The 57,671-nt window shown below is 62.0% G+C and carries 51 protein-coding genes (2 of these 51 cut by a window edge); 19 read left to right on the top strand and 32 right to left on the bottom strand.

Translation table 11 applies throughout. The annotated features are described in order from the left end of the window. Positions 1-2,531, top strand: partial view of a double-strand break repair helicase AddA gene (gene addA, locus QA637_RS16875; protein WP_283062404.1) — the 3' portion only. The gene continues 1,036 nt to the left of window position 1, outside the view; 2,531 of the gene's 3,567 nt are visible here — the last part of the coding sequence; its start codon lies off the left edge, out of view; it ends in the stop codon at positions 2,529-2,531. Positions 2,532-2,691: 160 nt separating this feature from the next. Further along, positions 2,692-3,015 (top strand): thioredoxin, encoded by a 324-nt coding sequence (trxA, locus tag QA637_RS16870; RefSeq protein WP_153440576.1) that lies wholly within the window; start codon positions 2,692-2,694, stop codon positions 3,013-3,015. Positions 3,016-3,099: 84 nt separating this feature from the next. Here trxA and QA637_RS16865 read toward each other — a convergent pair whose 3' ends face one another. From QA637_RS16865 to QA637_RS16845, 5 genes are all read right to left on the bottom strand, one after another. Further along, complete coding sequence (locus QA637_RS16865) at positions 3,100-4,443, bottom strand: bifunctional folylpolyglutamate synthase/dihydrofolate synthase (protein WP_283062401.1); 1,344 nt, start codon at positions 4,441-4,443, stop codon at positions 3,100-3,102. 63 nt (positions 4,444-4,506) lie between these two features. Next, positions 4,507-5,421, bottom strand: a complete 915-nt coding sequence (accD, locus tag QA637_RS16860) for an acetyl-CoA carboxylase, carboxyltransferase subunit beta (protein ID WP_184108621.1) — start codon at positions 5,419-5,421, stop codon at positions 4,507-4,509. Positions 5,422-5,471: 50 nt separating this feature from the next. Then, the gene (gene trpA, locus QA637_RS16855; RefSeq protein ID WP_153440578.1) at positions 5,472-6,311 is read right to left on the bottom strand and encodes a tryptophan synthase subunit alpha; all 840 of its coding nucleotides are present in this window, start codon (positions 6,309-6,311) and stop codon (positions 5,472-5,474) included. A gap of 5 nt (positions 6,312-6,316) precedes the next feature. Further along, positions 6,317-7,537 carry a tryptophan synthase subunit beta gene (trpB, locus tag QA637_RS16850; RefSeq protein ID WP_184108622.1) on the bottom strand — a complete coding sequence of 407 codons (1,221 nt, stop codon included), beginning with the start codon at positions 7,535-7,537 and terminating at the stop codon, positions 6,317-6,319. Then, complete coding sequence (locus QA637_RS16845; RefSeq protein WP_153440579.1) at positions 7,534-8,208, bottom strand: phosphoribosylanthranilate isomerase; 675 nt, start codon at positions 8,206-8,208, stop codon at positions 7,534-7,536. Before QA637_RS16845 ends, trpB begins: the two co-directional genes overlap by 4 nt. A 131-nt stretch (positions 8,209-8,339) precedes the next feature. Between QA637_RS16845 and QA637_RS16840 the strand changes: the two genes are divergently transcribed. Then, the gene (locus QA637_RS16840) at positions 8,340-8,540 is read left to right on the top strand and encodes a YqaE/Pmp3 family membrane protein (protein ID WP_283062398.1); all 201 of its coding nucleotides are present in this window, start codon (positions 8,340-8,342) and stop codon (positions 8,538-8,540) included. 50 nt (positions 8,541-8,590) lie between these two features. On the opposite strand, the gene QA637_RS16835 is transcribed toward QA637_RS16840, so the two are convergent. The 10 genes from QA637_RS16835 to QA637_RS16790 all read right to left on the bottom strand — a co-directional run bounded on the left by QA637_RS16835 (position 8,591) and on the right by QA637_RS16790 (position 20,153). Continuing rightward, positions 8,591-9,346: a M48 family metallopeptidase gene (locus tag QA637_RS16835; protein WP_153440581.1), complete on the bottom strand. Its 756-nt coding sequence runs from the start codon at positions 9,344-9,346 to the stop codon at positions 8,591-8,593. Between the two features lie 89 nt (positions 9,347-9,435). Then, the gene (locus tag QA637_RS16830) at positions 9,436-9,861 is read right to left on the bottom strand and encodes a DUF2852 domain-containing protein (RefSeq protein ID WP_153440582.1); all 426 of its coding nucleotides are present in this window, start codon (positions 9,859-9,861) and stop codon (positions 9,436-9,438) included. 157 nt (positions 9,862-10,018) lie between these two features. Then, positions 10,019-11,293: a polyhydroxyalkanoate depolymerase gene (gene phaZ, locus QA637_RS16825; RefSeq protein WP_153440583.1), complete on the bottom strand. Its 1,275-nt coding sequence runs from the start codon at positions 11,291-11,293 to the stop codon at positions 10,019-10,021. Between the two features lie 329 nt (positions 11,294-11,622). Next, positions 11,623-12,456: an amidohydrolase family protein gene (locus tag QA637_RS16820; RefSeq protein WP_153440584.1), complete on the bottom strand. Its 834-nt coding sequence runs from the start codon at positions 12,454-12,456 to the stop codon at positions 11,623-11,625. Continuing rightward, positions 12,453-13,475 (bottom strand): zinc-binding alcohol dehydrogenase family protein, encoded by a 1,023-nt coding sequence (locus QA637_RS16815; RefSeq protein ID WP_153440636.1) that lies wholly within the window; start codon positions 13,473-13,475, stop codon positions 12,453-12,455. Before QA637_RS16815 ends, QA637_RS16820 begins: the two co-directional genes overlap by 4 nt. A 14-nt stretch (positions 13,476-13,489) precedes the next feature. After that, complete coding sequence (locus QA637_RS16810; RefSeq protein ID WP_153440585.1) at positions 13,490-14,467, bottom strand: ABC transporter permease; 978 nt, start codon at positions 14,465-14,467, stop codon at positions 13,490-13,492. 41 nt (positions 14,468-14,508) lie between these two features. Continuing rightward, positions 14,509-16,056, bottom strand: a complete 1,548-nt coding sequence (locus tag QA637_RS16805; protein WP_153440586.1) for a sugar ABC transporter ATP-binding protein — start codon at positions 16,054-16,056, stop codon at positions 14,509-14,511. Positions 16,057-16,207: 151 nt separating this feature from the next. Further along, positions 16,208-17,197, bottom strand: a complete 990-nt coding sequence (locus QA637_RS16800; protein WP_153440587.1) for an ABC transporter substrate-binding protein — start codon at positions 17,195-17,197, stop codon at positions 16,208-16,210. A gap of 262 nt (positions 17,198-17,459) precedes the next feature. Then, the gene (locus QA637_RS16795) at positions 17,460-18,479 is read right to left on the bottom strand and encodes an aldo/keto reductase (RefSeq protein WP_153440588.1); all 1,020 of its coding nucleotides are present in this window, start codon (positions 18,477-18,479) and stop codon (positions 17,460-17,462) included. 168 nt (positions 18,480-18,647) lie between these two features. Then, the gene (locus QA637_RS16790) at positions 18,648-20,153 is read right to left on the bottom strand and encodes a UxaA family hydrolase (RefSeq protein WP_153440589.1); all 1,506 of its coding nucleotides are present in this window, start codon (positions 20,151-20,153) and stop codon (positions 18,648-18,650) included. 346 nt (positions 20,154-20,499) lie between these two features. Here QA637_RS16790 and QA637_RS16785 point away from each other — a divergent pair, with 346 nt between their 5' ends. Continuing rightward, complete coding sequence (locus QA637_RS16785) at positions 20,500-21,378, top strand: GntR family transcriptional regulator (protein WP_283062393.1); 879 nt, start codon at positions 20,500-20,502, stop codon at positions 21,376-21,378. Positions 21,379-21,407: 29 nt separating this feature from the next. On the opposite strand, the gene QA637_RS16780 is transcribed toward QA637_RS16785, so the two are convergent. From QA637_RS16780 to QA637_RS16770, 3 genes are all read right to left on the bottom strand, one after another. Continuing rightward, positions 21,408-22,208 (bottom strand): aldolase/citrate lyase family protein, encoded by an 801-nt coding sequence (locus tag QA637_RS16780; protein ID WP_153440591.1) that lies wholly within the window; start codon positions 22,206-22,208, stop codon positions 21,408-21,410. A 268-nt stretch (positions 22,209-22,476) separates the two neighbouring features. Continuing rightward, entirely contained in the window at positions 22,477-23,931 is a 1,455-nt protein-coding gene (gabD, locus tag QA637_RS16775; protein ID WP_153440592.1) for an NADP-dependent succinate-semialdehyde dehydrogenase, read from the bottom strand. A gap of 33 nt (positions 23,932-23,964) precedes the next feature. Continuing rightward, the gene (locus tag QA637_RS16770; protein ID WP_283062391.1) at positions 23,965-25,371 is read right to left on the bottom strand and encodes a pyridoxal phosphate-dependent decarboxylase family protein; all 1,407 of its coding nucleotides are present in this window, start codon (positions 25,369-25,371) and stop codon (positions 23,965-23,967) included. Between the two features lie 232 nt (positions 25,372-25,603). On the opposite strand from QA637_RS16770, the gene QA637_RS16765 reads away from it, so the two are divergent. After that, complete coding sequence (locus tag QA637_RS16765) at positions 25,604-26,200, top strand: nitroreductase family protein (protein ID WP_184108624.1); 597 nt, start codon at positions 25,604-25,606, stop codon at positions 26,198-26,200. 58 nt (positions 26,201-26,258) lie between these two features. On the opposite strand, the gene gyrB is transcribed toward QA637_RS16765, so the two are convergent. The 5 genes from gyrB to QA637_RS16740 form a co-directional block, all read right to left on the bottom strand. Next, positions 26,259-28,694: a DNA topoisomerase (ATP-hydrolyzing) subunit B gene (gyrB, locus tag QA637_RS16760; RefSeq protein ID WP_153440594.1), complete on the bottom strand. Its 2,436-nt coding sequence runs from the start codon at positions 28,692-28,694 to the stop codon at positions 26,259-26,261. 133 nt (positions 28,695-28,827) lie between these two features. Beyond that, entirely contained in the window at positions 28,828-29,205 is a 378-nt protein-coding gene (locus QA637_RS16755; protein ID WP_153440595.1) for a helix-turn-helix domain-containing protein, read from the bottom strand. After that, the gene (locus tag QA637_RS16750; protein WP_153440596.1) at positions 29,202-29,765 is read right to left on the bottom strand and encodes a Smr/MutS family protein; all 564 of its coding nucleotides are present in this window, start codon (positions 29,763-29,765) and stop codon (positions 29,202-29,204) included. Before QA637_RS16750 ends, QA637_RS16755 begins: the two co-directional genes overlap by 4 nt. Then, positions 29,758-30,864, bottom strand: coding sequence for a murein transglycosylase A (mltA, locus tag QA637_RS16745; RefSeq protein WP_283062390.1), 1,107 nt, complete (start codon positions 30,862-30,864; stop codon positions 29,758-29,760). Before mltA ends, QA637_RS16750 begins: the two co-directional genes overlap by 8 nt. Positions 30,865-30,871: 7 nt before the next feature. Continuing rightward, positions 30,872-31,576 carry a Tim44/TimA family putative adaptor protein gene (locus QA637_RS16740; protein WP_153440598.1) on the bottom strand — a complete coding sequence of 235 codons (705 nt, stop codon included), beginning with the start codon at positions 31,574-31,576 and terminating at the stop codon, positions 30,872-30,874. Between the two features lie 134 nt (positions 31,577-31,710). Between QA637_RS16740 and QA637_RS16735 the strand changes: the two genes are divergently transcribed. Together QA637_RS16735 and secB are read left to right on the top strand one after the other, a co-directional pair. Further along, on the top strand, positions 31,711-32,217 hold the full coding sequence (locus tag QA637_RS16735) for an FxsA family protein (RefSeq protein WP_283062389.1): 507 nt from the start codon (positions 31,711-31,713) through the stop codon (positions 32,215-32,217). Positions 32,218-32,422: 205 nt separating this feature from the next. Next, positions 32,423-32,926, top strand: coding sequence for a protein-export chaperone SecB (secB, locus tag QA637_RS16730; protein ID WP_153440600.1), 504 nt, complete (start codon positions 32,423-32,425; stop codon positions 32,924-32,926). 113 nt (positions 32,927-33,039) lie between these two features. On the opposite strand, the gene dnaQ is transcribed toward secB, so the two are convergent. From dnaQ to QA637_RS16705, 5 genes are all read right to left on the bottom strand, one after another. Further along, a complete protein-coding gene (gene dnaQ / locus QA637_RS16725; RefSeq protein ID WP_153440601.1) occupies positions 33,040-33,738 on the bottom strand; it encodes a DNA polymerase III subunit epsilon in 699 nt (232 codons plus the stop codon). Positions 33,739-34,109: 371 nt separating this feature from the next. Then, positions 34,110-34,709: a dephospho-CoA kinase gene (gene coaE, locus QA637_RS16720; RefSeq protein ID WP_153440602.1), complete on the bottom strand. Its 600-nt coding sequence runs from the start codon at positions 34,707-34,709 to the stop codon at positions 34,110-34,112. After that, the gene (locus tag QA637_RS16715; RefSeq protein ID WP_283062387.1) at positions 34,706-35,566 is read right to left on the bottom strand and encodes a shikimate dehydrogenase; all 861 of its coding nucleotides are present in this window, start codon (positions 35,564-35,566) and stop codon (positions 34,706-34,708) included. Before QA637_RS16715 ends, coaE begins: the two co-directional genes overlap by 4 nt. Then, positions 35,559-36,158, bottom strand: coding sequence for a Maf-like protein (locus QA637_RS16710; protein ID WP_153440604.1), 600 nt, complete (start codon positions 36,156-36,158; stop codon positions 35,559-35,561). Before QA637_RS16710 ends, QA637_RS16715 begins: the two co-directional genes overlap by 8 nt. Before the next feature lie 28 nt (positions 36,159-36,186). Then, a complete protein-coding gene (locus QA637_RS16705) occupies positions 36,187-37,008 on the bottom strand; it encodes a pyruvate, water dikinase regulatory protein (RefSeq protein ID WP_184108626.1) in 822 nt (273 codons plus the stop codon). A gap of 407 nt (positions 37,009-37,415) precedes the next feature. Here QA637_RS16705 and hemE point away from each other — a divergent pair, with 407 nt between their 5' ends. The 8 genes from hemE to QA637_RS16665 all read left to right on the top strand — a co-directional run bounded on the left by hemE (position 37,416) and on the right by QA637_RS16665 (position 46,601). Next, a complete protein-coding gene (hemE, locus tag QA637_RS16700; protein ID WP_184108627.1) occupies positions 37,416-38,447 on the top strand; it encodes a uroporphyrinogen decarboxylase in 1,032 nt (343 codons plus the stop codon). Further along, on the top strand, positions 38,444-38,986 hold the full coding sequence (gene hemJ, locus QA637_RS16695; RefSeq protein WP_153440605.1) for a protoporphyrinogen oxidase HemJ: 543 nt from the start codon (positions 38,444-38,446) through the stop codon (positions 38,984-38,986). The genes hemE and hemJ overlap by 4 nt, the downstream gene beginning before the upstream one ends. A gap of 194 nt (positions 38,987-39,180) precedes the next feature. Continuing rightward, the gene (rho, locus tag QA637_RS16690; RefSeq protein ID WP_153440606.1) at positions 39,181-40,446 is read left to right on the top strand and encodes a transcription termination factor Rho; all 1,266 of its coding nucleotides are present in this window, start codon (positions 39,181-39,183) and stop codon (positions 40,444-40,446) included. Positions 40,447-40,915: 469 nt separating this feature from the next. Beyond that, complete coding sequence (mnmE, locus tag QA637_RS16685) at positions 40,916-42,241, top strand: tRNA uridine-5-carboxymethylaminomethyl(34) synthesis GTPase MnmE (protein WP_153440607.1); 1,326 nt, start codon at positions 40,916-40,918, stop codon at positions 42,239-42,241. 104 nt (positions 42,242-42,345) lie between these two features. Next, positions 42,346-44,229: a tRNA uridine-5-carboxymethylaminomethyl(34) synthesis enzyme MnmG gene (gene mnmG, locus QA637_RS16680; protein WP_153440608.1), complete on the top strand. Its 1,884-nt coding sequence runs from the start codon at positions 42,346-42,348 to the stop codon at positions 44,227-44,229. Then, positions 44,226-44,867 (top strand): 16S rRNA (guanine(527)-N(7))-methyltransferase RsmG, encoded by a 642-nt coding sequence (gene rsmG / locus QA637_RS16675; protein ID WP_153440609.1) that lies wholly within the window; start codon positions 44,226-44,228, stop codon positions 44,865-44,867. Before mnmG ends, rsmG begins: the two co-directional genes overlap by 4 nt. A 15-nt stretch (positions 44,868-44,882) precedes the next feature. Continuing rightward, positions 44,883-45,677, top strand: a complete 795-nt coding sequence (locus QA637_RS16670) for a ParA family protein (protein WP_153440610.1) — start codon at positions 44,883-44,885, stop codon at positions 45,675-45,677. Positions 45,678-45,710: 33 nt separating this feature from the next. Further along, on the top strand, positions 45,711-46,601 hold the full coding sequence (locus QA637_RS16665) for a ParB/RepB/Spo0J family partition protein (RefSeq protein ID WP_153440611.1): 891 nt from the start codon (positions 45,711-45,713) through the stop codon (positions 46,599-46,601). A gap of 537 nt (positions 46,602-47,138) precedes the next feature. Here the strand turns inward: QA637_RS16665 and holA are convergent. The 3 genes from holA to leuS are packed head-to-tail and all read right to left on the bottom strand — an operon-like array spanning position 47,139 to position 51,348. Continuing rightward, the gene (gene holA, locus QA637_RS16660) at positions 47,139-48,173 is read right to left on the bottom strand and encodes a DNA polymerase III subunit delta (protein WP_153440612.1); all 1,035 of its coding nucleotides are present in this window, start codon (positions 48,171-48,173) and stop codon (positions 47,139-47,141) included. 12 nt (positions 48,174-48,185) lie between these two features. Next, entirely contained in the window at positions 48,186-48,731 is a 546-nt protein-coding gene (locus tag QA637_RS16655; protein ID WP_153440613.1) for an LPS assembly lipoprotein LptE, read from the bottom strand. After that, positions 48,718-51,348 carry a leucine--tRNA ligase gene (gene leuS, locus QA637_RS16650; protein WP_153440614.1) on the bottom strand — a complete coding sequence of 877 codons (2,631 nt, stop codon included), beginning with the start codon at positions 51,346-51,348 and terminating at the stop codon, positions 48,718-48,720. Before leuS ends, QA637_RS16655 begins: the two co-directional genes overlap by 14 nt. 206 nt (positions 51,349-51,554) lie before the next feature. Here leuS and QA637_RS16645 point away from each other — a divergent pair, with 206 nt between their 5' ends. The 4 genes from QA637_RS16645 (at position 51,555) to QA637_RS16630 (ending at position 57,078) form a co-directional block, all read left to right on the top strand. Further along, on the top strand, positions 51,555-52,214 hold the full coding sequence (locus QA637_RS16645; RefSeq protein WP_283062385.1) for a YggS family pyridoxal phosphate-dependent enzyme: 660 nt from the start codon (positions 51,555-51,557) through the stop codon (positions 52,212-52,214). Positions 52,215-52,618: 404 nt separating this feature from the next. Continuing rightward, complete coding sequence (locus tag QA637_RS16640; RefSeq protein WP_234886955.1) at positions 52,619-53,428, top strand: right-handed parallel beta-helix repeat-containing protein; 810 nt, start codon at positions 52,619-52,621, stop codon at positions 53,426-53,428. A gap of 108 nt (positions 53,429-53,536) precedes the next feature. Then, positions 53,537-54,970, top strand: coding sequence for a hypothetical protein (locus QA637_RS16635; RefSeq protein WP_283062383.1), 1,434 nt, complete (start codon positions 53,537-53,539; stop codon positions 54,968-54,970). A 200-nt stretch (positions 54,971-55,170) separates the two neighbouring features. Beyond that, positions 55,171-57,078: an AMP-binding protein gene (locus QA637_RS16630; protein ID WP_153440616.1), complete on the top strand. Its 1,908-nt coding sequence runs from the start codon at positions 55,171-55,173 to the stop codon at positions 57,076-57,078. 196 nt (positions 57,079-57,274) lie between these two features. Here the strand turns inward: QA637_RS16630 and QA637_RS16625 are convergent, their stop codons facing one another. Next, positions 57,275-57,671 carry the 3' portion of a DUF1013 domain-containing protein gene (locus tag QA637_RS16625; RefSeq protein ID WP_153440617.1) on the bottom strand. It continues 302 nt past the right edge of the window, so 397 of the gene's 699 nt are visible here — the last part of the coding sequence; its start codon lies off the right edge, out of view; its stop codon occupies positions 57,275-57,277.

Here is a 57,671-nt window from a genome sequence, read left to right as displayed (position 1 = left end):
TGGATCGGCTCAGCATCGTCCGGATGTACGAGGCGACACGTGCCGCTCTCACCCTCGCTGAAAGGCTCAACCGCGATTACGAGGAAATCAAGAAGGCGCGCAGCCAACTCGACTTCGAGGATCTGATCAACCGCACGGCAGCGCTTCTCTCGCGCGGCGATGTCGGCGCCTGGGTCCACTACAAGCTCGACCAGGGCATCGACCATATTCTCGTCGACGAGGCACAGGACACGAGCCCTGCGCAATGGACGATCATCCAGGCGCTTGCCGCCGATTTCTTCGCCGGCGAGACGGCGAGAGCCGACGAGCGGACGATCTTCGCAGTCGGCGACGAGAAGCAGTCGATCTATTCGTTCCAGGGTGCGCGGCCGGAGCGCTTCTCCCGCGAGAGCATCGTGACGGAGCGGCGGGTACGCGCTGGCGGAAAATACTTCAGCCCGATCCGCCTGCAGCTTTCCTTCCGGTCGACGATCGACGTCCTGTCGGCCGTCGACACGGTCTTTGCCAACAAGGGAAATGCCAAGGGGCTCAGCGCGAAGGACGAGGCGATCGTCCATGCCTCGAACCGGATCGGGCACCCCGGCGCGGTCGACATATGGGACGTGATTGCGCCCGAACCGGTGCCTGCGGAAGAGGAGTGGACAGCAGCGTTCGATGCGACGCCCGAGCGCGCGCCGGCCAACATTCTGGCTCGACGCATCGCCTCGGTTCTCGAGGACTGGATCGGCAAGGAGACGGTCATCGAGAAGGGCGTTCGCCGACCGATGCGGCCGGGTGACGTCATCGTCCTTGTTCGCAAGCGTGACGCCTTCGTCAACGCTTTGACGCGGGCCCTGAAGCGCAGAAACAACATACCGGTGGCGGGTGCCGACCGCCTGGTATTGACCAGCCACATTGCGATCCAGGATCTGATGGCGCTCGGCCGCTTTGCGCTGCTGCCCGACGACGACCTTTCTCTCGCCGCGCTGTTGAAAAGCCCGCTCATCAATCTCGGTGAGGACGATCTTTTCGAGCTTGCGGCGGGAAGGGCGGAAACCGAGAGCCTCTGGCAGCGCCTGCAAAGCCTCGGCGTCGACGAGACGAGCCGATACCGCCCGGTCGCAGGCAGGCTCTCGCAATATTCCGATCTCGCCCGCCAGATGCTGCCGCACGACTTCTACGCCCGCATCCTCGGCGTTCTCGGCGGCAGGGCGGCTTTCCTCGCCCGGCTGGGCAGCGAAGTCAGCGACATTCTCGATGAATTCCTGACCTTTGCACTCGATCACGAAAGGGCCGGTTTGCCCGGGCTGCAGGCCTTCATCTCGACGCTCGAGATCGAAGCGCCGACGGTCAAGCGCGAACAGGACAAGGAGCGGGACGAAGTGCGCGTCATGACCGTGCACGCGGCAAAGGGCCTGGAGGCGCCGGTCGTCTTCCTCGTCGACGGCGGTGGCAAGGCCTTCAACAGCCAGCATGTTCCCGATCTCCGCCTTTTCGAAAAGCAACGGCCCGACGGTTCCACCGTCACCGTGCCTGTCTGGCGGGCGCCCGGCTCCGGAACGAATTCCCTGCTCAACGCCGACAATGCGCGCCTGAAGGCGCTGGCGGAAGAGGAATACCGACGTCTGCTCTATGTCGGCATGACGCGCGCCGCAGACCGGCTCGTCATTTGCGGCTATCGCGGGCAGAGGGAGAACACCGATACCTGGCACGCCATGGTCCAGGGGACGTTGGCGCAGGACCTTAAGGGACGCGGAACGCCGATGGTGTTCCGCGCGGGTGGTGAAGAATGGACGGGCCACGCGTGGCGCGAGACGCATCCCCATATCGACACCCCTGTTGCAGATGGCAATGAAGCCGAGGGAGAGCGCATGGTGCCGGGCCTGCCCGCCACGCTTTCCGCCCCGTTGCCGCCGCCGCGTCGGCTGCCGCGGCCGCTAACCCCATCGGGCACCGGCATTGTCTTCGACGAGCCGGACAGCGAATCGATCGTCGGATCGGCGCTCTTCGCGGAAAAGGCGGCGCCCAATCGCTCGCTGCTGCGTGGCGCGATCCTTCATCGCCTGCTGCAGGTTCTCCCGTCGGTCGATGCCGCTGAACGCCGCGCGGCGGCGGACCGCTATCTGCTGCGGTCGGTCCCACGCTGGTCCGAGCCGGAGCGCCGGGCTCTTGCCGATGCCGTGATGGATGTGCTGGACCACCCCGACCTCACGACGCTTTTTGCCGCGCACAGCCGGCCGGAAGTCTCCGTCATGGGAACGCTCACCCTCGGCGGGCGCGAGTTCGCGGTGTCGGGCCGCGTCGACCGACTATCCGTTTCCGGAGACATGGTGACGATTGCGGACTTCAAGACGAATCGCGAGGTGCCGAAGTCGCTCGCGGAGGTGCCGCCTGTCTACAGCACACAGCTTGCCATCTACAGGGAACTGCTCAAGCCGCTCTATCCGGGGCGACGCTTCCGTTGCGCGCTGATCTTCACCGAGGGACCGACGATCCAGGTGCTTCCCGACGCGATGCTGGACAGGAGCCTTGAAGAGCTCGCGACAAAGTGAGATACACGATATTGAAAATCCGGTGGCGACGCCTCACATGAGGCACAACATCTGGACATGCCGCGCCGGCCCGGTTCAACCCGCAAAGGCGCGGTAACATTTTTAAGTACCGCACGACCCAGGTCGTACGGTCGCCATTTCCGAAAGCAAGGAGCAGCAGATGGCCACTGTGAAAGTCGATACCTCCAATTTTCAGCAGGAAGTCCTGAACTCGGCCGAGCCGGTCGTCGTCGATTTCTGGGCGGAATGGTGCGGTCCGTGCAAGATGATCGCGCCGAGCCTTGAGGAAATCGCCACCGAGCTCGCCGGCAAGGTCAAGGTTGCCAAGCTCAACATCGACGAAAATCCCGAGCTTGCCGCTCAATACGGCGTGCGCTCGATCCCGACACTCGCAATGTTCAAGGCCGGCGAAGTGGCGGACATCAAGGTTGGCGCCGCTCCGAAGACCGCGCTGACTTCCTGGATTTCGACTGCCGCAGCCTGAAACGGCCAAGTCCCAGAACTCGAAAAGCCCGGCTCGCCGGGCTTTTTTCTTGCCGCCGGGAACGTGTTGTCCGCCAAATGCCGCCTACCGCGGCGGCGTGCCGTTTTCGGCGAGCACGTCGCCGACGAGATAAAGCGATCCGCCGATCAGGATGCGCGGCGGAACGGGATCCTCATCGACAAGCTCGGCAATGATCCCGAGCGCTTCCGCAACGGATGAAGTCGCGGTGGTCTCGAAGCCGACGGCGGCGGCATCCTCGGCCAGGGCTACCGGATCGAGGCCGGCATCGGACCCGTGGATCGGCACCGTGAAGACCTGTTCCGCAAGATCGAGGAAGGCCTTGAAATAGCCGACCGGGTCCTTAGTGTTGATCATGCCGATGATGAGGAACAGGGGCCGCGGCTCGCGCTCCTCGAAACTCGCCATCGCCTCGGCGATCACCTGGCCCGCACCCGGGTTGTGTCCGCCGTCGATCCAGATCTCGGCACCTGGAGGACCGTGATGCGAAAGCTTGCCGCCGGCAAGGCGCTGCAGACGCCCGGGCCATTCGACGCCAGCCAACCCCTTTTCGATGGCGGCCTCCGGAACCTCGAAACCGGCCGCCCTGACGGCGCGGATCGCCGCGGCGGCGTTGGCGTATTGGTGTCGACCGGGCAGCCGCGGCAGCGGCAGGTCCGCCAGTCCGCGTTCATCCTGAAAGACGAGCCGGCCAAACTCCTCATGCGCCATGAAGTCCTGTCCATAGACGGACATCGGGCAACCAAGGCGCTCGGCTGTCGACACGAGCACATCGCGCACGCCCTCCTCCTCCTGATGGCCAATCACCACCGGGCAGCCGCGCTTCATGATCCCGGCCTTTTCGGCGGCGATCAGTTCCACGCGATCGCCGAGATAGGACTGGTGATCGAGCGAAATCGGCATGATGACGGACACCGCCGGGCGCGCGATCACGTTCGTCGCATCGAACCGGCCGCCGAGACCGACCTCGATGATCGCAACGTCGGCAGGATGCTCGGCAAAGAGAAGGAAGGTCACGGCCGTCAGGATTTCGAAGACCGTGATCTCCTGGCCGGCATTGGCTTCCGCGACGCGCCGCACCGCTTCGGCAAGCACGCGATCGCCAGCCAGCGCGCCCTTGCCGCCCTTGACGCCGAGGCGATAGCGCTCGTGCCAGTTCACGAGATGCGGTGACGTGTGGACGTGGACGCTGAGACCCGCAGCCTCGAGGATAGCCCGCGAGAAGGCGGTGACAGAACCCTTTCCGTTGGTGCCGGCGACATGAATGACGGGCGGCAGCCGCTCCTCAGGGTTTCCGAGGGCCGCCAAAAGCCGGGTGATCCTGTCGAGCGACAGGTCGTACCCCTTGGGATGCAGGGCAAGAAGCTTCTCGATCTCCTGCGCCGCCTCGCTGACCTGTGTCGCCGTCATGTCCATCGCCTCGAAAAATCCGGGTGCCACACCAAGTCCACCGAAACCGAGCAGGCGCGACGTCTAGGCCCGCGCCGCGACCGGCAAGGCCGTCGCTTGCGATCCGCCCTCGCGCTTGGCAGCTTCGACCGGTTTCTTCATTAGAATCTTCAGCACACGTGCAAGGGTCGCCGGCAGGTCATGCCGCTTGACCACCATGTCGATCATGCCGTGCTCCAGCAGGTATTCGGACGTCTGGAAGCCTTCCGGCAGCTTCTCGCGCAGGGTCTGCTCGATCACCCGCTTTCCGGCGAAGCCGATTTCTGCGCCCGGCTCAGCCATGTGGATGTCACCGAGCATGGCGTAGGACGCTGTCACGCCACCCGTCGTCGGGTTGGTCAGGACTACGATGTAGGGAAGCCCTGCTTCCTTGAGCATGTTCACCGCCACGGTCGTGCGCGGAAGCTGCATCAGCGACAGGATACCTTCCTGCATGCGGGCGCCACCGGAGGCGGGAAAGATGACGAGTGGGCATTTTTCCGCAATGGCCCGCTCGAACGCCTTCACGATCGCCTCGCCGGCCGCCATGCCGAGCGATCCGCCAATGAAGTTGAACTCGTGGACGACGGCGACGAGCTTGACGCCCTGAACAAGGCCAAGACCTGCGACGATGGTATCCTCAAGCTCGGTCTTCGCGCGGCTGTCGCGCAAGCGATCGGTGTATTTCTTCGAATCGCGGAACTTGAGCGGGTCCTGCGCCACCTTCGGCTGCGGCAACGCTTCATAGATCCCGCCGTCGAAGAGATCCTTCAGTCGAGCCTTCGCCGGCATCTTCATGTGATGGCCGGACTGTGGAATGACCCACTTGTTCTCTTCGAGATCGCGATGAAATACCATCTCGCCCGTTTCAGGGCACTTGATCCAGAGATTTTCCGGAACTTCCCTGCGGCCCAGCATCGAATTGATCTTCGGCCGAACGTAGTTTGTGATCCAGTTCACTTATAAACTCCTGAAGATTTCCTTCGGGTTGTGCGCGTTAATCTGGGCGATTATTCGGCTGCAGCGAGCCTTGCCGCCCGCACACCAGCCGAGAGGCCCTTGACCAGCGCTTCGACACCCGGCACCGTCGCCTCGGTGGCACGTCCCTCCTCCGTAAGGCTGGAGGCGATCTGATTGACGATCGCGGTGCCGACGACGACACCATCGGCCGATGCGCCGATCGCCCGCGCGTGCTCAGCCGTCTTGACGCCGAAGCCGACACAGACGGGCAGCTCAGTGTGCGACTTGATCCGCTGAACGGCGCCCACAATCAGCGACGGATCCGGCAGAGCCGAACCGGTGATGCCGGTCATCGAGACGTAATATACGAAACCCGACGTGTTTTCGAGCACCTTCGGCAGGCGGCGGTCATCGGTCGTCGGCGTCGCCAGGCGAATGAAGTTGATATCCCTCTTCAGCGCGGGGATGCAGAGCTCGTCGTCCATCTCCGGCGGCAGGTCGACCACGATCAGGCCATCGATCCCCGCAGCCAGTGCGTCCGTCAGGAAACGATCGACGCCATAGATGTAGATAGGATTGTAATAGCCCATCAGCACGATGGGCGTGTGCTGGTCCTCTGCGCGGAAGAGGCGCGCAAGCTCAAGCGTCTTGGCAAGCGTCTGGCCGCCCTTCAGCGAGCGTTGCCCCGCGAGTTGGATCGCCGGCCCGTCGGCCATCGGATCGGAAAATGGCATGCCAAGCTCGATCACGTCGGCCCCTGCCTTGGGCAGCGCCTTCATGATCGCCAGCGACGTATCGAAATCCGGGTCGCCGCCCATGAAATAGGTGACGAGGACCGGACGACCCTCCGCCGCCACGTCGGCAAACCTTTTCTCCATGCGTGCGGTCATGATCGTTATTGCCCCATACCCAGAATTTTGCCGACCGTGAAAATGTCCTTGTCGCCGCGACCGGAAAGATTCATCAAGATGATCTCGTCCTTGCCCATCTTCGGCGCCCGCTTGATGACCTCAGCCAGCGCATGCGACGGTTCGAGCGCCGGAATGATGCCCTCAAGCTTTGTCAGGATCTGGAAGGCTTCAAGCGCCTCATGGTCCATGATCGGGACATATTCGACGCGGCCGATGTCGTTCAGCCACGCGTGCTCCGGACCGATGCCCGGATAATCGAGACCGGCCGAGATCGAATGGCCTTCCTTGATCTGGCCGTCGCCGTCCTGAAGCAGATAGGTGCGGTTGCCGTGCAAGACGCCCGGCGAGCCGGCTGTGATCGAGGCGCAATGCTCGTCACCTTCAAGGCCCTTGCCACCCGCCTCGACGCCGACAATCTTGACGCCTTCGTCGTCGAGGAACGGATGGAAGATGCCGATTGCGTTGGAGCCGCCACCGACCGCCGCGATAACGAGATCGGGAAGCCGGCCCTCCGCCGCGAGAATCTGTTCCTTGGCCTCCTGGCCGATAACCGACTGGAAGTCGCGCACCATTTCCGGATAGGGATGCGGGCCGGCGGCGGTGCCAATCAGATAATAGGTGCTGTCGACGTTCGTCACCCAGTCGCGCAGCGCCTCGTTCATCGCATCCTTGAGCGTGCCGTGACCGGCCGTAACCGGCTTCACCTCGGCCCCGAGGAGCTTCATGCGGAAGACGTTCGGCGCCTGACGCTCGACGTCGGTCGCGCCCATATAGACGACGCACGGCAGGCCGAAGCGGGCAGCGACGGTTGCGGAGGCAACGCCGTGCTGGCCCGCGCCGGTCTCGGCGATGATGCGCGTCTTGCCCATGCGCTTGGCGAGCAGGATCTGGCCGATGCAGTTGTTGATCTTGTGGGAGCCCGTGTGGTTCAGCTCCTCGCGCTTGAAATAGATTTTTGCGCCGCCGAGTTCGGCCGTCAGGCGCTCGGCGAAATAAAGCGGGCTCGGGCGACCGATGTAGTGCGCCCCAAGCTTTTCTAGTTCGGCCTTGAAGCTCGGATCCGACTTTGCCTTGTTCCATTCATCCTGAAGGTCGAGGATCAGCGGCATCAGCGTTTCGGCGACGAAACGGCCACCAAAGATACCGAAGCGGCCTTCCTCGTCGGGTCCGGCTCTGAAGGAGTTCAGTTTAGGCGCCTCGTTCACGTCTTGCTCCCTGCTCGTGCCCGCTCGTCGTCCGCCCGGCGAACGGCATCGAAAAATGCTTCCATGAGCTTCAAATCCTTGATGCCCGGCGCGCTCTCGACGCCGGAGGATGTGTCGATGGCCCGCGCGCCGGTCAGCGCAAGGGCCTCGCCGATGTTGCTTGCATTCAATCCACCGGAAAGCATGTAATCGACGCTGCCGTCAAGCGCATCGAGCAGCCGCCAGTCGAACGAAACGCCGTTGCCGCCCGGCAGGTCGGAGCCCGCCGGCGGCTTGGCGTCGAACAGGAAACGATCTGCAATGCCGACATAGGGTTCCATCCGGTCGAGATCGGATGCCTCGCGGATCGACAGGGCCTTCATGACGGGAAGGCCGTAGACCGCCTTGACCGTCAGCACGCGGTCCGGGCTTTCCGAGCCGTGAAGCTGCAGCATATCCGGCTTGAGAGCCGAAACGATCTCGTCGAGGTCGTCATTGTCGGCATCGACCGTAACTGCCACGATCTTCGCCCGCCCGCGAATACGGTCGGCAAGACGGCCGGCGTCGTCCGGTTCGATATTGCGCGGGCTTTTCGGAAAGAAGATGAACCCGGTGTGCGAGGCGCCCAGCGCGGCAGCGCGCTCCACTGCCTCGGCGGTCTTCAACCCGCATATTTTCACGTCAGTTTTCATGGGAAGCGACCTTGCACGAAATGTCGCCCGAGTCGAGCCAAAACGTTGCGTCGCCTTAACCGCGGCCGGCGCAACGTTGCGGGACGGCCAGCTTCTCACCATATGCATTATACCACAACGGAGAAGGAACCATGCGTCTGCTGATTGCTCTTATCTTGCCCTGGCTGCAGTTCTTCACGATCGGCCGGCCCTTTGCCGGCATCATCTGCCGCATTCTGCAGCTTACACTGATCGGCTGGATTCCGGCGGCGATCTGGTCGGTCTACGCGCTCAGCCAGTACAAGACGGACCAAAAGATCAAGGCAGCGCTCGACGCCCGATATCGCGCCTGACCCTTCGAAACAGCAGACGGAAACGGTGACGCCGCTCTCCTGGAATTACTTCAGCCAAAATCTATGGCGTGCAGCATCGTGCCGTTGCGCTTCAGCCAGTGCTTGGCGTCGCGCGTGTCGGGGCACAGTTTTTCGCAGAGCGCCCAGAAATCCGGGCCGTGGTTCATCTCCTGAAGATGGGCGACCTCGTGCGCCGCGAGATAGGCGATGACTTTTGGCGGCGCCATGGCAATCCGCCAGGAAAAGCTCAAGTCGCCATCGACGGAACAGGAGCCCCAGCGGCTGCGCGTGTCCTTGAGGCTCAAGGAACGCGCCCGGCGCCCTATCCTGCCGGTATAGACCGCCACGAGCCGTTCGAGATCGCTGCGCGCTTCCTTCTTCAAAAAGTCGGCAACCCGTCGGCGCAAATGTTCTTCGCCGCCGCTCACCCGCAAGATGCTCTCCTCGCCGAGCACTACGGCCTCGGTCAGGCCGCGGATCCGACCCGTTCGCTCGATGCGGTGGGCAACGCCGCGGATCAGGATCGAGCCGCCCTCCTCGAGTTCGCTTTCACCGGAAAACCGCGCCAGTTTGGTCATCAGCCAACCCTGATGACGGTTCAGAAAGGACTGGACTTCGCGCTCCGGCAGGCCTTCTGGCACGGTCAGCTTCAGCGCCCGGCCGCCCGGCTCGATACGAAGCGTCATGCGTGTTGCACGGGCGTTCTGTCGAATGGTCAGCGGCAGGAGCTTGCCGGCAACCTCGATATCGCGCGTAATATCGGCAGGGGTTCCATTGTGGCGGCGCCGCTTGAGAGAGGGAAACATGGCGCCTTTCTATCCGATTCGCGGATCATTCGCGACATAGGCATGCATATCCGGCGTTTCACATGAAACGCCGGATAGGTACTTTCGGTTCAGTTCGTCTCAGGACCGGCGGACGGCGAAGGGCCGCCGTTCTTGCGCTCGCGCATGAAGCGGTCGAACTCTTCCTGATCCTTGGCGCGGCGAAGTTCACGCACATAGGCGTCGAATTCCTCGCGCATTTCGTCCAGTTTGCGGCGCTCTTCGTCGAGGCGGGCAAGCTCCGCCTCGCGCCAGTCGTCAAACGCGACGTTGCCGGTGCGATGATGCGCCCAGTGCTGGCGATGGTTGCGCCGGAAGCCGGCGCACATGCGATCCACACTGCCGTTGGCGTCCCTCTTGAACGCCCTCAGCTTTTCGCCGAAGAGGATATAAGCGAGCATTGCCAGGCCAAGCGGCCAGAACACAACGAAGCCGAGCACCATCAATGCAATGGTCGCGGGCGTCCAGTCCGGACGGATCAATGCAGATTGGTTCATCTTCACGATTCCTCGCAATCAGCGGGCCGCGACAATCGCGACCCGATGAAAACGATGTGGGAAAGGCCCGCCGCCTCTGCAAGACTTTCCATGTCGGAATCGAACAAAGTCTTGACTCTGCTCAGTCAAAACGACCGCTTCAATCGAGCCTTTCCTGTCAGGCTGACTTTCCGCCCTTGATGAGCTGCTTGACCGGCGAGGCGCGACGCGCATGCTCGCGCTGGAAAGCGACGATGCGCGGCGCGATCTCGCGGCGGAAACGCGATCCGTTGAAGACGCCGTAATGGCCGACATCCGGTTGCATGTAATGCTGACGCATGTGTTCCGGGATGTTGGTGCAGATCGTCTGCGCGGCCTTCGTCTGGCCGACGCCGGAAATGTCGTCGTTTTCGCCCTCGACGGTCAGGAGCGCCACCTTGCGGATCGCCGAAGGGTCGACGCGCCGCCCGCGGTGCATCATCTCGCCCTTCGGCAAGGCATGCTGCATGAACACGACCTGCACCGTCTGCAGGTAGAATTCTGCCGTCAGATCCATGACCGCCAGGTATTCGTCATAGAAATCGCGGTGTTTGTCGGCCGCATCACCGTCGTTCTTGACGAGATGGGCGAAGAATTCCTTGTGGGCGATCAGGTGCCGATCGAGATTCATCGACATGAAGCCGGAGAGCTGCAGGAAACCCGGATAGACCATGCGCATGAAACCCGGCTGCGGCCACGGCACGGGCATGATGACATTGTCACGGAACCATTCGATCGGCCGCTCTTTCGCCAGTTGATTGACGGCCGTGGGATTGATGCGCGTGTCGATCGGCCCGCCCATCAGCGTCATCGACGCCGGTGCGAGCGGATCTTCCGCCGCTTCCATCAGCGAGACCGCAGCCAGGACCGGCACCGCCGGCTGACAGACGCCGATCACATGGGTATCGGGGCCGAGGAAGTGCACCATCTGGACGACGTAGTCGATGTAGTCGTCGAGATCGAACGTACCTTCGGCGAGAGGCACCATCCGCGCGTCGATCCAATCGGTGATGTAGACATCGGCATGCGGCAGCAGCGCCTCGACGGTGCCGCGCAGCAGCGTCGCGTAGTGCCCGGACATCGGCGCCACCATCAGCACCTTGTGATCCGGCGCTCTTCCTTTCGGAAGGGAGCGCTCGAAGTGGATGAGATTGCAGAAAGGCTCACGCCAGACGATCTTCTCCCGCACGGCCACCGTCTCACCGTCGACGATGGTTTCGGCAAGGCCGAATTCCGGCTTGCCGTAACGGCGTGTGGCGCGCTCGAAAACCTCCAATCCCGCAGCGGTGGCACGACCGAAATAGGTGTGCGAGACCGGATTCATCGGATTGTTGAAGGCAAGCCGCAGGGCATCCGCGGCGGTGCGCCACGGCGCCATCATGGCATGGTTCAATTCGTAAAGCTGGTAGAACATGGGACGCGTACCCCTTGTTTCAAATCAACGACAACGCCGCTCCCAGTCGGACGCAAGCTTGCGATTGTTTGTCTTGGTGTCCGCAATCGCTGGCAGACTACCATGTTTCTTGTGCGGTGCAACAATGATGTCCTTTCCGCCCCGGTACAAGGTCTCTCCGTAAAATGTTACTGGATTTCCGAACGCTGCGCCCGTTCGCTTGCGCAATGCCATCCTTGTCTGCTTCCTGATTTCAGGACAAAAGCATGAAGCAATTCAAAGTACTACAGCGACTTTCGGCGCATCCGGCCGGACGCACGGCAGTGAAGTAAGCCGGGCAAGGCAAATCCTTAGCCGGAAATTCCGTAAAAGCGGGCGGCCGTCCGCGAGAAAACATTCTCCCGTTCCAGGGATGTGAGATGCGCCGTCAGTTCCTGTGCTGCAGCAAACCATGCGCCATAGTCGGCGTCGAGCAAGACGACCGGCCAGTCGCTGCCGAACATCACACGATCTGCTCCAAAGACATCGAGGAGATGCGCGGCGTAAGGCTTGAGCCTCTCGACCGACCAGCCGCCGCCCGCCTCGGTCACAAGCCCGGAGAGCTTGACGTGGACGTTCGGGCGGCGGGCGAGTGCGGCCATGTCGGACCGCCACGGCTCCAGCTTTCCGGCCGCGATGAAAGGCTTGGCACCATGGTCGACGACGATCGCCAGCTCCGGCACCTGATCGGCAAGGGCGGCAATGACCGGCAGATGCCGCGGCTGGATCAGGGCGTCGAACCGCATATCGAGTCCAGGCAGGGCCTGCAGCGTGGCGATCGCCGGCGGCTGCAGGATCCAGGCGGTTTCCGCAATGGCCTGCAGCATCGGGCGGATGCCCTTGAGTTTGGGGTTGGTCTTCAGGCGCCTGATTTCTGAAACGGCATCGGTCGCCAATATATTGACCCAGCCGACCACCGCCGCCACACTCTTCTCCCGCTCGGCGACCGAAAGCAGGAACTCGGTTTCCCTCACGTTCGGAGCGGCCTGGACGAGAACGGTCCGCGAAATTCCTGAGGCTGCCAGATTAGGCTTGAGGTCCTCCGGCCCGAAATCGCGGTAGATCGGCGCGAGATCCGGCTCCGGCCAGTCGTTATGGCCAAGGCCGAGCGTCCAATAGTGCTGGTGAGCATCGATGAGGGTCATGCGGCACCCACTGTGATTACGGCCTTGACGAGGCCGCCTTTTTCGTGCGCCCAGCGTGGCAGGTCGTTCACCGCCTCAGCGAGTGTCGTGCGATGGGTGATCAGCGCGTCGACCGGAACCAGACCGTCACGGATCGACGCGATGACATGATCGAAATCAGCCCGTGTCGCATTGCGGCTGGCGACCAGCGTCATCTCGCGCTTGTGGAATTCCGGATCGGAGAAACGGATATCGTCCTTGACCACGCTGACGAAGACCAGCGTTCCGCCATGGGCGACGTAGGCGAACGACCGCTCCATCGACGTTGTGTTGCCCGTCGCGTCGAAGACGACATCAAAGCCATCGCCATTCGTCGCCTCAGCGATTGCACGTTCCGTGTCGCGATCGGCCACGACGCCGTGCGGGAAGCCGAGCCTGTCGCGGGCAAAGGCCAGTCGTTCCGCGCTCGTGTCGAGGAGGGTCACGTCGTGCCCGGCAATGCGGGAAAAAAGCGCCGTCCCGAGGCCGATCGGGCCGGCACCGATGACCAGCGAACGGGCACCGGGCGCCGCCGTCGACCGGCGGACGGCATGGGCGCCGATCGCCAGGAACTCGACCGTAGCGGCGGCTTCGGGCGAGAGATCCTGAGCCGGATAGAGATTTCCTTCCGGCATGGTGATCTCCTCGCAGAAAGCACCGTCGGTGTGCACGCCGAGGACACGGATCGCCGTGCAGCAATTCGGCTTTCCGCTTCGGCAGGCGACACAGCTTCCGCAGGAGAGATAGGGATTGACCACCACCAGCGTCCCGGGCGCGAGCGACGTTTCAGGTCCCGCTTCGATCACCTTTGCCGAGATTTCGTGCCCCATCACGCGGGGATATTCCAGGAAGGGATGCTTGCCTTCGAAGATATGATAGTCGGTGCCGCAGATCCCGACATGGCTGACGGCAAGGCGCACCCAGCCGGCGGCCGGCGCCGCGGGCCGGCTGCGGTCGACGATCTCGAGGCGGCCCGGCTCCGGGCAGAGGACGGCCTTCATACCGTCAACCCCGGTCATCGCTCGCCCCGCCGCCGGAGCTGGTCGAAGTAGACGATGACGATGATGAGCAGCCCGGTGATGATGCGTTGCCAGAAGGAATTGACGTTCAAAAGATTGGCGCCGTTGTTGATGGTCGCCAGAATGAAGGCGCCGAGCAGCGGACCGTGGACCGAACCGACGGCACCGAACAGGCTCGTGCCGCCGATCACCGACGAGGCGATCGCTTGCAGTTCCCAGCCTTCTGCCTGCGTGGCGTTGCCGATGCCGATGCGCGAGGCAAGCAGCAGGCCGACAAAGGCGGCGCAGGTCGATGACAGGATGTAGGCGAGATAGGTCGTCCGGTTGACGTTGACGCCGGAAAGGCGCGCCGCCTCGGCGTTCGAGCCGACGGCAAACAGATAGCGGCCGAAACGGCTCAAGTGCAGGAAGATATAGGCCGGCACGGCGACGACGATCACCATCCAGAACAGGCTCGGCACACCGAGGAAATCGGCCCGCGAGAAATTGGTGAAAGCCTCGTTGCTGATCGATATCGTCGAACCGTTGGTGATGAGCAGACCGATGCCGCGCAGTGAGGTCAGCGTCGCCAGCGTGATGATGAAGGCCGGCAGGCCCATGCGGACGATACCGAAGGCGTGAAAGGCGCCGATCAGGACGCCGATCGCCAAGGTCGCGATGAGGGCGAGCCATAGCGGAACGCCGGCGGCGAGCAGCCATGCCACGATGACGCTGGTGAAGCCGACCACCGCGCCAACCGAGAGATCGATGCCCGCGGTGATGATCACGAAGGTCTGGCCGACGGCGAGGATCGCCGTCATCGCGCCCTGGCGCAAGAGGTTGCTGATGTTGTTCGGCGTCCAGAAGCTGTTGGTCGCGAAGCCGAGGAGCAGCCAGAGGAAGAGCAGGAGCCCGAGCAGCGTCAGGCCGAACAGGATGCTGATCCCTTTCCTCGGCGTCGGCCCCGTGCTGCTTTCAACCGTTTCCACACTCATGTCGTTCCTCCCTGCAGTCCCTTATGCCTTGTTTCTTGCGGTCACGCGCCGATCGCCTGCGCCAGCACCTCTTCATGGCTGGCCGTGCGGTAGCCGTGGCTTCCCACAAGCCGCCCCTGCCGGAAGACGTGCAGCCGGTCCGACAGTTCGTAGACCTCCGGCAAGTAGGACGAAATCAGGATGATGCCCGCCCCCTTCTCCAGGAGCCGCGCGAAAAGCCGGTAGATTTCGGCCTTGGTGCCGACATCGACGCCGACGGTCGGTTCATCGAAGATGAACAGTTTCGCCCCGTGGCTCAGCCACTTTCCGATGACGATCTTCTGCTGGTTGCCGCCGGACATGGCGGACGCAAGCACCCGGCGCGACGGCGTCTTGATCTTCAGATCGCGGATCTGGCGGTCGGCGTTCGCCGCCTCCTCGGCACGGTTGATCGTCAGTCCGCGCGTCAGCTTGCGGAAAACCGGCAAGTTGATGTTAAGGCCGATCGGCAGGTTGAGGCAGAGCCCCTGATCGCGGCGGCTCTCCGGCGCAAGCGCGATCCCGAGCTCCATCGCCTTTCGCTCGCTGTCGATCTCGACCTTGCTCCCCTGCCAGAAGACCTCCCCGGCGCTCAGCCGATGGCGGCCGTAAAGGCCGAGTGCAAATTCGCTGCGGCCGGCGCCGATCAGGCCATAGAGGCCGACGATCTCGCCGGCCCGGACCGTCAGCGACACGTCGGCAAAGCCCGGACCGCTCAGCCCGCGCGTTTCAACGAGCGTCTCGCCGGCGGTAAAGTGCTCCTTGTGATAGATCTGTTCGATCGTGCGATTGATCATCAGCGCGATCAGCTCGGCCTCGTTCGTCTCGTCGATCGCGCGGGTGCCGACGTGGGTGCCGTCGCGCAGGACGGAGACCCGGTCGGCAAGCTCGAACACCTCCTCCAGGCGGTGGCTGATATAGACGATCGTGACGCCTTCGCCCTGCAGCCGGCGAATGAGGCGGAACAGTTGCTCGGATTCCTGGCGCGTGAGATAGGCCGTGGGCTCGTCGAAGATCAGGAACTGGGTGCCGCGCATCGCCGCCCGCGCCGTGGCGACCAGCTGCTGCTGGCCGATCGTCAGGCTTCCGAGCACCGCGCTTGCGGGCAGGTTGAAACCGAGATCGTCGAGCACGCCTTGCGCCGCATCGGTCATTGCGCGCTTGCGCATCAGGCCGCGCTTGTTCATCTCATCACCGAGGAACATGTTGGCCGCGACGGAAAGATGCGGGCAGAGCACGACTTCCTGATGGACGGCGTTGATGCCGCGCGAAATCGCCTCGTTGGGGGTCGCGAGCTGAACCGGCTCGCCGCACCAGAGGATATCGCCCGCGGTTCGGGTGATCACCCCCGTCAGCAATTTGATCAGCGTAGATTTGCCGGCGCCGTTTTCGCCGACGATTGCATGCACCTCGCCCGAGAGGAATGTCATGGTCGCGGGCTTCAGCGCTTCCACGGCGCCGTAGTTCTTCCGCAGACTGTGCAACTCGAGGATCGGCTCACCCTTGGGAACGGGGTGGCCGACGGGCGTTCTGAGCTCGTGTCTATGGCCGACCTCTTGAAGTCCAATCATGAGAATGCCCTCCTCAGGCAGCACCTTCGCGTCAAGGTCCGCGCTCCGCAGCAACGCCCATCCGCGCATAACCCCGAAAATCGCTTCCCGGGGTTATGCGCCAACCCGGACGGCGACGGCGCCCTCGAACCCGCCGTCGCCTGCCCCGGGTCTAGTTTACCTTCGGGTTCAGGAGCGCATCGATTTTCGGCTCGGCCATGTTCGCCTTGGTGACGAGGTTCGCGCCGGTATCGACATTCGCTTCGACCTTCTCGCCCTTCGAGACCGCAAGCGCCGTCTTCACGCCATCATAACCCATGCGGTAGGGGTCCTGCACGACGAGCCCGGCCAAAACGCCTTCCTTGAGGAAGCCGACGGTCTTTTCGTCGCTGTCGAAGCCGATCACCTTGATCTTGTCGCCGAGCTTGTTTTCGGCAATCGCCTGGCCGACGCCCTGCGCCATGATCAGGTTGGAGGCGAAGACGCCGACGAGGTTCGGGTTGGCGGTGATGAGGTCAGTCATCATGTTGAGACCGGTGGTCGCCTGACCATCGGCATATTTGTCGGCAACGACCTTGAAGCCCGGATACTTGGTCTTGATCTGGTCAAGGAAGCCGTCACGGCGCTGGTCGAGCGAGCCGACGCCCGGCAGGCTGGTGATGATGGCGATTTCGCCTTCCTCCTTACCGGTCGCCTCCTTGATTGCGGCAGCAAGGCCATCAGCGGCAATGCGACCGCCCTGGACGTTGTCGGTCGTCAGGAACGAGGTGAAGGCCTTTGAGTCAGCGGCCGAGTCGATGCCGATGATCGGAACAGCTTTTGCGGCCTCGTCGATCGGCTTGCCGAGGGCTTTGAACTCCGTCGGCGAGATCACGACTGCAGCCGGCGAGCCGGCAACGGCATTTTCGAGAATGCTGATCTGGCCGTTGATGTCCGATTCAGACTGGGCGCCAAGCTCCGGCACATTCACGCCGAGGTCCTTACCGGCCGCGCGCGCACCCGCGAGAACGATCTGCCAATAGAAGGACGTGGTATCCTTGACGATGATCGGGATCGTGACGTCCTGCGCGAATGACGCGACGGGCGCCATCGTTGCAAGGAAAGCGGCACCGGCAAGTGCCGTAAAGGCACGGCGGGATAGAATGTGCTTTGTGATGCTCATTGGGTTTCTCCTCTCAAATACACCTGTTCCGTTATTGGATGCGATCCGCAAGGTGCCTACGGATCGATCTTTTATCTATAAAAAACAGATTGTACGCTAGCGCAGTGAATTTGAAATGGCAAGCCGTAACGCCGGGTTCCATTCATTGCGTTCCTCCCAGACGCAACAACATGTTTTCATAGGCATTCTTAGACGGGCCACCGGCGTGCCGCTGTCCCTTCTTGGCCGCCGCGCCGACATCCAGCCAACGCGGCGTCACACATCAGGCCCTCACCGCCTCGAGCCCGAGTTCGGGCGCGACGAGGGTGTAGGGTTCGAAAGCAGCAAAGTCTTCCGTAGCGATCTTCCGTCGGGTGAGTTCCATATTGCGCTCGAGGCTCGAAGGCTTCGCCGTACCGAGCAGGACCGAGGCAACCTGGCGGTTGGCAAGCGGGAACTGGAGCGCGGGAGCGGCAAGCGGCATCCCGCGGTCGCGCGCGATCTTTTCCATCGCCGCAACCCGCGTCCGCACGTCTTCGCTCGCCGGCATGTAGTCGAAATGGGCTCCCTCCACCGGGCCGGTGGCGAGAATGCCGGAATTGAACACGCCGCCAACGACGAGCGATGTCCCCTTCTTCTCGCAAAGGGGAAGTAACTCGGCGACCGCCGAGCGGTCGAGAAGCGTGTAGCGCCCGGCCAAGAGGATGCAGTCGATATCGGCCCGCCGCATGACCTCGAGGCAGACCGGCACTTCATTGATGCCGAGGCCGTAGGCCGAAATGACACCGGCCGTTTTCAGCTCCTCCAGCGCCTTCAGGCCGGAATCCATCAGTTGCCGCAAGAGCACGGCATTCTTCGCGGCACCGTGGGTGTAGACGCCGATGTCGTGGACATAAAGGATGTCGATGCGATTGAGGCCGAGCCGTGCGTAGCTGAATTCGACCGACCGCATGATCGCGTCATAGCTGTAGTCGAAGGTGACGTCGAAATTCAGCGGTTTGACATAGGAATAGTCGGGAACCGCGCCTTCCGGCACCGGGCGGAGCAGGCGGCCAACCTTTGTCGAGAGCACGAAGCTGTCGCGCGGCTTGTCCTGCAGGAAATCGCCGACGCGCCGCTCGGCCAGTCCCAACCCGTAATAGGGCGCCACGTCGAAATAGCGGATGCCTGCGGCCCAGGCAGCATCCAGCGTCCCCATTGCGGCTTCGCGCGTGCATTCGCGATAGAGGCCGCCAAGCGCGGCCGCGCCGAAGCTGTACTCGGTCACCGCAAGGTCGGTCCGACCGATCTTTCTGGTCTGCATTCCTTGTTTCCTCCTCCAAGGATGCGCGTTTCTAAACTCAGAGGGGTTTGCCCCTCACCTTGGCCCTCTCCCCGCTTGCGGGGAGAGGGGACTTTAGCGGCTGCGGCATCGTCCCTTCTCCCTGCATGCGGGAAGAAGGTGCCGGCAGGCGGATGAGGGTCTGTCCCTCTAAAGCGTAGCCCCCAGATGCCAGGGAACGAATTCATTGTCGCCGTACCCGAACAGTTCGCTCTTGGTCTTGCGACCGGAAGCGGTATCGATGATCAGGTCGAAGATTTCACGGCCAAGCCCTGCGATGGTCGCCTCTCCCGAAGCGATCACACCGCAATCGATGTCCATGTCTTCCTCCATGGCGCGATAAAGCGGCGTGTTGCTGGTGAGCTTGATCGATGGCGCGGGGCGACAGCCGAAGCAGCTGCCGCGCCCGGTGGTAAACGCGATGACGTTGGCGCCACCGGCGACCTGGCCGGTTGCCGAAACCGGGTCGTAGCCCGGCGTATCCATGAACACGAGCCCATGCTCGGTTACGCGTTCGGCGTAATTGTAGACAGCCGTCAACGGTGACCGTCCGCCCTTCGCGACTGCACCGAGCGACTTTTCGAGGATCGTCGTAAGGCCGCCGCGCTTGTTGCCCGGCGACGGATTGTTGTCGAGCGAGGCGCCGTGCAGCGCAACGTAGTTTTCCCACCAGGAAATCAGGCCATCGAGCTTTGCCGCGACGTCTTCGTTGACCGCGCGGCTGCGCAACAGATGTTCGGCCCCGTATATCTCCGAGGTTTCCGAGAGGATCGCGGTGCCGCCGGCACCGGCGAGAATGTCGACCGCGGCACCGAGTGCGGGATTCGCCGTGACCCCCGAAAGCCCGTCGGAGCCGCCGCATTGCAGACCGACGATGATCTCGCTGACCGGTATTGGCACGCGCCGCGCCGTTGCGACTTCCTGGGCGATTTCATCGAGCACGCCCAGCGCGCGCTCGACCGAGCGGCGGGACCCGCCCGCCTCTTGGATGTTGAAGTGGCGTTTTTCCGCGCCGGAGCCGCTCTGGCCGTAAAGCGTCAACTGGTTGACTTCGCAACCGAGCCCGACCATCAGCACGCCGCCGAAATTGACGTGGCGGGCATAGCCGGCAAGCGTCCGGTGCAGGTTCTTCATCCCATCGCCGGTGGACGACATGCCGCAGCCCTGGTCGTGCACGATCGGTACGAAGCCATCGATGCCCTCATATCGTGGCAGAATTCGCCGGTTGGCCTCGTCGGCGATGGCGCGACAGACCGTGGTGGAACAGTTCACGCTGGCGACGATGCCGATATAGTTGCGGGTGGCCGCCCGTCCGTCGGCCCGGCGATAGCCAAGGAAGGTCCGCGCCTTGTCGGCGGCGCTCGCGGATTCGGGCGCAACTGCGGCGCCGATCGCAAGACGGTCCTGGTCGAAGGCGAGATTGTGCGAATGCACGTGGTCCCCGGCGCCGATGTCGCTGGTCGCGCGGCCGATCGCCTGGGCGTATTTGATCACCGGCTCTCCGCTTCCAATCGCCTGCACCGCGACCTTGTGGCCGGGCTCGATCCGTACTTTGGCCGTGGCGCCGCCCGGAAGCGGCTGCCCTGCCTCGATCGGAAAGGTTGCTACGGCGACATTGTCCTCCGGCGAGAGAAGGATTGAAGACGGGGCGGACAAAGCGGCACTCCTGATTTCGTTTCATGTGCGAATGGTCGCACAAGCAATTTGTCTTTTATCCACAATAGACAGAAACACGTCAACAGGTATTATGATCGAAAAAGGCGTCGACGGTCGAAGCGGGCGCGCGGAAATTGGAGCGACCAGTGTCGAAATACCCCGCGACGGCCAAGACAAATCAGCGCTGCCGCGCTACAGCGTGATTCCTTCGGACGGTTACCGATGAAGGGATAACAGGGCAAATTCAAAGTGCTACAGCGCCTGCCTGGCAATAGGCACTGCGCGATGGAGCAGCAACGAATTCCGGGCCGACGCCCGCAGCAACAGAGGACCAGCCGGACCTTCCATGGCGAAGCAGAACACCGTTTTCAAGGATGCCTTCAATCGCTGCCTGAAGCTCTTGGCGGAGACCTCCACGCTGCCGTCCGAGCCCGAACTCGGACAGGTGCTCGGGGTGAGCCGCACGACCGTTCGCGCCATTCTCACCCGCTGCGAGGAGCTCAGGCTGATCATCTGGGACAAGCGCCGGAAAATCGTGCTGCGCCGCCCCGAACCATCGGATTATTTTCCGACGGAAGAGACCAGCTCACTTGCAGAAATCATCGAGCGCAGTTTCATGCGCCGGATTCTGGCCGGCGGTGCCGAGCCCGGCATGCAGATCAACGAGCTTGAACTCGCGCGCGAGATCGGTACCGGCACGACGAGCGTACGCGAATTCCTGATCCGCTTCAGCCGCTTCGGCCTGATCGAGAAGCGACCGAACAGCCATTGGGTGCTGAAAGGTTTTACCCGAGAATTCGCGCTTGAGCTGACGGAAGTGCGCGAAATGTTCGAGCTCCGCTCCGCGGCGAGTTTCGTCGGCCTGCCGAAGGACCATCCCGCCTGGGACGAGCTGAAAAAGATCGAGGCCGTGCACCGCGAGATCCTTGCCGACATCGACAACCGCTACAAGGAATTTTCCGAGCTTGACGAGCGCTTCCACCTGCTGGTGCATAAATCGTCAAGCAACCGCTTCATCATCGATTTCTACGACATCATCGCGATCGTCTTCCACTATCACTATCAGTGGAACAAGGCCAACTCCCGGGAACGCAATGCGCGCGCGCTTGAAGAGCATCTCGCCTATATCGCCGCACTCCGGTCGCGCGATCCAAAGCAGGTGGACCAGGCTTGCCGGCGGCATCTGAAATCGGCGCGGGAGACCTTGCTGCAGTCGATTCCGTAGCCGGCTATGAACTCTCCCGATTAGACCGCTCAGTAGCCGGATTCCGGCCTTGAGGTCTGCTTCTCGCCTGTAAATTCCTGCCGCAAGCGTTGCGTCGCGCTGACGAGGAGCGTGACATCGGTGCCGATGGCCATGAAATCGGCGCCGAGATCGCGATAGTCGCGCGCCTGGGCGAGGTCGAGAGTCATGATCCCGCGCGCCTTCCCGGCACGGCCGATGCGCGCAAAGGCATCGACGATCACCGCACGCACCTCCGGATGGCCCGGCTTGCCGAGGTGGCCCATGTCGGCGGCCAGGTCCGACGGGCCTATGAACAGGCCGTCGACGCCATCGAGCGCAGCGATGTCATCGATCGCATCCAATCCCTTCCGGCTCTCGATCTGCAAGAGGAGGCAAATCTCGTCGTTGGCGGTCGTGAGATAGTCGCCGATCCGCCCGAAATTCGAGGCGCGGCCAAGCGTGGCGCCGACGCCGCGGACACCGTGCGGCGGGTAGCGAACGGCGCGCACCAATTGCTGCGCCTCTTCGACGCTATCGACCATCGGGATAAGCAGCGTCTGAACGCCGGTGTCGAGCGTCTGTTTGATAAGCGCCGTATCGCCGACAGGGAGACGAACGATCGGATGGCTGCCGCGCCCGGAGATCGCGCGGAACTGCGCCGAAAGAAGCGGCAGATCGTTCGGCGCGTGCTCACCGTCGATCAAAAGCCAGTCGTAACCGCTGTCGGCCACGACTTCGGCGGCGTAGGGGCTCGCCAGCGCCACCCACAGGCCAAGCTGGAACCGGTTTTCGCGGATCGCCGCTTTAAAGGGGTTTTTCGGGGCGGGCATCAATCGCTCTCCTCTCACTTCCGGATCTGTTCGCCGCAATCTGCCCCTCATACGGCTGCTCCCACCTTCTCCCCGCACGCGGGGAGAAGGGACAAGCGGCAGCGCCTTCGCCTCAAGACCCCTCTCCCCGCGCGCGGGGAGAGGGCCGGGGTGAGGGGCAGTTCGCATTCCTCTCATTAATGTCGAGTCGGTAAGTTATTACCCGCAAAAGAAAAAACCGGCCAGAACTTTCCGGCCGGTTCGATTGACAAGTGAGATCGCCGTCACCTCAGGCGATGCCGCCGAGGCAGACGTATTTGATCTCCATGAACTCCTCGATGCCATATTTCGAGCCCTCGCGGCCGAGGCCGGAAAGCTTGACGCCGCCGAAGGGGGCCTCCGCCGTGGAGATCAGGCCGGTATTGACGCCGACCATGCCGTATTCGAGTGCTTCCGCGACCCGGAAGACCCGGGCGAGGTCCTTGGCGTAGAAATAGGAGGCGAGACCGAACTCGGTATCGTTGGCCTGGGCGATCACATCGGCTTCGTCCTTGAAGCGGAAGAGCGGCGCCACCGGCCCAAAAGTCTCTTCGCGTGCGACCGACATGGACTGCGTGACATCGGCGAGCACCGTCGCCTCGTAGAACGTGCCGCCGAGCGCGTGGCGTCGGCCGCCGTGGACGACGCGGGCGCCCTTGGCAAGTGCATCGGCGACATGCTCCTCGACCTTGGCGAGCGCCGGCTGGTCGATCAGCGGGCCGAGAATGACGCCTTCCTCCATGCCGTTGCCGGTCTTCAGCTTGGCGACTGCGACGGCAAGCTTCTCGGAGAAGGCCTCGTAGACGCCATCCTGGACATAGATGCGGTTGGCGCAGACACAGGTCTGGCCGTTGTTGCGGAACTTGGCAATCAACGCCCCCTCGACGGCGGCATCAAGATCGGCGTCATCGAAAACGATGAAGGGCGCGTTGCCGCCAAGCTCAAGGCCGAGCTTCTTGATCGTGGTCGCGCTCTGGCGATAGAGCTCGGCGCCGACTTCCGTCGATCCGGTGAAGGTCAGCTTGCGCACGGTCGGGTTCGAGGTCATCTCGGCGCCGATCTCGCGGGCCGAGCCGGTGATGACGGAGAAGAGGCCCTTCGGCATGCCGGCGCGTTCCGCAAGCACCGCGATGGCAATCGCCGAGAACGGCGTCTGCCCGGCTGGCTTCAGCACCATGGCGCAACCGGCGGCAAAGGCGGGACCGGCCTTGCGGGTGATCATCGCGTTCGGGAAGTTCCAGGGCGTGATCGCGGCGACGACGCCGACCGGCTGCTTCATTACCAGGATGCGCTTGTCCTTCTGGTGTCCGGGCACGAGGTCGCCATAGACGCGGCGCGCCTCTTCCGCGAACCACTCGATGAAGCTTGCACCATAGACGATTTCGCCGGTTGCTTCCGCGAGCGGCTTGCCTTGCTCGATGGTCAGGATCTGGCCGAGGTCGTCCTTGTTCTCGATCATCAGTTCGAACCAGCGGCGCAGAACGCCCGCGCGCTCCTTGGCGGTCTTCGCCGCCCATTCCTTCTGCACCCGCGCCGCGGTCTCGATCGCGGCCCGTGTCTCGGCGGCACCGAGCTTCGGCACCCGGCCGATGATCTCGCCCGTCGCCGGGTTGTTCACCTCGATCGCGTTTTTCGGGTCGGCTTCGATCCAGTTTTCGCCCACGAGAGCGGCCTGGCGAAACAGCGACGGATCCTTCAAATTCATGGCGCGTCCTTCCTCGGATAAAATCTACAGAACTTATACAACTTTTTTCGCGAGCTCGACAATGGTCCTGAACGCCGTTTCTGCGTCCTCCTCGGCCATGCTGAATTGCCCCGCCTGGAACCGGATGGCGATGCGTCGGTCGACACGTGTCTGCGTCAGGTAGATGCGGCCGTCGTCGTTGATCGCCTTCACCAGAGCGAGGTTATGGGCGTCGGCATCGGAGCCGCCGGCATGTCGAAACGAAAAGAGAGACAGAACCGGTTCAGTAACGATTTCGAAGCCCGGTTCGTTCCGCAGCCGCTCGGCAAGTTCGCGCGACCAGCGGACATGATTGCGGATCATCTCCCTCAAGCCCGAAAGGCCGTGGAAGCGCAGCAGGAACCACAGCTTGAGAGCCCGAAAGCGCCGCCCGAGCGGCACGGACCATTCGGAGTAATTGATGATCCCGTCCTGCCCGTGCGTCTTCAGATATTCCGGCTGGATTGCCAGCGTGCGGACGAGATCGTCGGGGTTGCGAACGAAATGGGCAGAACAGTCGAACTGGGCGCCGAGCCATTTGTGCGGATTGAAGACGACTGAGTCGGCGCCCTCGACGCCCCGCCAGAGCTCACGGAATTCCTCGCAGATCATGGCAGCACCTGCCCAGGCGGCGTCGACATGGACGTATAGCCCATGCTCGCGGGCGACGCGGACGACTTCGGCAATGTCATCACAGGCGCCAGTGCTGGTGCCTCCGGTGCAGGCGACAATGCCTGCCGGGAGATGGCCCGCCTTGCGATCCGCCTTGATTGCACTGGCAAGAGCGGTGCAGTCCATCGCTCGACGCTCGCCGATGGTCGGTATCCGGACAAGATTCTCTTCCCCTATGCCGCTCACCCAGATCGCGCGGTCAATCGAGGTATGGACCTGGTTGGAGGAATAGATGCGGACACGGGGATTGCCGGCCAATCCTGCGCGATTGCCGTTCCAGTCGAGCGCCTTTTCGCGCATCACCAGCACCGCCGCGAGCGTGGCGGAGGACGCGGAATCCTGGATGACGCCGGAAAAGTCCGCCGGCAGGCCGATCGCCTGCCGCAGCCAGTCGAGCATCTTCGTCTCCAGTTCGGTCGCCGCCGGCGAGGTCTGCCAGAGCATGCATTGCGCCGCAACGGCGGTGACCAGATATTCGGCGATGACGGAGACGGGCGCGGCGTTGGCAGGGAAATAGGCAAAGAAACGGGGGTGCTGCCAATGGGTCATGCCCGGCATGATGATTGTCTGGAAATCCTCGAAGATCCGCTCCATCGCTTCACCGGCTTCCGGAGGAGATAGAGCGATTTGGCCCGCTATCTCACCGGCAGCCGTCTGCGCCCGGACGGGCCGGTCCCGAAGTGACTGCCGGTAATCCACACCCCAATCCGCGGCCTTGGCCGACCAATGCCTGAACGTTGCTTCGTCCATCGCTCCCTCCCATACTCATGTTGCGGTTCCATCGATGCTGGAACTTTTGTAGCGTCGCCGAATCCGCTCTCCTGGCCGAGACGCTACAGCGCCGCGCGTCAAATCGGACGCGCAAAGGTCGCTGTAGCACTTTGATTTGCTGCATGATTTTGTCCTTAAATCGATTCCGATTTAAGGAATCATGCAGTAGGACCTCCCAAGAGGATTCACGCGCAAATAAGGATGTTCGTTCGTGACAGAAATCAACCATAGAAGAGCCGACCACCCGATCCACTCGATCTTCCTGGAGCGCTGGTCGCCGCGCGCCTTTACCGGCGACGAAATCAGCGAAAAGGATCTGCTCGCCCTTTTCGAGGCCGCGCGCTGGGCGCCTTCGGCGAGCAACAACCAGCCCTGGCGCTTCGTCTATGCCCGCCGCGGCACCGAACACTTTGCGTCGCTCCTGGAGATTCTCGATGAAGGCAACCAGCGCTGGGCGAAAAAAGCCTCGGCGATCGTGATCATTCTATCGAAAACCCACAGGCTCACGTCGACCGGCGAGATGCGACCGGCCTACACCCATGCCTTCGATACCGGTGCCGCGTGGTTCGCGCTTGCGCTGCAGACGCGCCTTGCCGGTTTTTACGCGCATGCGATGGCGGGGATCGACCGGGACAAGGCCATGCGCGTACTCGGTGTACCGGAGCACTATCGGGTCGAAGCCGCGGTCGCGATCGGCAAACTTGCCGATCCGTCGACGCTGCCGGAGGATCTGCGCGAGCGGGAAAAGCCGAGCCAGCGCAAGCCGCTTGGCGATTTCGTTTTCGAAGGCCGGTTCAAGGCCGACTGATCGGGCAAAAGAAAACCGGCGCCTTTCGGCGCCGGCGATTTTCTGCCAGACGACCACATCAGATGTCGAGATTGGCGACGCTCAGCGCGTTTTCCTGGATGAAATCGCGCCGCGGTTCCACCTCGTCGCCCATCAGTCGCGAGAACAGACCGTCCGCGTCGGTCGCATCGGAAACCTTGACCTGCAGCAGCGAACGGACGTTCGGATCGAGTGTCGTTTCCCAGAGTTGCTCGGCGTTCATCTCGCCGAGACCCTTGTAGCGCTGCATCGAGAGGCCCTTGCGGCCGGCCGCGAAGATCGCGTCGAGCAGAGCGCGCGGTCCGCTGATGTCCTGGGTGCCGTCACGGCGGCGCAGCACCGGCGGCTCGGCATAGACTTCCTTCAGTTTTGCCGTCAGCTGATCGATATGGCGGGCATCGGAGGAGCCGATCAGCGCCATGTCGAGTATCGACACTTCCTTGACGCCGCGAACCATGCGCTCTAGCTTCAGGCCGCCTTCCGCGGTCACCGTTCCGGTCCAGCCGCGCTCGGTCTCCTCGGCGATGACGTCGAGGCGGCGCGCCACTTCCGCCGCCACGTCCTGATATTCATCGCGCCGGCCATTCAGTTCGACGTTGAGCGCGCCGGCGATGGCGGCCTGCTCGACGATCGCCCGGTTGTAGCGGGAATGCAGCCCGTCCATCAGCGAGCGCAGGCGCAGCGCATCATTGATGACTTCACGCAGGTCCTGCCCGGCTCTCACCTCGCCGGACGCGAGCGCCAGCGACGCTTCCTCGAGGCCCATGCTGATCAGGTAATCCTCGAGCGCCTTCTCGTCCTTCAGGTATTGCGTCGACTTGCCGCGCGTCACCTTGTAGAGCGGCGGCTGGGCGATATAGAGGTGGCCGCGCTCGATCAGCTCCGGCATCTGCCGGAAAAAGAATGTCAGCAGCAGCGTGCGGATGTGGGCGCCGTCGACGTCAGCATCCGTCATGATGATAATCTTGTGATAGCGCAGCTTGTCGGCATTGAATTCGTCCTTGCCGATCGAGGTGCCGAGCGCCGTGATCAGCGTGCCGATTTCCTGGCTCGACAGCATCTTGTCGAAGCGCGCACGCTCGACGTTCAAGATCTTGCCGCGCAGCGGCAGGATTGCCTGGCTTTCCCGTGAACGGCCCTGCTTGGCCGAACCGCCTGCCGAGTCGCCCTCGACCAGGAACAGTTCCGACTTGGCCGGATCGCGTTCGGAACAGTCGGCGAGCTTGCCGGGCAGCGACGAAATGTCGAGCGCTCCCTTACGACGGGTAAGCTCGCGTGCCTTGCGCGCCGCCTCGCGGGCCGCCGCCGCCTCGACGACCTTGCCGACGAGGACCTTGGCTTCGCTTGGATGCTCCTCAAACCAGGAATTCAATGCTTCGTTGACCAGGCTCTCGACCACAGGCCGGACTTCGGACGAAACGAGCTTGTCCTTGGTTTGCGAAGAAAACTTCGGATCGGGCACCTTGACGGACAGGACGGCGGTCAGTCCCTCGCGGCAATCCTCGCCCTGGAGCGTAACCTTTTCCTTCTTGGTTATCCCGGACGATTCCGCATAGGAGGTCACCTGGCGCGTCAGCGCGCCGCGGAAGCCGGCCATATGGGTGCCGCCGTCACGCTGCGGAATGTTGTTGGTGAAGCAAAGCACGTTTTCGTGGTAGCTGTCGTTCCACCACATCGCCACTTCAACCGTGATGCCGTCCTTTTCGCCACGGATCGAGACGGGACTGTGCACAAGCGGCTTCTTGGCGCGATCGAGATAGGCGACGAACGCCTCCAGCCCGCCTTCATACATCATCTCGTCGCGGCGGATGTCCGAATGACGCTTATCGGTGAGCACGATGCGGACGCCGGAATTCAGGAAGGCGAGCTCGCGCAGGCGGTGCTCGAGCGTCGTGTATTCGAATTCGACGTTCGAGAAGGTTTGCTCGCTGGGCAGGAAGGTGACCTCCGTGCCGGTATCGGTGCCGGCGTCACCCGTCACTTGGAGCGGGCCGTCGGCAACTCCGTGCGTGAAGCTCATCTCGTGGATCTTGCCGCTGCGGCGGATCTTGAGCTTCAAGGATGTGGAGAGCGCGTTGACGACCGAAACGCCTACGCCATGCAGGCCGCCCGAGACCTTGTAGGAATTCTGGTCGAACTTTCCGCCGGCGTGAAGCTGGGTCATGATGACCTCGGCGGCGGACACGCCTTCCTCCTTGTGAATGTCGGTCGGGATGCCGCGGCCGTTGTCGGTCACCGTCACCGAACCATCGGGATTGAGGGTTACCGTGACGATATCCGCATGGCCGGCCAGCGCCTCGTCGATCGCATTGTCGACGACCTCATAGACCATGTGGTGCAGACCGGAACCATCGTCGGTGTCGCCGATATACATGCCCGGCCGCTTGCGGACGGCATCGAGCCCTTTCAACACCTTGATGGAATCGGCACCATATTCGGCGATGGCGCCGGCTTCGGTCTCAGGAAAATCGGTCATTCGGCTTCAGGTCTTTCCAGGTTGCGGACGTCGTGATTCGGTGCGAATCACAGCGCGGAGGCCTTACGGACTATAGGAAATTTGTCCACGGCTTCCAAATCCCGGACCGCGCTCGGCGGTCGGGAACAGGCTTTCATCCCCTGTCATTATCAGGAATTGTGGCTTTTTCCAAAATATCTTCCAAAGCCCGGATCGTCTCCTCCGACAAACCGCGTATCTGCCCTCTCAGCCGGTTGGCAAATGCGGTGTGACCGGGCGGCAGGCCGGACGTATCGAGCACCACCTTCGGGTCGGAAATATCGGCGATCCGGAAGAGCTCGTCCGCCTCGTCCCAGATCACATTGAAATAGCCGGCGACGCGCTGCAAAAAATCGAAGCTCGGCTGCCCGCGCTTGCCATGCTCCAGCGCCGACAGGTAGGCGGCCGAAACACCGATCGCCGCCGCCATCTGCTTTTGTGACACACCCTTTCTGCGCCGCAGCTCGCGCATCGCTTCGCCGAACGGCGTCATGACGCACTTCCCTTGGCGCGCGCCAGGCGGACATAGAGCGCGCCCTCGCCACCGTGGTTGCGCGCCGCCGGCTCATAGGACGAGATCAGCGGACGAAACTCCGGGAGCGAAAACCAGAGCGGCACCGCCCGTTTCAACGCCCCATCGCTTCCGAGCGACGTGCCCTTGCCGGTGATGACCAGGACGTGACGAAGGCCGCGCTCGTGCGCCTTCAGGAGAAACTGCAGGAGCAGGCCATGGGCTTCGCTCTGGATCATGCCGTGCAGGTCGATCCGCGCTTCGAGCGCCACGCGGCCTTTCGCGAGCTTGCGCTTCACCGGCCTTTCAAGCGGATGGTGACGTCGCTCGGCCTTGCCTTTGCTGAGCGTGAAGCCCGGCTCAGCCTTTTCTTGCGGTGTTGCCGCGACCTTCGGCGAATCCGGCGCTGCGGGCGCAACCTCTTCGCTCTCGCCAAGCAGGTCCGCGAGACTTTCGATACGGCCAGGTATTGGCCGGGTCGAGCGTGCGACCTTCCCCCAAAGAATGCGATCCTCCGGCGAAAGCTTCTTTTCGCTAGCCATGGTGGTATCTGGACGCGGCCGCCCGAGGGACGAAGATGTAGAAGTCCGCGGCATTGCGGACGGATCCCGCCAGATTGCCCGCGTCGTCACCGGAACCGGTGAAGATGTCTCCGCGCGCGGGACCGACGATTGCCGAACCAGTGTCGAGCGCCAGCATCAGGCGCGCAAACGGCCGTCCGCCGTCGAGATGGGTAAGGGTGTCGCTCGCAACATAGAAGGGGACGCCGAAGGTATGGATCAGCCGATCGACGGCGAGCGATCGCCCGGGCTCCAGTGGTACCTTGGCCGCAGCAACCGGCCCCAGGCCGTCATCGTCTACCGAGGCCTCGCGGAAAAAGATGAAAGACCGATTGTGCCACAGGATCTCGTCCACCTTTTCGGGATGCGCTGCAAGCCAGGCGCGGATGCTCGCCATCGACACGGTCGCTGCATCGATCTCGCCGCGATCGATCAGCAGCTTACCGATTGCGGAAAAGCGGTGCCCGGTCTTTGCCGCATAGGTGATGCGCCGCCTCGATCCGTCCGGATAGAGGAGCCGGGCCGCACCCTGGACATGAACGAAAAAGACGTCGACCTTCGACCGGGCATAGGCAATCTCAAGCCCGCGTCCCGCGAGGAAGCCCCGCTCGATCGCCTCCCGGTCCGGATATTCCTCGATCTCATCACCACGAAGGCGCCCGAAGGCGAAATACGGATCCATGCCTTGTGGCCGGCTCGCATCGTCGATGTCGATCAGATCGGCCGGCCGACGGTAGAAGGGGAAGCGAAAAATCTCGTCCGGTTCGGCACGAACCTCGATCTCCGGCTCATAAAAAGCGGTAACGAACCCCCTACCGCCCTCGCCGGTCCGAATCCTGAACGGAAGAAACTGCTCTTCGAAAAAGGAGCGCGCCGCTGCCGCGTCGGAAACGTGCGAGCGGGCGGCCTCGAAAGCGGGCAAGAGATCGGCCACGGAAATGCCGAGCGATCCTGTCTTGTAGGGTTTCGCCGTGGTGACGTGGTGATGGCAGCGGAGAAGGGCGGCAATAACGGCTGTCGGATCATCCGCCTGCCAGCCGGGCAGTTCGGAAAAGGCGACCGGCTCCAAATGAAAGGCCATGCTCGCCTCAGTTTTCCGATTCCGTAGCGATCAGTTTCCAGTTCGGATCGCGCGACCGGATATCACGCGAGAAGGTCCAGAGGTCGTTGACTTCGGCAACAGAGTCGGCGTCGCCGTCGATCAGTTTGCCCTGCTTGTCATAGGTAGCCGAGATGAGCTGGCTGATGATCCGGACGGTGATGTTTTCCTCGTTGTCCTTGATCTCCGCGTGGGTGATGTCGGCCTTCTCGATGCCGACGAAGGTCGACTTGACGACCTCGCCCTTCCCCTCCCGGTCGGAAATGGCGGAATCGAAGCCCTCATAGACTTCGCGCGACAGCAGTCCCTTCAGCGTCTTGCGGTCGCCGTCGGCGAAGGCCATCACGATCATCTCGTAGGCCATCTTGGCGCCGCTGACGAAATCCTCCGGATTGAAGCTGCGGTCGGCGTCGCTCAAGGCCCTGAGTTGGCCGTTCAAAGGCGTGCCGGCCTTGGCAACGGCATCGATGGCTGCGTAACGAGACTCGTCTTCGACGGTGCTTTCGCGGCGCGGGAGTTGCACGACCTTGCCATTGTCGGCGCTCTCCGGGCCCTTGCTCATCTCACGCGGCGAATAGGGATCGAAAGGCGGTCGTTCATTGCCGGTACGGCGCCCCAGAACACTGCGCAACTGCAGAAAGATGACCACGGCGGCGATCAGGAAAAAAAACGTGATGAAGTCGAAAGAGCCCATTTCCACCCGGAACCGCTGTTAGATTTTCTCTTACTATCCCATATAGTCCGCAAGGATAACCCATTCAAATGGCGATGTCGCACCCTTAAACCGGAGGCCAACCAATTGCACGAAACTTCTGGCGAGTGCCGTCGATGCGTTCCCTGATCATTCCGCTCGTCATCCTCGGGCTGCCGCTCGCGGAAATTGCCGGCTTCGTCATCGTTGGTCGCGAAGCCGGACTCCTGATGACGCTGCTCCTCGTGTTCCTGAGCGGTGCGGTCGGTATTGCGCTGCTGCGCGTCCAGGGATTCGAGGTGTTTCGCCGCGTGCAGGAATCCGCTCGGGCGGGACGTGACCCGGGCCGCGAGGTTCTCGAAGGCGCGCTGGTCTTCGTCGCAGCAATCCTCCTGATCGTGCCGGGCTTCTTCAGCGACATCATCTGCCTCGTCTTGTTCCTGCCACCGATAAGGCGTGCCGTCGCCACATTCCTGCAGACAAGAATGACTATAGTGACGGCAGGAACTGGTTTCTACCGCTGGGGTCCCGGCGGACGCGAAGAACGCACGGGTCCCCGCGTCATCGACCTGAACGAGGACGAATTCTCCCGCGAGAAGAAGGATGACGACGGGTCCTCGCCGCCGAACCGGATCTCCCGGTAGAAATCGAAAACGATGGCAAGCGGGAAAGCGCCTCGCGCTTTTTAGCCAGTCGACGCGGCATCAGGTCTATTCTGTCTGCGGTCGGCTACGGGAAAGCGCGAAAATCGCTTGCCCAGCTCCCCAAAGAGGCCCGGTTGGCAAGGGTTGTAAGCCCGAGTCCGAAATGATAGATGGCCTCACTGATTTGAAGTCCGAGGAAACTCTTATGACGACTGATACCGCAACAAATGGCAACGGCGGCGCGCAGCAAAGCCCCGCGCTCAACATCCTGGCCCAGTATGTCAAGGATCTTTCCTTCGAGAATCCCGGTGCGCCGCGTTCTCTGCAGGCTCGCGAGCGTGCGCCGTCGATCAACATCAATGTCAACGTCAACGCCAATCCGCTCGCCGAGAACGATTTCGACGTCGTTCTGTCCTTGAACGCGGAGGCGAAGGACGGCGACAAGGTCCTGTTCAACGTCGAACTGGCCTATGGCGGCGTGTTCCGCGTTTCGGGTTTCCCGCAGGAACACATGCTGCCGCTGCTCTTCATCGAGTGCCCGCGGCTGCTCTTCCCGTTTGCGCGCCAGATCGTCGCCGACGCGACCCGCAACGGCGGCTTCCCGCCGCTGATGATCGACCCGATCGACTTCGCTCAGATGTTCGCGCAGCGCATGGCTGAAGAAAAGGTCCGCGCCCAGGTCGCCAACAGCAACGATACGGCCAACTGATCGGCCATCGAACTTTTGGACGACGCAATTCCGGACGGAAAACCGCAACACACTTTTCCTGGAATTGCTTTGCCTCTTGAGGAAAAGGCCCGGTTTTCGCCGGGCTTTTCATTTCAGCACTGGTATTTCGACCAGATTGCCTTTGTGCCCATCTTGGCAACAAGGGCCGCATGTGCCGCGATCTCGACCTCCGTCAGCCGGGCGGGCAAGGCTCTCGGTCGCTCAAGCACGATGATCGGCCCGTCCTCGGCTTCGATCGCCCGGCCACCGGCCACGCTGGTCACAAGCCCCAGCGCCGCCTGCCGGCCGCCGATCATCTCGATGTAGACTTCCGCGAGCAGCTCCGAGTCGAGCAGCGCGCCGTGTTTTGCGCGATGGGAATTGTCGATGCCATACCGGCGGCAGAGGGCATCGAGCGAATTCGGCCCCATCGGATGTTTGCGCCTGGCGAGCGCCAGCGTGTCCGTGACCAGTTCGCCGGCCACCGCTGGAAGGCCCAACCGGGCAAATTCCGCATTGATGAAACTGATGTCGAAGGTGGCGTTGTGCGCCACCCAGCGGGCGCCGCCGAAGAAATCCAGGATCTGGTCGGCGACATCGGCAAAGCTCGGCTTGTCCCTCAGGAACTCGTCGGTGATGCCGTGAACGGCCAAGGCATCCGGATGAACCTTGCGGTCGCCCGGATTGATGTAGAGATGCAGCGTGCGTCCCGTCGGAAACTGGTTCTCGAGCTCGACGCCGCCGATTTCGATTACGCGGTCGTCGCGGCTGTCGAGGCCGGTTGTTTCCGTATCGAAGATGATTTCACGCATGCGGCGTTCCCTTGGGACGACGTTTCGGAGCGAATCGATCCGAAGCTGATGTCCATTCTTAACGGCATTTCTTCTGCAGTTGAAGCGGTGGCGCAGGGGTTTGCACCGGATCGGAAGGTGCATTGAATTGGCGATTGCCCCCTCATCCGCCTGGAGGCGCCTTCTCCCCGCTCCCCCGAGCGAAGGGACAAGCCATCACCCATCTGTCCCCCTCTCCCCGCCTATGCGTACTGGAGACATGGGTAACATGTGTTCGGGGACATGGGTGACGGTTTGCTATCCACTACAGCGCCGCGCGTCCAATCGGACGCGCAAAGGTCGCTGTAGCACTTTGAATTGCTGCATGATTTTGTCCTTAAATCGATTCCGATTTAAGGAATCATACAGTAGCCCTTCCGTAGCTGCTCTACGATTGCCCTGATCTGCTCTCGGGTGACGTCGAAACTGTCGCTGGTGTCGATGATGTGGTCTGCCCGCGCGCGCTTTTCGCTGTCGGGAACCTGGCGCGCGAGGATCATCGCGAATTTTTCCGCTGTCATTCCCGGCCGCTTCATCACCCGTTCCCGCTGTATCTCGGGCGCACAGGTGACGACGACGACCTGGTCGACGCGTCCTTCCGCCTTCGTCTCGAAAAGCAACGGTATGTCGAGGACCACGAAGGGGGCACCGGCGCCGCGGTGCACGGCAATAAATTCCCTCTCCTTCGCACGAACGAGCGGATGGACGATCTGCTCCAGTTCGCCAAGCCGCTCCGGCGCTGCGAGAAGCTGGCGCGAAAGCTCTGCCCGGTCGATGACGCCGTCCTTTACCACGCCGGGAAAAGCCGCCTCGACCGGCGCCACTGCCTCGCCGCGATAAAGCTCGTGAACGGCTTCGTCGGCATCGTTCACCGGCACGCCGAACTCGCGGAACATTTGGGCCGCGGTCGACTTGCCCATTCCAATCGATCCCGTGAGGCCGACAATGATCATTTGTGGCTGTCCATATCGCGAATGATGAGCTGCCTAAGCGTGTCGTCGACGACCGGCCGACGGCCGAACCATCTTTCGAATCCAGGCACCGCCTGATGCAACAGCATGCCAAGTCCATCGACGATCGCAAAGCCCTGCGCTTCGGCCTGGCGCAGCAGCGGCGTTTTCAGCGGCACATAGACAATGTCCGTGACGACGGCATCCTTCGCCATCATCGAGAAATCGATCTCGGGCGCCGGTTCGCCATCCATGCCAAGCGAGGTCGTGTTGATGAAAAGCCCGGCACCGGTCATCACTTCGGACAGGCCCCCTAGCGGGTGAGCGTGAACCGCGGCGCCAAAACGGTCCGCCAGTTCCTGCGCCCTGGCCGGCGTCCGGTTGACCACGTGGATTGCCTTGATGCCGCGATCGCGAACCGCCTGGATGACGGCGCGGCTGGCGCCGCCGGCGCCGAGAACGACGGCGGTCGAAATCCGGTCCCATCCTTGCGCGCGCTCGTCGAGGTTGGCGACGAAGCCTTGCCCATCGGTATTCGTCGCGCAAATCTCTCCGTCTTCAACCCAGAGAGTATTGGCGGCGCCGAGTTCGGCGCTCAGTTCGTCCGGGTGATCGGAAAGACGGAATGCGGCTTCCTTGTGCGGAATGGTGACATTGCCGCCGCAGAAACCGGAAGCGCCGCTCCTCAATTGGCGCATGAAATCCGGAAAATTTTCCGGCGGGACCTCATAGGCCCGGTAGCTGCCGGCGATCCCCAGCTGTTTCAGCCAGTAACCGTGGATCAGCGGTGAGCGCGAATGCTTGACCGGATATCCGGTAACGAAGGCATGGTTAACAAATGTTTCACGTGAATCACGCATCGATCGAGCCCAGGTCACGGAGTTTGGAAAGCAGCGGCAGCAGCGGCAAACCGAGAATCGTAAAATAGTCGCCTTCGATCTTTTCGAAGAGCTGGATGCCCTCGCCTTCGAGCTGATAGGCGCCGACGCTCGCAAGCGCTTTCTCGCCGACCCTTGAAAGGTGTCTTTCGACAAAGCCCCGACTGAGCGGGCGCACGGTCATGTGGGCCGAGGAAACATGGCGCCAGACGACCTCACCGCCACGGACAAGAACGATGGCGCTGTTCAGACTGTGCGTCTGGCCGGACAGCGAGAGGAGGTGGTCGGCGGCCTCCGACATATCCTTGGGCTTGTGATAGACGCGCGAGCCGAGCGACATCGTCTGGTCCGAACCGATGACGAGCGCTCCGCTGAAATGCCGGGCGACATCCTTTGCCTTCGCCTCTGCCAAGGCCAGCGCCACGTTCACCGGCGAAGCGCCCGCTTTTTCTAGCGGTTCCTCCAGTGCCCGTTCATCGATCTCTGCGGCCCTCGCCTGAAACGCAAGCCCCGCGTTTTCCAACAGGGCGCGGCGAAATGGACTGGCGGAGGCCAACACAAGGGTCGTCGTCATCGTTCTATCCCGGATCCTTCGCTTCGCTCTATCTGAGCCGCGGACGCAGGGCAACGATCGCCGCGGCGGTTTCCTCGATCGAGCGGCGCGTAACGTCGATCATTGGCCAATTGTTGCGCGCACAGAGCGAGCGGGCATATTTCAGCTCTTCGGCGATCGAGGCCCGGTCGGTATAGTCTGCGCCGTGGAAGGTCTGGGTTGTCCCGAGCAGCCGGTGCTGGCGCACCTGGGCGATCCTGTCCGCTGTCGCGATGAGCCCGACGACCAGCGGCTTTGTCGCGCTGAGAAGACCGTCCGGCAGCGGCACGCCAGGCACGATCGGGATGTTTGCCGTCTTGATGCCGCGATTGGCTAGATAGATGCTCGTCGGAGTCTTCGATGTCCGACTTATGCCGACGAGCACGACGTCGGCCTCATCGAAATCCGCGGGCATCTGGCCGTCGTCATGGTCCATGCTGAAGTTCAGGGCCTCGATCCGGGCGAAGTATTCCGCGTCCATGACGTGCTGCGCGCCCGACCGGCGGCGGGAGGGTGAGCCGAGATAGGATTGAAACAGGTCTATGATCGGATCGAGGACCGAGACACAGGGGACACCGATCTCGCGGCAGCGCTGATCGATGACATCGGCGAGCTCGCGGTCGACGATCGTATAGAGGACGATGCCCGGAGCGCCGTCGATCGCTTCCAGCACCTGCATGAGCTGCTTACGGTTTCGGATCAGCGGATAGACGTGCTCCAGCGCATGCGACGACTGGAATTGCGCCGCGGCAGCACGTCCCGCCGCAATCAGCGTCTCGCCCGTCGAATCGGAGACGAGGTGCAGGTGGAAATAGTTTTTTCGGTTCTCCACGCAATTCTCCGGGGGCTGTTGATAGGCCGGGACAGAAACAGGTAACGGCGCGGCGGCTCTCCAGGCAAGTGGAAAAGCGCCGACTTATTCACATCCCTGACCCGTCCGGAGAAAGTCGGGCGCTGCATGTGGATAAGACTCATGGTGACGACAAAATGTCACGCGTTTCTACAGCTTGTCCACAAGAAGCGGAAAACCGGAATTGAACGTAACGCGCGGATTTTCCAGTGTTTTTTATCCATCCCCCATTCTGCGCTGCAAGGTCGGGTTGTTTCTCCAGGTGTCTTGCGGCGGCGGCACGGCCTTTGGATGAATTGCGGATTGATTTTAATCCTTGATAGCCACCGACTCTAAGAAATAGAAACCTTTTAAATATCAGTTTTCATATAGTTTAGGAGAAGCCGCGGGTGAGCGAGACACGTCGCAAAGTTCTCGAGGTGCTGGACGGGAAATGTCTGACGCCACCACCGATCTGGCTCATGCGCCAGGCCGGACGCTACCTCCCGGAATACCGTGAGACGCGGTTGAAGGCTGGAAGCTTCCTTGATCTCTGCTACACACCCGATCTTGCTGTGGAAGTGACCTTGCAGCCGATCCGTCGCTATGCCTTCGATGCGGCGATCCTCTTTTCCGACATCCTGGTCATCCCGGACGCTCTGCACAGGAATGTTCGCTTCGAGGAAGGCCATGGGCCAAAGATGGATCCGATCGATGCGGATGGCATCGCGCGGCTCAGCGCCGTCGGCGTCTCCGGGCACCTGCGGCCCGTCATCGAGACGGTTTCGCGGCTGCGGCGGGAGTTGCCGACGGAGACGACGCTGCTTGGTTTCTGCGGCGCCCCATGGACAGTCGCGACTTACATGATTGCGGGTCACGGAACGCCGGATCAGGCCCCTGCCCGCCTCTTTGCCTATCGCCATCCAAAGGAGTTCGACGATCTGCTTGCTTTCCTCGCTGATATCTCCGCCGACTATCTGGTGGAGCAGATCGACGCGGGTGCCGATGCGGTGCAGATTTTCGACTCCTGGGCAGGTGTGCTCGGCGAGGAGGAATTTGCCCGCTTTGCCGCCGAACCGGTGCGCCGGATGATCGCCTCTGTTCGTGCACGGCGGCCGTCAGCGAAGGTGATTGCCTTCGCGAAGGGCGCGGGGCTCTTGCTCAAGGACTACCGGCATTCAACGGGTGCCGATGCGATCGGGCTCGATTGGTCGGTGCCGTTGTCCTTTGCGGCCGAGCTGCAGAAGGATGGCCCGGTGCAGGGCAACCTGGATCCGATGCGGGTCGTGGCCGGCGGCGCGGCGTTGGAGAGCGGTATCGATCGGATCCTCGACGTGCTTGGCAACGGACCCCTGATTTTCAATCTCGGACACGGGATTACACCGCAGGCGGACCCGGCGAACGTGACGGCATTGGTGTCGCGAGTGCGCGGGAGGCGATGATGGCGGAGCGCCAGACCGATAGCGGGCCGGGGAACAGGGCGCGTCTCCGCGCATGGATCGCCATTTCGGCGTTCTTCCTGCTGCTGGCTGGCCTCTTCGTCTGGCAGCCGGACGATCTCTATCTCTGGATCAAGGCGCTGCACGTCATTGCCGTGATCTCCTGGATGGCGGCACTTCTCTATATGCCGCGTCTCTTCATCTATCACACGGATGCGGCGCCGGGGTCGGCGCAGTCGGAAACGTTCAAGATGATGGAGCAGCGCCTGCTGAAGGTCATCATGAACCCGGCGATGATGATCTCCTGGGCGCTCGGCCTCTACCTTGCATGGAGCATCTACCGCTTTCAGGGTGGCTGGCTGCACGCCAAGCTCTTTTTCGTCGTGCTGTTGACCGTCGTGCACGTACATTTCAGCCGTGCGGTGAAAGCCTTCCAGCGTGACGAGAATCGCCGTGACGCGCGCTACTGGCGGCTGATGAACGAGGCGCCGACGCTGCTGATGATCCTCATCGTCATCATGGCGGTGGTGAAACCGTTTTGAATTCAATCGATTTTTAGCTGCAATAGTTGTCGCTAATTTGCCCGAGGCCCTTGCGGCGTTTCACGTGAATCGCTATTTTCAAACATCTCCTTCTTCCTGTGGCCTGACCAAGTTTAGAGCCTGCCTCTTCCTTCTCGCAGCTCCCTTACAAAAATCACGCCAACTTCCATTCCCATACGAGACGTGGACCCTTCATGGCTGAAATGAAGCTTCAAGAACTTAAGAACAAGACGCCGACCGATCTTCTGGCCTTTGCCGAAGAGCTCGAGGTTGAGAACGCCAGCACGATGCGCAAGCAGGAGCTGATGTTCGCAATCCTCAAGATGCTCGCGACGCAAGAGATCGAGATCATCGGTGAAGGCGTTGTTGAGGTGCTGCAGGACGGATTCGGCTTCCTGCGCTCCGCCAATGCCAACTATCTGCCGGGCCCTGACGACATCTACATTTCGCCCTCGCAGATCCGCCGCTTCTCGTTGAAAACCGGTGATACCGTAGAGGGGCCGATCCGCGGTCCGAAGGAAGGCGAGCGCTATTTCGCGCTGCTGAAGGTCAACACCATCAATTTCGATGATCCGGAAAAGATCCGGCACAAGGTGCACTTCGACAACCTGACGCCGCTCTACCCGAACGAGCGCTTCAAGATGGAGCTCGAGGTTCCGACGTCGAAGGACCTTTCGGCCCGCGTCATCGATCTGGTGGCGCCGCTCGGCAAGGGCCAGCGCGGGCTGATCGTGGCGCCGCCGCGCACCGGTAAGACGGTGCTTCTTCAGAACATCGCCCATTCGATCACCGCAAACCATCCGGAATGCTATCTGATCGTTCTGTTGATCGACGAACGTCCGGAAGAAGTGACCGATATGCAGCGCTCGGTGAAGGGCGAAGTCGTGTCCTCCACATTCGACGAGCCGGCGACACGCCACGTCCAGGTGGCGGAAATGGTCATCGAGAAGGCGAAGCGCCTCGTCGAGCATGGCAGGGACGTTGTCATCCTGCTCGATTCGATCACCCGTCTCGGCCGCGCCTACAACACCGTGGTGCCGTCATCCGGCAAGGTTCTGACCGGCGGTGTCGATGCCAACGCGCTTCAGCGCCCGAAGCGTTTCTTCGGCGCGGCGCGCAACATCGAGGAAGGCGGCTCGCTGACCATCATCGCGACGGCGCTGATCGATACCGGCAGCCGCATGGATGAAGTGATCTTCGAAGAGTTCAAGGGCACCGGCAACTCCGAAATCGTGCTCGACCGCAAGGTCGCCGACAAGCGCATCTTCCCAGCCATGGACATCCTGAAGTCCGGCACACGCAAGGAGGATCTCCTGGTGCCGCGGCAGGATCTGCAGAAGATCTTCGTTCTGCGCCGCATCCTCGCTCCTATGGGCACGACGGATGCGATCGAGTTCCTGATCGACAAGCTGAAGCAGACGAAGACCAACGGCGACTTCTTCGAATCGATGAACACCTGATAGCCTTTCAGGCTTTTCAAAAGATGGCCGGGACGGTTCGCGTCCCGGTTTTTTTTTGCATTTGTGCCACTGGATGACTCGTCGATTTGGGGAGGAAGTCATGCATGCCTCCAAGGCCGACTGCGGCCTCGATGCTTCCGATAGCGGCACGACACGGCGGTTCAATTTATTAGCCGGATTCTCCGCGGCCTACGCGGAGGGCTTCGAAGTGCGCGTCAGTTCCACGATGATTCACGTGAAACACCGCATTGCCCGCGTGCATGATCGAGAGCGCTTGAGCGACATGCTTGATTTCCGTCGCCGGTCGGTGCATAAGTCGCCGCGCTCTGCACCCTGCGCAGAAATGGCGAGGTTTGCTCGGCGGAAGATGATGGCCGTTCGAAGATGCAACCCGGCCCTAGCCCTAAAAGACAGCAATGAACCCGAGCTCGCGGCAAGCGCATTGTGCTCGGGGACGCGCGGTAGCCCGATGCCATTTACGGATACGATATATGCACTTTCGAGCGGCGCCCTGCCCGCCGGCGTTGCCGTTATCCGCATCAGCGGGCCGGCCACGACGGAGGCTATTACGCGGCTTTGCGGACCGCTGCCGCGAGCCCGCAGCGCGACGTTGAGAACGATTCGGACTCGAAACGGTGAGCCGCTCGATAGCGGGCTGGTGCTCTACTTCCCGGGGCCGGCATCGTTCACGGGCGAGGACTGCTGTGAGCTGCAGGTGCATGGCGGGCGAGCCGTTGTCCATGCGATATTGGAAGAGCTTGCAGGGGTCGATGGTCTACGTCACGCCGAGGCGGGTGAGTTTTCGAGACGCGCGTTTCAAAACGGTAAGATGGATCTTGTGGAGGTCGAGGGCCTTGCGGACCTGATCGTGGCCGAGACCGAGATGCAGCGCCGTTTGGCGCTCGAGCATTCCGGCGGCGGGCAGTCCGCGCTTTACGAAGGTTGGGCGCGGCGCCTGACGCATGCGCGCGCCATGATCGAGGCCGAACTCGATTTTGCCGACGAGGATGATGTGCCGGGATCGGTGAGCGCTTCGGTCTGGAAGGACATGGCGAAGCTCCGCGGCGAAATCGAAGAGCATATCGGCCAGGCGGGGCTGGCGGAGATCATCCGCGATGGCCTGAAAATTGTCATTGCCGGCGAGCCGAATGCGGGCAAGTCGAGTCTCCTGAATGCGTTGGCAAAGCGCGATGTCGCGATCGTGACGGAGATAGCCGGCACCACTCGCGATATCATCTCGGTCGATCTTTCGTTAGCCGGATTCTCCGTGAAGCTATTTGACACGGCGGGGTTGCGGGAAACCGACGAAGTCGTCGAACGCGAGGGCATTCGCCGTGCACGCGAAACCATCGGACGAGCCGATCTCGTGCTGCTGCTATCGGATAATCCGGCACGTTTCTTCACGGGTGAAGCTATTCCGGAAAACGTCCCCATCATAAAGGTTGCGACGAAGATTGACCGGGACGATGTTTCGTGGCTGCCGAGCGACGCGGATATATTTCTATCGACGAAGACTGGAGCCGGTGTTGCCGACCTGTTGGAGGCGCTCGGATCTTACCTTCCGGACTTGGCAGGCAAGACGTCCTTGTCGATGCCATCGCGGAAACGCCACGTCGACTGCCTCCGTCAGGCAAGCGCTGCGCTGGAGCGTAGCCTGTCGGCGGAGGCGTTGGGGTTGGATATCCAGGCGGAGCAATTGCGCGTCGCGGGCGACGCGCTCGGCCGCATCACGGGGCGCGTCGATGTCGAGAACTTGCTCGATGTGATATTTTCAGAGTTCTGTATCGGCAAATAAGCGGCCGATGCAACGATAGCGAGTCATCCGCAGCGTTTCACGTGAAACCACTTGACTCACCCATGTGAAATTCAGAATCAGGCTGGTGTAACTGGAGCATTGGAATGTCGAGTTATGATGTCATCGTGATTGGCGGCGGACATGCCGGCTGCGAGGCGGCCTCGGCCTCGGCGCGGCTTGGTGCCCGCACGGCCCTCATCACGCATAGGCGCGACACAATCGGGGTGATGTCCTGCAATCCGGCCATCGGCGGCCTGGGCAAGGGACATCTCGTTCGGGAGATCGACGCTCTGGACGGCCTGATGGGGCGCGTCGCCGATGCCGCCGGCATCCAGTTTCGCCTGCTTAACCGCCGTAAGGGACCGGCTGTGCGCGGTCCCCGTACGCAGGCGGATCGCAAGCTCTATCGCGAGGCGATGCAGAATGCGATCGGCGCGGTGGATAATCTGTCGGTTATCGAGGGTGACGCCTTCGACTTGCTAACTGAAAGCGGCGCGGTCTGCGGGGTTGTCATGAAGGACGGCCGTAGCTTTCGGGCGGCTGCGGTTGTGCTCACGACCGGGACCTTCCTGAAAGGTCTGATTCATATTGGTGATCGCAAGATCCCGGCTGGCCGGGTCGGAGAGGAACCGTCGGTCGGCCTTTCGGAGACCTTGGCGCGCTTCGGGCTTAATCTCGGACGATTGAAGACGGGTACACCGGCTCGGCTCGATGGCCGGACGATCGATTGGGACCGTGTCGGTCGCCAGGGCCCGGATGAGGATCCGGTGCCCTTCTCGTTCTTGACCGACGAAATCGTGAACCGGCAGATCGACTGCGGCGTGACGCGCACGACGGAAGCTACGCACAAGCTCATCGCCGACAACATCCATCGCTCCGCAATGTATTCCGGTCAGATCGAAGGCGTTGGCCCTCGCTACTGCCCGTCGATCGAGGACAAGATCGTTCGCTTCGGTGAGCGCGACGGCCACCAGATTTTCCTGGAGCCGGAAGGGCTGGATGACGATACAGTCTACCCCAATGGCATTTCGACCTCCCTGCCCGAGGAGGTCCAGGATGCCTTTATCCGGACCATCCCGGGGTTGGAGGAGGTGACCATCCTGCAGCCCGGTTACGCAATCGAATATGATCACGTCGATCCGCGGGAACTGGAATTGTCCCTGGCGGTGAGGAAGGCGCCCGGTCTGTTCCTTGCCGGCCAGATCAACGGCACGACGGGCTATGAAGAGGCAGGCGCTCAGGGTTTGGTTGCCGGATTGAATGCCGCGCTCGCCGCGTTGGGCCGCACACCGTTCCATTTCAGCCGCACCGATTCCTATATCGGGGTGATGATCGATGATCTGACGTCACGCGGCATCACCGAACCGTATCGGATGTTTACCTCGCGCGCCGAATATCGGCTGTCGCTTCGGGCCGATAATGCCGACATGCGGCTGACGCCGCTCGGCATCGAGCTCGGCTTCGTGGGCGGGACGCGACAGCAGCGCTTCAAAGACTGGAAAGACAGCTATGAGCGCGGGCGTGCGCTGTTGCAGTCCCTTTCTGTTACGCCGACAGAGGGCAAGCGGTTCGGCCTGAAACTCAATCAGGATGGCCAGCGGCGATCGGCCTTTGAGATCTTGTCCTACCCCGAGCAATCGATCGCCGGGCTAAAACCCCTCTGGCCGGAACTCGAGGCGGTTGACGGGCGCGTGGTCGAGGCGCTGGAAATCGACGCTGCCTATGCGGTCTACATGGAAAGGCAGGCGGCGGATATTGCCGGCGTTCGCCGCGAAGAGAGCACCAGCATCCCCGAGGACTTCGACTACGGCCTGCTGCCGGGATTGTCGAACGAATTGAAGCAGAAGCTGATGCAACAAAGACCGCGCAATCTGGCGCAGGCCATGAAGGTCGACGGGATGACACCGGCCGCAGTGTCGCTGATCCTCACCTGGCTGAAGCGCCAGAATCGCGAAGAGTTGCGTGTGGCGAGGCAAGCCATACAATGAAAACGAGTCTGATCGGAAGCTTGAACGGATTGCGTGTTTCACGTGAAACGGTCGAGAAGCTCGAGCACTTTGGTGCCCTGTTCCAAAAATGGGCGAAGTCGATAAACCTGGTAGCACCGTCGACACTTGATGACTTGTGGCGGCGGCATATCGTCGACAGCCTGCAGATATTCCAATTGGCGCCGACGCCGAAGATCTGGGTCGATCTCGGCAGTGGGGGTGGATTCCCCGGCGTGATAACGGCGATTTGCCTGTCGGAGCTTGGGGACGGCTGGGTACACTTGGTTGAAAGCAACAACAAGAAATGCGCCTTTCTGCGCGTGGCGCTGAATGAAACCGGCGCCAGAGGCTCCGTGCACCCGATTCGAATCGAAAACGCGAGTGCAACCATCCCCCGTTGCGATGCCATTTCGGCGCGTGCACTCGCCGATTTGAGCCAATTGCTGGATTATTGCGCGCCTTGGATGACCGGCGATGGCGCCAATGCGGTCGCATATTTTCATAAAGGGCGGGATTACCAGCAGGAAATCGACAAAGCCGTTAGCCGGTTTCAATTCGATCTGGTAAAACATGCGAGTGTCGTCGAGCGAGATTCGGTCGTGCTCGAGATTGCAAATCTTTCACGTCGGACGAAGTGATAGGCGAGCGAAAACATGTTTGGCCTCAGAAATCGGATTATCACCATTGCTAATCAGAAGGGCGGGGTCGGAAAAACGACGACCGCAATCAATCTCGCGACCGCTCTCGCCGCAATTGGCGAGAAAGTTCTGATTGTCGATCTCGATCCGCAGGGGAATGCCAGCACGGGTCTCGGGATTCAGCGTCGTGACCGGCATCTTTCCTCCTATGAACTGATGATCGGAAGCCATTCGATCGGCGATATCGCGCAAAGCACGGCGGTCCCGAATCTCTCGATCGTGCCTTCGACCATGGATCTGCTCGGTATCGAGATGGAAATCGCCCGGGAATCCGACCGGGTCTTTCGCCTCCGAAAGGCGCTCGCAGCTCACGAGGCCCTCGCCTATTCCTATGTTCTGGTCGATTGCCCGCCGTCCTTCAATCTGCTGACGATGAATGCGATGGCCGCCGCGCATTCCGTGCTCGTGCCACTACAGTGCGAATTCTTTGCGCTGGAAGGCCTCAGCCAGTTGCTCGAAACCGTCGACCAAGTGCGGCGGACGGTCAATCCGAGCCTGGACATCCAGGGGATCGTCCTGACAATGTTCGATTCCCGCAACAATCTGGCGCAGCAGGTCGTGAGCGATGTTCGCACCCATCTCGGGGACAAGGTCTATCACACCCTGATTCCGCGGAATGTCCGGGTTTCGGAGGCACCCTCCTATGGCAAGCCGGCGATTCTCTACGATTTGAAATGCGCCGGCAGCCAGGCGTATCTGCAATTGGCGTCCGAAGTGATCCAGCGCGAACGGCAACGCAAGGCTGCATAATCGTTTCGGAATCGTAATAAGATTGGATGACAGATGAACGACGACAGCTCCAAAAGGCGTCTGGGCCGCGGTCTTGCGGCGTTGATCGGCGAAATGGATCAGCCGTTGCAGGGCGGCGCCGCGCCCCAGACGCCCTTCAATCCGGATCGGCGCGTGCCGATCGAGTTTGTTTCGCGCAATCCCCGCAACCCGCGCCGCCAGTTTGACGAAGCGGAACTGCAGGATCTCGCGAGTTCGATCCGCCAGCATGGCATCGTGCAACCGGTCGTCGTGCGCACCGTCGGTCACGATCGTTACGAGATCATTGCCGGCGAGCGACGTTGGCGGGCAGCCCAACTTGCCGGTTTTACCGAAATCCCCGTGATCGTGCGGGACGTGGACGACCGCACCGCGCTGGAGATCGCGATCGTCGAGAACGTCCAGCGATCCGACCTCAACCCGCTCGAAGAGGCGCTGGGGTATGAGCAGCTGATTGCCGAACACGGCTATACGCAAAATGACCTCGGCGACATCATCGGCAAGAGCCGCAGCCATGTGGCCAACAGCCTGCGACTGCTGAAGCTGCCTGAGCCGGTACGCGACATGCTGTCGGACGGCAGCCTGTCGGCCGGCCATGCTCGGGCACTGATCCCGACCTCGGATCCGGTGGCCCTGGCGCGCAATATCGTCGCGAAGGGGCTTTCGGTGCGGGAGGCGGAGCGCATAGCCCAGAACGACATCCGGGCGCAGAACGACCCCAATTTCGCCAAGGCGCCGCGCCGCGAGGAAAAGGATGCCGATACGCTGGCTCTCGAGCGCACGCTTTCGGACAGCCTCGGATTGGAAGTGACTGTCAGCCACAAGGCCTCCGGCGGGCACCTGCGCATCGCTTACAAGACCCTGGACCAGCTCGAAGAGATCTGCCGGCTGCTTGAGCGGCGGTAACGTGCGAACCACACCGCGCGTCCAATCGGACGCGTGTGTCACGGTAGCACGTTGAATTGCTGCGTGGTTTTGTCCTTAAACGATTCCGCTTTAGGAATCATGAAGCAGCAGCATAACCCTTTGATGGATCAATGTTTTTCCGGCGTCGCGCTAGCACCAGGAAGGCGCGGCGCCGCCTGTTACTGGGCAACGCTGGGCCTGTGGACGCGGACGGACGCGAAGTGGCATTTCCGCAAGGCTGACAAAGCGCGCCGTGCGCCCCGCCGCGTCGCGACCAACCGATCAGGCGTTCAATAAAGTTTGAATCGGCAGCGCTATTTTACAGCGCCCTTTACAGCGCCGTGCGTCCTTTACAGCGCCGCGCGTCCAATCGGACGCGCTAAGCTCGCTGTAACAATTTGAATGGCTGCATGATTTTGTCCTTAAATCGATTCCGATTTAAGGAAGCATGCAGCAGGACGCACAAAACACGCTGTAACTCTTTGATTCCACGCATCGTGCTTTCCGAAAATCGAGTCCGATTTTCGGGCCGATGCGCTAGCGCCGCGCAGATTGAACGGTTATCGCCAGGAGGTTTTGCAGCACGAGACTATCTTCCAGGCTCGGCCGTGTGCGGCTTTGGTAGATCGTCGCCTGCAGCCGGCTCATTTCCCGTCGGATTGCCGGTCCGGTCCAGTGCCGGAGTGCTGCTTCGACAATCGGTTTGCGCCGAAAATGCAGGCCTCGCCCGAGGCTCGCGATCACCTGGCTCGATGATTGGCGACTGGCGTCCATTTCAGCGCGCATGGCGTCCAATTGCTGAAACTGTCGCAAGCAAGCCTGCAGCACGAGAAACGGCGGCGTCTTCGATGTCGTGATCTTCCTCATGGCATGGAGCAGCGCGTCCACGTCGCCCTTCAGCACCGCATCGACCGCATCGTCGACGGAAATCGCGCTGGCATCGCCGACGATATCGAGCACATCGCCCTCGTCGACCATCTCCTTGCCGCGGCAGTAGAGCGCCAGTTTTCTAACCTCATTGCGCGAGGCAAGGCGATCGCCGCCAAGCGATTCGAGCAGGCGCTCGCGCGCGGCCGGGCTCAGTCGAAGCCCCGCTTCGGCGAGTTCCTGATCGATCAGCGCGTGCAGGCTGCGGGTATCGTCGCTGTAGCAGGCGATGGAGGCGATGGAACGGGCCGATTCGCCTGCCTTTCGAAGGGCAGCTCCCTTCTTGAGGTCGCCAGCCTCTATGATGAGATAGCTGCCCGTCGGCGGCTCGCCGGCGAGGATCTGCAGCGCTTCGGAAAGTGCCTTCTCGGTGGAGGCGCCGCGGATCCAGACGAGCTTCTCGCCGCCAAAAAGGCCAATGGCATTGACCTCGTCAAGCAATCGTCCGGGATCCTGCTGAATGTCGCTGGCGTCGAGCTTGACGACGGCAAATGGGTCATCGAGCGGGATGCCGAATTTTGAAGCAAGCAGTGCGGCGCGTTCGGAAACGAGACCGCGATCGGGGCCGTAGAGCAGGAAAAGCCGGTAACTTCCAGCCGCCTTCTGCAGAAAGCCGTCGAACTCATGCGACTTGATCTCGCTCATCCGAACCCCGGATCAGCGGCCGAGGGCCGCTGCGATGTCGGCGCCGATGATCTCCGCCAGTTCCTTTGCCGCGCGGTTCTCACCGTCGCGAATGGCGCGAACCTTGGCGAATTCCTGTTGGGGGAAGTCGACCAGTGCGACGGCCGATCTGTTGCCCGCCCTCACCGTTTCGCCGGTGGCGGTCCTGGTCAGGTTGTAGTCCGCCTTCACGACGATGCGGCCGGCTCCCGCGTCGTCGTCATCATCGTCATTGTCCGTCGTGTCGAACAACACACCCACCGTCCGGTGCGACACGTTGAGTGCGAGATGGTACTGCGGGTTGACCGGCTCGCCCGCCCCGCGCGCGGTGAGGAAGACGAGGGCGTTGCGCACCTCCTGCTCGACACGATTATCGGCCTCCGAAATCTCGATCGAGGCGAGTGCCACCGATGTCGAGCCGGTGGGGCCGTCGGAGTAAAGCGGCCTCACCTGGCAACCCGCCAAAGCGGTCAGCAGCAGGCTGCCCGCCACTATCGGAAACGACCGGAGGCGAAAGGCAGCTTTATCAGACAACGACATTGACGATCCTCTGCGGCACGACGATGATCTTTTTCGGGTTGCTGCCGCCGAGCGCCGCCTTGACGGCGTCGAGAGCGAGCACGGCGCTTTCGATCGCACTCTGATCTGCGTCGCGCGCAATTGTCAAATCGGCGCGCTTCTTGCCGTTGATCTGGACCGGCAGGGTGATCTCGTTTTCGACGACAAGGACCGGATCGAAGCTCGGCCAGCCGCGCTCGGCGATCAGGCCATCGCCGCCGATTTCCCGCCAGCATTCTTCCGCGAGGTGCGGCATCATCGGTGCAATCAGATTGATCAGGATCGCAACGGCGTCCTTGACCGCCGCGGTGACGACCGGATCGCTCTTGCCGTCGGCCACCTGGGTCAGCGGAGCGGCCAGAACGTTGACGAGTTCGTAGATCCGCGCGACCGCCTTGTTGAAGGCGAGCTTGTCGTAGTCGGCTTCGACGGCGCGCAGCGTCCGGTGCGCGGCCTGGGAGATGGCCAGGCCATCGCCTTCCTTCGCCGGCGAAGCGTTGCTCGCGCGCAGGGCTTCCGCTGCCTCGGCGATGAGCCTCCAGACGCGCTGGACGAAACGATGAGCACCCTCGACGCCCGCTTCGGACCAGATCACGTCGCGGTCCGGCGGCGAATCGGAGAGAACGAAGAAGCGGGCGGTGTCGGCGCCGTAGGAGCCGATGATGTCGTCCGGATCGACGACATTTTTCTTCGACTTCGACATCTTCTCGATCGAGCCGATGGCGATCTCCTCGCCGGTCTCGATCAGAAGTGCGCGCCGCTCACCGTCGATTTCCTCGACGCGGACCTCGGCCGGCGTGATCCATTCGCGCTGCGCACCCTCGCCGCGGCTGTAGGTTTCGTGCACCACCATGCCCTGGGTGAACAGGCCCTTGAATGGCTCGTCCAGCGCCACATGGCCGGTCGCCTTCATTGCGCGGGTGAAGAAGCGGGAATAGAGCAGGTGCAGGATCGCGTGCTCGATGCCGCCGATATATTGGTCGACTGGAAGCCAGTGGTTGGCGACCTTCGGGTCGGTCGGATTGTCCTCCCAGGGCGCGGTAAAGCGCGCGAAGTACCAGGAGGAATCGACGAACGTGTCCATCGTGTCGGTTTCGCGCCGGGCGTCCTTGCCGCACTGCGGACACGCTACATGCCGCCAGGTCGGATGCCGGTCGAGCGGATTGCCGGGCTTGTCGAAGGTCACGTCCGGCGGCAGCGTCACGGGCAGGTCCGCCTTTGGCACCGGCACCACGCCGCAGTCGCCGCAATGGATAACCGGGATCGGGCAGCCCCAATAACGCTGGCGCGAGATGCCCCAGTCGCGGAGGCGGAAGTTGACCTTCCGCTCCGCGCGCGGCGTGGCGCCCAGCATTTCCTTCTCGAGCCGCGAGGCGACCGTCTCGAAGGCTTCCTCGGTCGAAAGACCGTCGAGGAAGCGCGAATTGATCATCACCCCGTCGCCGACATAGGCTTCGTTCTCGATCGTGAAGCTTGCCGCGTCGGCTTCCTTCGGCATCACTACGGGGACGACCGGCAGGCCGTATTTGCGGGCGAAGTCCAGGTCGCGCTGGTCGCCGGAAGGGCAGCCGAAGATGGCGCCGGTGCCATAATCCATCAGCACGAAATTGGCGACATAGACCGGCAGCTCCCAGGTCGAATCGAGCGGGTGTTTGGCGCGAATGCCGGTGTCGATGCCCTTCTTCTCGGCCGTTTCGAGCGCTGCGAGCGAGGTGCCGGCGCGCCGGCATTCCTCGCAGAAGGCTTCGATTTCAGCATTCTTGGCCGCGGCTTCCTTGGCGAGCGGATGGTCCGCCGAAATCGCCAGGAACGAGGCGCCGAAGAGCGTGTCGGGGCGTGTCGTATAGACGGTCAGTTCCGTCGTGCCGTCCGGAACGGTCGAAGCATCGAGCTCCCATCGCACCAGCAGGCCCTCGGAGCGGCCGATCCAGTTCTTCTGCATCAGCCGGACCTTTTCCGGCCACTGGTCGAGCCTGTCGAGCGCGTCGAGCAGGTCCTGGCTGAAATCGGTGATCCGGAAGAACCACTGGGTCAGCTCGCGCTGCTCCACCAAAGCGCCGGAACGCCAGCCGCGGCCGTCGATCACCTGCTCGTTGGCGAGCACGGTGTTGTCGACCGGGTCCCAATTGACCTTCGATTGCTTGCGGTAGACGAGACCCTTCTCGAGGAAATCGAGGAAGAGATGCTGTTGACGCTGGTAATAGGCCGGGTCGCAGGTGGCGAACTCCCGGTTCCAGTCGAGCGACAGGCCCATCACCTTCAGTTGCGCCTTCATCGAGGCGATGTTCTGATAGGTCCAGCTCGCCGGATGCACGCCGCGTTCCATGGCGGCGTTTTCCGCCGGCATGCCGAACGCATCCCAGCCCATCGGATGCAGCACGTTGAAGCCGCGGGCGCGCTTGTAGCGGGCAACGACGTCGCCCATGGTGTAGTTGCGCACGTGCCCCATGTGGATGCGGCCCGAGGGATAGGGGAACATCTCGAGCACGTAGTATTTTTCGCGCGGATCGTCGTTGCTGGTCTCGAAGACCTTGCCCGCTTCCCATTCCTGCTGCCAGCGCGGTTCGGCATCGCGCGGATTATATCGTTCGGTGGCCATGTCTTTTTCGATGTTCCGGAAATTCTGGGGGGCGCCCAGGCACCCTCATGATAGCTGGCGTGACCTTCATCACGAAACCGCCTGAGCGTCAAGTTTTGAAGGGGTTGGCAGAGCACTTTGGCCATGTTTAGGCCTTGGCAAGCATCGCAAGTTTCACTAAGCCGCAGAGCAGGTTTATCGTGATCTTCGGACGTGGGAGCACAAGGATGGAAGTGCAGGAGCGGTTGAACGATGTCGTGAGCCGGATTCGCGCCAGCGAACAAGCGGCAAAACGCGCCGAAAATGCCGTCACCCTTGTTGCCGTTTCGAAAACCTTCGATGCTGACGCGATCCGTCCGGCCATTGCTGCCGGCCAGCGTGTGTTCGGCGAAAATCGCGTCCAGGAGGCAGAGCGCAAATGGCCAGCGCTCCGTCTTGAGACGCCGGATGTCGAACTGCATCTGATCGGGCCGCTGCAGTCGAACAAGGTGGCCGACGCCGTCGCCCTCTTCGATGTCATCGAGACGATCGATCGCGAGAAGATTGCCCGGGCGGTCTCCGCCGAGATGAAGCGGCAGGGCCGCATCCTTCGCCTCTATGTCCAGGTCAACACCGGTCTGGAACCGCAGAAGGCCGGCGTCGCGCCGGAAGATACTGCCGCTTTCGTCGAACTCTGCCGCGGCGAGCTGGCAATGAGGATCGAGGGCCTGATGTGCATTCCTCCGGTCGACGAGAACCCCGGCCCGCATTTCGCGCTGCTTCAAAAGCTTGCCGGCGAATGCGGTCTCGACAAGCTCTCGATGGGCATGTCCGGCGATTTCGAAACGGCAATCGCCTTCGGCGCCACCAGCGTCCGGGTAGGCTCGGCGATCTTCGGGGCGCGCTGAGGCTGCCTGCCGGCGGCCCATCCTATCTGCCTGGGATACACTCTACGTAGGTAGATCCTTCATCCAATCGGCATACTTGCGCTTACAGCCGGGCCTGCGACTATCTTGCATGACACGAACGGATCTGGCGGCGACCGGAGGCCGCGGGAGGTCAACGTACGCTCGCGGCGCCCCTATGCGGAGTAGACCGGTTGAAAGGCAGCTTTTCTTGCAAGATTCCGAATTTACAGCGCGCCGGGCAGACCGTCTCCGCGGCCGCTGTTCTGTTCCTAGCAGGCGGTTCCATTTCTACCAGTAGCCAGACGGCGGACACACTTCCGGCGCCCGACCGCACGAATTGCGCTGCGGCGCCATCGCTCTGTGGCTTGCCCGATGCGACAAATACGGGCCCTTCGCCAGGTACTATGCTCAGACGTGTTCCGGAGGATCTCACTTCCGGTGCAGGTTGGGTCTGGGAGCCTGATTTCGGAAGGCTGCGTGCTGTCGACGCTGGCGCCACGATCGCCGCGGTGGAAGTTCACGGACCCGTTGTCATCGATGCCCCGGACGTCACGCTGCGCGACAGCAAGGTTCTCGCCTGCAAGGCGGATGCGATTGTCGCGATCCGGGCCGGACGCCCTGAGGACGGATACCGCGCCGATCGAGCGCGCGTGGAAAACAATCTTCTCGGATGCAGCGGTCTTCCTGAGGAACGAGCCGACCGGGGTATCAGCGACGTCTATGGCAGTGCCAAGGGGCTCGTCATTCGACGAAACAACATCTGGAACGTGTCGAATGGCATCACCGTCGAGAACGACGCATTGGTGCAGGGCAATTTCATTCACGATCTTGGCCATCGTCCCGGCGACCACCACTCCGGGCTCTCGACGCATGGAGGTGCATCGAACGTGGTGTTCGATATGAATACCGTACTTCTTTCGCAGGAGGCCGTATCGGCACCGATCGTCGTCTATTCCGATTTCGCGTCCGCCAGGAACGTTTCGGTCTCGCGCAATCTGCTCTCCGGCGGGTCCTATTGTTTCTATGGCGGAGATACTGGCGCATTCGCACCCGCCGAAGGGCACATTCGTTTTGTCAGCAATCGTCTGTCCCTTGTGTACGGAAGGGAGGGGCATTGCGGCATTTATGGCGAAATGACCGCCTTCTCGCCGGATCACCCGGGTGAATTCGGGAATAACGTCTGGGACCACGATCTGCGTTCCCCTTTTCCTTGACCGAAAGGCCTGGCACGCATGCCGATGAAGAAGCGACGGAAGGATGATGTGTGGTTGCCCTCAGACTTCAAAGGGCAGTTTCGAGTCACGCGCGACGATCGCCCCCCCTTGCCGATCGCGGTCCGGCACGAACTGACCAGTATTCGCGTCGATGCGTTCGAGGAACTGGAGGTGGTCGCGGTCCTCGATCGGACGGATTGCTGCGTCGGTTTCCTTCTCGGGATGGCAATCGATCCCGAAACGCAACAGATCGTCACGGGAACGCATAAGCTCGATGCCGAATTCGATCGGGCCCGCGATCTCGATCTACTGATCGAGGATCATATCTATCGCCTGGCGGGCAGCTTCTTATTCGTTCTCGATGCCTGTGACGTCCGCCGTATCTATCTCGATGCCAATGGCAGCAAATCCCTTGTCTACGAGCCGCGGTCGGGCGTTGCTGCCGCCACCACCCCTTTGCTTCTCACGGCAGCCGAATATGACGAGCGGTTTGACCTCGATCTTTATCGCGGACTTCTCCTCGATCAACATGGGTGGTTTCCCGCAGGAATGACCGCCCATCGCGGCGTTCGTCGCCTAATGTGCAACCACTATCTCGATCTCGATACGATGGCGCCGATACGGCACTGGCCGCGTGGCGAGATCGAGGAAGTCGCGGATGTCGATGCGGCCATCGCCACGATTATCGACGAGACGCGGCGCATCATCCAGCCTCTGCAGGCGTCAGGGCGCGCAAGCATGGCGTTGACGTCTGGCAACGAAACGCGGCTGATGCTCGCTTGCTGCAGAGCATTTCACGGGGAAATTGATTTCGTCACCGTCGATGCTCCCGGCGCCAAGCTGGATGTCACACGCGCCAGCGAGCTGGCCAAACGGTTCAAGCTGAGACATCGGCTGCTGCCGTACAGGCAAGCTGACGATCGGGGGGCGCGTGCCTGGCAGATGCGCGTCGGCCACTGTGTCACAGGCTCGAACATGACGATGCATCCGAGCGTGGAATCCCTCAACGGGCGGATCTTCCTCGGCGGCCTGGGGGGCGAGATCGGCCGTGGGTTCCTGTGGCTGGATTCGCAAGAGGACACAGGTATCGACGAGACGGGAATCGTCTCGCGCCTGAAACTGCCGCAGCATCCGCGGCTGCTTGCAGAGGTTCGGGAGTGGCTCGAGCCCTTGCAGCATCACCGTAGCCTTTTCCTGCTCGACCTTGCCTATATGGAACTGCGCATGAGCTGCTGGGCCTTTTGCCAGTCCTACGCGATGCCCTCGCAGGCCGAGGTAAATCCGCTGATATGCCGGAAGATCTATGCGGCGATGCTATCGCTTCCGCCTTCGGTCCGGCGCAATAACGGCATGATCTTTCGCGCCATTCAGCAGACCTGGCCGGAATTACTGGCGCTGCCGATCAATAGGTACGGCGATTGGCGCGACCGTGCGAGGATTGCCGGTGAGGCAATCTCCGATCCCCGCCGCGCGATACGAAAGATCAGGCAAGTCGGTGCCGTTCGACTGGGCGCACTGTTCAGCGGGCGCGGCTCGCGTTGACGAGCCTCCGCAGCCGTTCGACGGGACGATCTCATCAACGGGTGAAAAGATAGCGGAACGGGTGCGCCGGTTGGGACGCGCGGCGCTGTAGGAAACCGTCTTACCCTTTCGTCGGGGTTCTCGTTTGCCCTCGTTAGCCTATTTTCTCTGATCGAGGAGCCGGGCTTTGTCCGGGAAAGGTCAGTGGGAGGAGAACGGATATGGCGAGCCGCTATTCCGAAGTGTATGCCGCGTGGAAGGCCGATCCGCAAGGGTTTTGGGCCGATGCAGCCGTATCGATCGACTGGTTCCAGCCACCCGAGCGCATTTTCGAGCCTGAACTCGGAACCTATGGGCACTGGTTTCCCGATGGCGTGACGAACACCTGCTACAACTGTCTCGACCGACACGTGGAAGGCGGCCGGGCGGCGCAGCCCGCCTTCATCTATGACAGCCCCGTCACGGGCCGGACCGAAAAGATCTCCTATGCCGATTTGCTCGCCGACGTGAAGGCGATGGCGGCAGTCTACCGCAATCTCGGGATCGGCAAGGGCGACCGGATCATCATCTATATGCCGATGATCCCTCAGGCGGCAGTGGCAATGCTCGCCGCCGCGCGCATCGGCGCGGTGCATTCGGTCGTCTTTGGCGGTTTTGCCGCAAACGAGCTGGCCGTGCGCATCGACGATTGCCAGGCGAAGCTGGTCGTCTCCGCGAGCTGCGGTCTCGAACCCGGACGCACGGTCGCCTACAAGCCGCTTCTCGATGCGGCCATCGAGATCGCCGCCAACAAGCCGGCCTATTGCCTGATCTTTCAGCGCGAGATGCTGGCCGCCGACATGGTTCCGGGTCGGGACATCGACTTTGCCGAGGCGCTCGCAGCGGCGAAGGAGGCCGGCGAAGAGGTGCCCTGCACCCCGGTCGCGTCGACCGATCCGCTTTACGTGCTCTATACCTCCGGCACCACCGGCCAGCCTAAGGGAGTCGTACGCGACAATGGCGGCCACATGGTCGCGTTGAAATGGTCGATGGAGCATTTCTTCGGCGTGCGGCCCGGCGAGGTCTTCTGGGCTGCGTCCGACATCGGTTGGGTGGTCGGGCATTCTTACATCGTCTACGGACCGCTTCTCAACGGCAACACCTCCGTCCTCTTCGAAGGCAAGCCGGTCGGCACGCCAGATCCCGGCACCTATTGGCGTATCATCGCCGAGCACGGCGTCGCGGTCATGTTCACGGCGCCGACGGCCTTGCGCGCGATCCGCAAGGAGGATCCAGAAGCCGCTCATGTGTTCCGCTACGACCTCTCGCGTTTCCGGGCGCTTTATCTTGCGGGCGAGCGGGCGGATCCAGACACGATCCAATGGGCCGAGCGGGCGCTTGGCGTTCCGGTCATCGATCACTGGTGGCAGACGGAAACCGGCTGGCCGGTTGCCGGCAATCCGTTGGGCCTAGGGCTGCTGCCGGTGAAATACGGCTCCCCGGCCGTTCCCCTGCCCGGCTACGACGTTCAGGTGCTCGATGATGCCGGGCACCCCGTGGGGCCGGGCACGCTGGGCAATGTCGTGGTCAAGCTACCGCTCCCACCCGGCTGCCTGCCGACGCTGTGGAACGCCGACGACCGCTTCCACGCGGCCTATCTCGACGAATATCCCGGCTTCTACAAGACGGCGGACGCCGGCTATGTCGATGACGAAGGCTACATTTTCATCATGGCGCGCACCGACGACATCATCAACGTTGCCGGCCATCGGCTGTCGACCGGAGCGATGGAGGAGGTCTGCGCCAGCCACCCGGACGTGGCGGAATGCGCGGTGATCGGCATCGCCGATTCGCTCAAGGGTCAGGTTCCGGCCGGCTTCCTGGTGATCAATTCCAATGTTTCCCGTGAAACGTCGGAAATCGAAAGGGAAGTCGTCTCGCTCGTGCGCGAGCGGATCGGACCCGTTGCCGCGTTCAGGACGGCGATCTGCGTCAAGCGTTTGCCGAAGACGCGTTCCGGCAAGATCCTGCGGGCGACGATCCAGAAGATTGCCGACCGCCAGCCCTGGAAGATGCCGGCGACGATCGATGATCCGGCGATCCTCGACGAGATCACCGAAGCGCTGCACGCGAAAGGCATCGGCATATAAAGTTTTGGATTCAAAGCTTTATCGCTGGGGTTGCGCATTTGCCCCTCATCTGGCTGCCGCCACCTTCTCCCCGCAAGCGGGGCGAAGGGAAATGACGCGGGGCAAATCGCGCGGCCGCACCTTCAATTAATGCGACTGCCAACAAAAAACCCGGACAGCAGGTCCGGGTTTCTGCATCGTATCGCCGAAGTGGCGATCAATAATCGTCGTCTTCGTCGTCCTTGCGATCCGACTTCAGCGACTTCAGCTTGGCGAAGACGGCGTCGGCGTCGATTTCCTTCTCTTCCTCGCGGTCGAAGTTGTAGCCGAGCTTTTCGGTCTCCTGTGCTGCCTCCAGTGTCGCACCCGCCTCGGCTGCTGTCGGCAGCGGACGGCCCTTGGAGGCGCGTTCGACTTCGAGATCGAGGTCGATCTGTGAGCAGAGGCCGAGCGTCACCGGATCCATAGGCGTCAGATTGGCCGAGTTCCAATGGGTGCGCTCGCGAATCTGCTCGATCGTCGTCTTCGTCGTGCCAACAAGCCGCGAAATCTGCGCGTCCTTCAGCTCGGGATGGTTGCGCACAAGCCAGAGGATGGCGTTCGGACGGTCCTGG

The sequence above is a fragment of the Sinorhizobium terangae genome (assembly GCF_029714365.1).
GTDB lineage: Bacteria > Pseudomonadota > Alphaproteobacteria > Rhizobiales > Rhizobiaceae > Sinorhizobium > Sinorhizobium terangae.
Note: the sequence above shows the minus strand (reverse complement) of the source record. Positions and strands in the feature narration are given on the sequence as shown.

Excerpts from the sequence above, each read along its gene's own strand:
- trxA (WP_153440576.1), top strand. The coding sequence starts at position 2,692 with ATGGCCACTGTGAAAGTCGATACCTCCAATTTTCAGCAGGAAGTCCTG.
- QA637_RS16865 (WP_283062401.1), bottom strand. The coding sequence starts at position 4,443 with ATGACGGCGACACAGGTCAGCGAGGCGGCGCAGGAGATCGAGAAGCTT.
- trpA (WP_153440578.1), bottom strand. The coding sequence starts at position 6,311 with ATGACCGCACGCATGGAGAAAAGGTTTGCCGACGTGGCGGCGGAGGGT.
- QA637_RS16845 (WP_153440579.1), bottom strand. The coding sequence starts at position 8,208 with ATGAAAACTGACGTGAAAATATGCGGGTTGAAGACCGCCGAGGCAGTG.
- QA637_RS16840 (WP_283062398.1), top strand. The coding sequence starts at position 8,340 with ATGCGTCTGCTGATTGCTCTTATCTTGCCCTGGCTGCAGTTCTTCACG.
- QA637_RS16835 (WP_153440581.1), bottom strand. The coding sequence starts at position 9,346 with ATGTTTCCCTCTCTCAAGCGGCGCCGCCACAATGGAACCCCTGCCGAT.
- QA637_RS16830 (WP_153440582.1), bottom strand. The coding sequence starts at position 9,861 with ATGAACCAATCTGCATTGATCCGTCCGGACTGGACGCCCGCGACCATT.
- phaZ (WP_153440583.1), bottom strand. The coding sequence starts at position 11,293 with ATGTTCTACCAGCTTTACGAATTGAACCATGCCATGATGGCGCCGTGG.
- QA637_RS16820 (WP_153440584.1), bottom strand. The coding sequence starts at position 12,456 with ATGACCCTCATCGATGCTCACCAGCACTATTGGACGCTCGGCCTTGGC.
- QA637_RS16815 (WP_153440636.1), bottom strand. The coding sequence starts at position 13,475 with ATGAAGGCCGTCCTCTGCCCGGAGCCGGGCCGCCTCGAGATCGTCGAC.
- QA637_RS16810 (WP_153440585.1), bottom strand. The coding sequence starts at position 14,467 with ATGAGTGTGGAAACGGTTGAAAGCAGCACGGGGCCGACGCCGAGGAAA.
- QA637_RS16805 (WP_153440586.1), bottom strand. The coding sequence starts at position 16,056 with ATGATTGGACTTCAAGAGGTCGGCCATAGACACGAGCTCAGAACGCCC.
- QA637_RS16800 (WP_153440587.1), bottom strand. The coding sequence starts at position 17,197 with ATGAGCATCACAAAGCACATTCTATCCCGCCGTGCCTTTACGGCACTT.
- QA637_RS16795 (WP_153440588.1), bottom strand. The coding sequence starts at position 18,479 with ATGCAGACCAGAAAGATCGGTCGGACCGACCTTGCGGTGACCGAGTAC.
- QA637_RS16785 (WP_283062393.1), top strand. The coding sequence starts at position 20,500 with ATGGCGAAGCAGAACACCGTTTTCAAGGATGCCTTCAATCGCTGCCTG.
- QA637_RS16780 (WP_153440591.1), bottom strand. The coding sequence starts at position 22,208 with ATGCCCGCCCCGAAAAACCCCTTTAAAGCGGCGATCCGCGAAAACCGG.
- gabD (WP_153440592.1), bottom strand. The coding sequence starts at position 23,931 with ATGAATTTGAAGGATCCGTCGCTGTTTCGCCAGGCCGCTCTCGTGGGC.
- QA637_RS16770 (WP_283062391.1), bottom strand. The coding sequence starts at position 25,371 with ATGGACGAAGCAACGTTCAGGCATTGGTCGGCCAAGGCCGCGGATTGG.
- gyrB (WP_153440594.1), bottom strand. The coding sequence starts at position 28,694 with ATGACCGATTTTCCTGAGACCGAAGCCGGCGCCATCGCCGAATATGGT.
- QA637_RS16755 (WP_153440595.1), bottom strand. The coding sequence starts at position 29,205 with ATGACGCCGTTCGGCGAAGCGATGCGCGAGCTGCGGCGCAGAAAGGGT.
- QA637_RS16750 (WP_153440596.1), bottom strand. The coding sequence starts at position 29,765 with ATGGCTAGCGAAAAGAAGCTTTCGCCGGAGGATCGCATTCTTTGGGGG.
- mltA (WP_283062390.1), bottom strand. The coding sequence starts at position 30,864 with ATGGCCTTTCATTTGGAGCCGGTCGCCTTTTCCGAACTGCCCGGCTGG.
- QA637_RS16740 (WP_153440598.1), bottom strand. The coding sequence starts at position 31,576 with ATGGGCTCTTTCGACTTCATCACGTTTTTTTTCCTGATCGCCGCCGTG.
- QA637_RS16735 (WP_283062389.1), top strand. The coding sequence starts at position 31,711 with ATGCGTTCCCTGATCATTCCGCTCGTCATCCTCGGGCTGCCGCTCGCG.
- secB (WP_153440600.1), top strand. The coding sequence starts at position 32,423 with ATGACGACTGATACCGCAACAAATGGCAACGGCGGCGCGCAGCAAAGC.
- dnaQ (WP_153440601.1), bottom strand. The coding sequence starts at position 33,738 with ATGCGTGAAATCATCTTCGATACGGAAACAACCGGCCTCGACAGCCGC.
- coaE (WP_153440602.1), bottom strand. The coding sequence starts at position 34,709 with ATGATCATTGTCGGCCTCACGGGATCGATTGGAATGGGCAAGTCGACC.
- QA637_RS16715 (WP_283062387.1), bottom strand. The coding sequence starts at position 35,566 with ATGCGTGATTCACGTGAAACATTTGTTAACCATGCCTTCGTTACCGGA.
- QA637_RS16710 (WP_153440604.1), bottom strand. The coding sequence starts at position 36,158 with ATGACGACGACCCTTGTGTTGGCCTCCGCCAGTCCATTTCGCCGCGCC.
- hemJ (WP_153440605.1), top strand. The coding sequence starts at position 38,444 with ATGATGGCGGAGCGCCAGACCGATAGCGGGCCGGGGAACAGGGCGCGT.
- rho (WP_153440606.1), top strand. The coding sequence starts at position 39,181 with ATGGCTGAAATGAAGCTTCAAGAACTTAAGAACAAGACGCCGACCGAT.
- mnmE (WP_153440607.1), top strand. The coding sequence starts at position 40,916 with ATGCCATTTACGGATACGATATATGCACTTTCGAGCGGCGCCCTGCCC.
- mnmG (WP_153440608.1), top strand. The coding sequence starts at position 42,346 with ATGTCGAGTTATGATGTCATCGTGATTGGCGGCGGACATGCCGGCTGC.
- rsmG (WP_153440609.1), top strand. The coding sequence starts at position 44,226 with ATGAAAACGAGTCTGATCGGAAGCTTGAACGGATTGCGTGTTTCACGT.
- QA637_RS16670 (WP_153440610.1), top strand. The coding sequence starts at position 44,883 with ATGTTTGGCCTCAGAAATCGGATTATCACCATTGCTAATCAGAAGGGC.
- QA637_RS16665 (WP_153440611.1), top strand. The coding sequence starts at position 45,711 with ATGAACGACGACAGCTCCAAAAGGCGTCTGGGCCGCGGTCTTGCGGCG.
- holA (WP_153440612.1), bottom strand. The coding sequence starts at position 48,173 with ATGAGCGAGATCAAGTCGCATGAGTTCGACGGCTTTCTGCAGAAGGCG.
- QA637_RS16655 (WP_153440613.1), bottom strand. The coding sequence starts at position 48,731 with ATGTCGTTGTCTGATAAAGCTGCCTTTCGCCTCCGGTCGTTTCCGATA.
- leuS (WP_153440614.1), bottom strand. The coding sequence starts at position 51,348 with ATGGCCACCGAACGATATAATCCGCGCGATGCCGAACCGCGCTGGCAG.
- QA637_RS16645 (WP_283062385.1), top strand. The coding sequence starts at position 51,555 with ATGGAAGTGCAGGAGCGGTTGAACGATGTCGTGAGCCGGATTCGCGCC.
- QA637_RS16640 (WP_234886955.1), top strand. The coding sequence starts at position 52,619 with ATGCTCAGACGTGTTCCGGAGGATCTCACTTCCGGTGCAGGTTGGGTC.
- QA637_RS16630 (WP_153440616.1), top strand. The coding sequence starts at position 55,171 with ATGGCGAGCCGCTATTCCGAAGTGTATGCCGCGTGGAAGGCCGATCCG.